Below are 40,690 nucleotides of genomic sequence, written 5' to 3' on the forward strand. Positions count from 1 at the left end.
CGCTGGCCGTCGGCGGTGATGGTGTAGGCGCCAAGCACCTCCAGGGTTTCCATCTTCTCGCTGTAGCTCAGCCGCACCTGGCTGAACTGCTCGACCGAGGCCTTGGTCTTGAGCAGCACTTCGTAGGTTTCGGTCTGCACATTGCCGGCATCCGGCCGCACCTGGTAGTCGGCGCGGTAACGGACAATGCTGAAGTTATTGCTGGCTTCGGTATCGCCGCTGGTGGAAGGCGGCGCCGTGGCGGGCGCGGAGGTGGCGGTGTCTGCCAGTGCCGGGCCGGCAGCCAGGAAGGCTGCCAGCGCCAGTGCCAGCGCGCTTGGTACGGGGTGAAGCATGCGTCGGTTCCTTGGACGTCGTGGGGGATACGTCGGGTCCTACTTCGGCGGCGGCGGTGCCAGCACCGTGCGGTCGCCGTTGTGCTCGGGCGGGCTGACCACGCCGGCCGCTTCCATGGCCTCGATCAGTCGCGCTGCACGGTTGTAGCCGATCTTCAGCCGGCGCTGCACGCCGGAAATCGATGCACGGCGGGTCTCGGTGACCACCCGCAGCGCTTCGTCATACAACGGGTCGGACTCGTCGCCGGACGAACTGTTCTCGGGCAGGCCGGTGGCGCCGACGACCACGCCGTCGCCCATCGTCTGCACTTCGTCCAGCACGCCGTCGACATAGTCGGCAGGGCCCATCGCCTTGAGGTGCTCGACCACGCGATGCACTTCATCGTCGGACACGAACGCACCATGCACGCGCTCGGGCAGCGCGGTGCCCGGCGGCAGGTACAGCATGTCGCCGTGGCCCAGCAGTGTTTCCGCGCCGGACTGGTCGAGGATGGTGCGCGAGTCGATCTTGGAGCTGACCTGGAAGGCGATACGGGTCGGGATGTTGGCCTTGATCAGGCCGGTGATCACGTCCACCGACGGGCGCTGCGTGGCCAGGATCAGGTGGATGCCGGCCGCACGCGCCTTCTGTGCCAGGCGCGCGATCAGCTCTTCCACCTTCTTGCCGACGATCATCATCATGTCGGCGAATTCGTCGATGAAGATGACGATGAACGGCAGCGTTTCCAGCGGGCGCGGCGCCTCGCCCAGCTCCGGGTTCGGCTTGAACAGCGGGTCCATCAGCGGCTGTCCTGCGTCCTGGGCTTCCTTCACCTTCTTGTTGAAGCCGGCCAGGTTGCGCACGCCCACTGCGCTCATCAGCTTGTAGCGGCGCTCCATCTCGGCCACGCACCAGCGCAGGCCGTTGGCGGCCTCCTTCATGTCGGTGACCACAGGTGCCAGCAGGTGCGGGATGCCCTGGTAGACGCTCAGTTCGAGCATCTTCGGGTCGATCATCAGCATCCGCAGGTCTTTCGGCGAGGCCTTGAACAAGAGGCTCAGCACCATCGCGTTGACCGCCACCGACTTGCCCGAACCGGTGGTACCGGCCACCAGTAGATGGGGCATGCGTGCCAGGTCGGCCACGGTCGGGCGACCGGCGATGTCCTTGCCCAGCGCCAGGGTCAGCACACTGGCCGACTTGTCATATTCCTTCGAGCGCAGCAGCTCGGACAGGAAGATCATCTCGCGGGTGACGTTGGGGATTTCCAGGCCGATCACCGACTTGCCCGGAATGACGTCGACCACGCGCACCGACTTCACCGACAAGCCGCGCGCGATGTCCTTGTCCAGCGAACTGATCTGGCTGACCTTGATGCCCGGTGCCGGCTCGATCTCGAAGCGGGTGATGACCGGGCCGGGATTGGCGCCGACCACCTGCGCATCGATGCGGAAGTCCTTCAGCTTGAACTCGATCTGCCGCGACAGGGTCTCCAGTGTCTCTTCGTCGTAGCCCTTCGGCTGTGGCTTGGGATCATCCAGCAGCGCCAGCGGCGGCAGGTCGGAACCATCGCCGTTGACGCCACGGAACATCGGAATCTGGGTATCGCGCTTGGCGCGATCACTCTTCTCGATCACCGGCTCAGGGCGCGGTTCGATCTTTACCGGCTCGCGCTTGGCGCGCACCTCGGCGTCGGCCTTGCGCACTTCCTGGCGCTCCTCGCGCATCACCCGGGTCTGCTTCCACTCGCTGACTTCTTCCTTCTTGCGCTCCAGCAGCGGTGCCAGCGACATTACGCCACGGCCGATCTTCTCCATCACCGTGAACCAGGACAGCCCGGTGGCCAGGGTGATCGAGGCCAGCAGCAATACCAGCACGAACAGGTTGGCGCCCAGCGCACCGAAGCCCACCGTGAGCGAATTGCCCACCAGCTTGCCGAGAATGCCGCCGGCACTGGCGACATCGCCACTGAACAGGCGCACGTGCAGGAAGCCGGTGCCGGCGATCAGGAAACCGACCAGACCGACCAGGCGCAGCGCCGGGTCCAGATCGTTCTCGCCCTTGCTCTCGCGCTTGAGGCCGAACATGGCGATCCACGCCAGTGCGCCGAGCACCACCGGCAACAGGAAAGCGATGTAGCCGAACAGCTGCAGCAGCACGTCGGCAATCCAGGCCCCGGCGCGGCCGCCGAGGTTATGCACCGGCGCGACCACGCTGCCGGTATGCGACCAGCCCGGATCCGTGGCTGAATAGGTGAACAGACTGGCCGCCAGATACAGCAGGGCCGGCGCGATGGCGATCAGGCCCAGATCGCGCCAGAGGCGCTGGCGGCGTGGATTGTCGGTCGTCGCCGCCGCGGCCGTGCGACGTGACGCCTTGCTGTCGTCCGACTTGGAGCGTTCAGGGACCTGCTTCGCCACCTTAGACCATACCTTTGGAATGCGCTGTTAGTGATTGATAATAAATGAGACGGCGTCAGTTTTCAGTTATGCGACGTCCGGCAAGGCAATCCGAGGCCCGGAACCACCGCTGGATGACGGCGTTCTGTTCATCGGCTTGAATCGCCCTGCCCCAGCCGCCACTCTATGAGCAGCCATGGATGCTGCGCAAACATCGCCAGCGCCTTGTCCCATCTACCTTTTCGCGAGTTTACATGAGCACCAGCCTGCCCTCCCGCCACCAGCGCCTCGTCATCCTCGGTTCCGGCCCGGCCGGTTGGACCGCCGCCGTCTACGCCGCCCGTGCCAACCTGAAGCCGGTCGTCATCACCGGCCTGCAGCAGGGTGGCCAGCTGATGACCACCACCGAGGTGGACAACTGGCCGGGTGACGCCCACGGCCTGATGGGCCCGGACCTGATGGCGCGCATGCAGGCGCACGCCGAGCGCTTCGAGACCGAGGTCATCTTCGACCATATCCACACCGCCGACCTGTCGCAGCGCCCGTTCAAGCTGATCGGCGACAGTCACGAGTACACCTGCGACGCACTGATCATCGCCACTGGCGCCACCGCCAAGTACCTGGGCATCCCGACCGAAGAGACCTTCAAGGGCCGCGGCGTCTCCGCCTGCGCCACCTGTGACGGCTTCTTCTACCGCGACCAGGACGTGGTCGTGGTCGGCGGCGGCAACACCGCCGTCGAAGAGGCGCTGTACCTGTCCAACATCGCCCGCAAGGTCTACCTGGTCCACCGCCGCGACACCCTGAAGGCGGAGAAGATCATGCAGGACAAGCTGTTCAGGAAGGTCGCCGAAGGCAAGATCGAGACCGTCTGGCACCACCAGGTGGAGGAAGTGCTGGGCAACGATGCCGGCGTGACCGGCGTTCGCGTGAAGTCCACCCTGGACGGCAGCACCCGCGACATCGACGCACACGGTTTCTTCGTGGCCATCGGCCACCATCCGAACACGACCCTGTTCGACGGCCAGCTGGCGATGAACAACGGCTACCTGGAAATCCGCTCGGGCCTGGGCGGCAACGCCACCCAGACCTCGGTGGAAGGCGTGTTCGCCGCCGGCGACGTAGCCGACCAGCACTACCGCCAGGCGATCACCTCGGCCGGCTTCGGCTGCATGGCCGCACTGGACGCCGAGCGCTACCTGGACGCACAGGGCAAGGCCAGCTGAGTCGAGCCATGCTCGACCCCGACCAAAGGCCGGCGCGAGAGCGCCGGCCTTTGTGCTTTCAGTAGTGCCAGGCCATGCCTGGCAGACCGAAGCCTGCCCTCACGCCCGTACGCACGCCTGCGAGAACTCGACCGGTGCCGTGGCAACGCCATCCGCGTCGCGCAGTACAGCACTCCAGCGCGCGACACCCGGGTCTGGGCCATTGCAGGCGAGATTGATGGTCAGCGGTTTGGCAGGGTCATCGAACGTCGTCGCCGATGGAGTGCACGCACCTTCCTCCGAACAGGACGCCAGCGAGAGCTCAACCGACACCGGATACTGGGGATTCCCGGCATATCCAAGTTCAATGTCCCGGGCCGCTTGGATCGGCACGTCGGTATCCGGCACCGGATGCAATGCCAGGGGCTCGCAGGTCTTTCCTGATGCCCACAGGCGATAGCCCTTCTCCACCCCTTTCATCGACGCCAAGCGGAAGACGGGGTCCTGCAGCGCCTTGGCATCATCCGGATTCGTGTGAAACGCCGTCTCTACGATGATCGATGGCATGTGCGCCTCTCGGTTCTCCCCCTTGTCCAGCGCGTGCGGAGCGGGAGCCACGGTGAATGCCGCATACTCAGGTAGCGAGTGGATCAGCTCCTTCATCGAGCACAGGACACTCTCTGCAAGAGCAGCATCCATCGGCCTACCAGGTTGCACGATCACACGAGTACCGCGCGCGGCCCCCGAGGGTTCTCCATTGCTGTGCAGATGAATCGCCACCTCAGCTCCGTGGTGGTTTGCGAGAAGCGGCCGACTGTTGATGTCTTCACGCTCCTCCCGATCCCAAAGCGTACTGCCTGCGTACGTGTTCCATATCTTTGTCTCGGCCGGATACTGCTCGGCAATCGCGTAGCGCGCAGCTATGGTCCACCACTCCTCACCACTCGGAGGATGAGTCGTTCCCGTGATCTGAACGCGCGGGCGGATGACAGGCATTTGGCTCCTTTGCTCGATCATCGCCTTCAGGTCCGCGGCGTACGACGGAGTCAAGAGCCCCTCCGAGACGCCATTCCATTCATCCCTTGAGGTCACCCACCGGTTGTCCTTGTAGCTGTAGAAATACCCATGCCCGGCTGCGACAAACGCCATCCCGGACCCAGGCGTTCCACGCGTCCGCCGCAGCGCTTCCCCCGCTTCCCGCGCCGCATCGTCCGCAGCCTTTATCTCAGGAAAGTAGTATTCGATCTCTTTCCCGTCATACAGAAAAACGACACGACTGAACGGAGCCGCCCGCTCGGCCCAATGCAGTAGTCCAAAACTGATCTCGCTTCGCTGATCCTCGAACGACGGCCCGTAATCGGCAGGAAGGAAGACCCGCTCCAGCGCCACGGTCACTACACCGTTGGCGATATCTGCTGATACCTCAACCCGGCGACTGCGCGCCTGGCCATCCACAAGACGAACGCGCTCCAGAATGTCGCGCGCCTTCTGGGTCAAGAGGATGTCGAGCCCAGTGTCCTGCTCCACCGCACGAGGAGCGTCAACGGCCTGCGCGGGGCTGATCAACAGTCCGCCGCCCACAAGAGACAGCAGAACAGAAAGGGATCCAAGGCGAAGCTTCTGGTTCATTTTGGCTACTCCATGCAAAGCGTGAATGCACCGCTCCAGCGGCGCAGCTCACTCTGTCCTTTCGAATTCAGGCATTCCGCAACCCAGCGCACACGGATGGAGAATTCAAATTTTCCTCACCTCCAACCGAAACAAACCAACCCAGCCCCGCCAACACCATTCGTGATCCACCTGGCCTATCCTTGCCAACCATGCCCTCCCCCCGCTTCCTCGACTCCCTGCAGTCCATTCCCGCCACGGACTGGGACGCCCTGCACGACGGCCAGAACCCGTTCGTCAGCCACGCCTTCCTCTCAGGCCTGGAACAGCACGGCTGCCTGCGCGAGGACTGGGGCTGGCAGCCCCGGCACTTCACGCTGTGGGAGGGCGAGCGCCTGATCGGCGCCATTCCGGGCTACCTGAAGACCAACTCCCACGGCGAATTCGTGTTCGACCATGCCTGGGCCAACGCCTATGCCCGCCATGGCCGCGACTACTACCCGAAGTGGCTGGGCGCGGTGCCGTACTCGCCGGTCACCGGGCCGCGCCTGCTGGCCCGTCACGATTCAGATCGCACCGCGTTGCTTTCGGTGTTGCGTGATGCACTGCCAGCACTGGAGGTGTCATCGGCCCATATCAATTTCCACACCGCAGCGGACGAGGCGCTGTTCGGCGATGACTGGCTGCTGCGCGAGGACGTGCAGTTCCAGTGGCAGAACCCGGGTGACTGGGCGACATTCGACCAGTTCCTCGGCGCGATGAACCACAAGCACCGCAAGAACATCCGCCAGGAACGGGCCAAGGTCACCCGCCAGGGCATCACGTTCCGCGTGGTGCATGGCGACGAGGCCAGCCGCGCCGACCTGCAGGCGATGTATCGCTTCTACCTGCAGACCTTCCTTGAGTACGGCAATGCCCCGGCGCTGACCGAGGCTTTCCTGCGCCATCTGGCCATTTCATTGGGACGTGGGCTGGTGCTGTTCCTGGCCGAGCAGGAAGGCCAGCCAATCGCCGGCGCACTTTGCCTGCGCGGTGGTGACACGCTGTACGGTCGCTACTGGGGTGGCGCCACATTGCCCGGCCTGCATTTCGAAGCCTGCTACTACCAGGGCATCGAATACTGCCTGCGCGAAGGGCTGAGCCGTTTCGAGCCGGGCGCACAGGGCGAGCACAAACTGGCGCGAGGCTTCCTGCCGACGCTGGTACGCAGCCGGCACTGGGTGGCCGACGCGGATTTCGCCGAGGCGCTGCAGGAGTGGTGCCGGCAGGAGCGGCGCGATGTGCGGCGGTACCGGCAGGAGCTGTTGGGGCACAGCCCATTTCGCGCGGACGGGTGACCAGCCAACCAGCGTTGGCATCTACCACGGCATTCGCGCGGGGCCGCGACGACTACAATGCCGGCATGACCCGCCAGCTGCCCTGGCGCCTGGCCGATGCGCCGGACGCTCCCTTCCCTCCTGCCGAGACCGCCCTGCGCCAGCCCGACGGCCTGCTCGCGGTGGGTGGTGACCTGCATCCAGCGCGTCTGCTCAACGCCTACGCAGGCGGCATCTTTCCGTGGTTCAGCGAGGGCGAGCCGATCCTGTGGTGGTCGCCTGATCCGCGCATGGTGTTCCGCACCGACGGCGTGCACCTGTCCAGCCGCTTCCGCCGCCAGCTGCGCAGCAGTACATGGGAGGTCAGCGCGGACACCGCCTTCAGCCAGGTGATGCGCGCCTGTGCGGCGGCACCTCGGCCCGGCCAGGACGGCACCTGGATCAGCCCGGCCATGGTCGAGGCCTACAGCCAGTTGCACGACCTCGGCTTCGCCCATTCCTTCGAAGTCTGGGACCGTCAGTCGCTGGTCGGCGGCATCTACGGGGTAGCCATCGGGTCAATGTTCTTCGGCGAGAGCATGTTCAGTGGCGCCAGCGGTGGTTCCAAGATCGCGCTGGCGGCACTGGCGTCCACGCTTCACGGCTGGGGTTGGGAGCTGATCGACGCCCAGGTGGAAAATCCGCACCTGCTGCGGATGGGCGCCGAACACCTGCCGCGCGCGGAATTCCTGCAGCACGTGCGCCAGGCCGTGCGCCGTGACAGCCGTGAAGGCTCGTGGACACAGGCCGTCGGACGCTTGCCAGCCCGGCATTTGGCCGGCGGTTAACACAAACTTTGCAAGCTGGGCCGGTCACGCGTAAAATACCGCGCCTTAGGCCCAGCGTGGCCGTTTTCTGAACCGCACAGGACTACATGTCGAAAGACGATTCCATCGAGTTCGAGGGCACCGTCAGCGAGACGCTGCCGAACACCACTTTCCGCGTTCGTCTGGAAAATGGGCACGAAATCATCGCCCACATCTCCGGCCGCATGCGCAAGAACTACATCCGCATCCTCACCGGTGACCGGGTCAAGGTTGAAATGACCCCGTACGACCTGACCAAGGGTCGTATCACCTACCGCATGAAGTAAGCGGTCGGCGCGCTGCGCCACTTCGACAAGGCCAGCCCTGGTTGCTGGCCTTTTGTCATGCCTGCAATCCGGCCCTGCCGGAGGTCATCGTGACCGAACTCACCGTGACGTCGGTCAGCCCTGCTTGCGGCAGATTCGCATCTGCATCCATAGCAGCATCGTGGGACCCGGTCCAGTCCGGACCGCCACCCCCCTGCCCCGCCATGAACATGCTCCCGCTGACCGCTCTGCTCGTCGCCCTTGCCGTGTCCGCCAGCGCAGCGCCCGTGCACGCCGCCGACACTCTTTCCACCTCCAGTGACTGCGTCCAGCTGGGCAGCGACCAGCAACTGGTGCGCGCCGGCGCCTCGCGCAACATCCTGCTGCGCAATGGCCAGGACCACTACGTCGTGCATTTCCAGGACGACTGCTCGGCGGCAGGCTACTCGCGGAAACTGAGCTTCGCTACGGACGGCCAGCAGGGTCTGCTGTGCGCTGCCGGCCGCAGCCAGCTGAACACCGATTCCAGCCGCTGCATCGTGTCGCAGATCGAACCAGTTGACGAGGCCACCTTCAAGAAGAAAGCCCGCCAGCGCAGCCGCTGACGTCGCGTACAACAAGGGCGGCCGAAGCCGCCCTTGTCATTTCAGGTCCGCCGAAACCGGCCGGGGGTCAGTTCATTCCACCGTGACCGGCAGCAGGCGCTCCGGTTCGGCCTGGGTTTCGACCACCAGCTCGTCGTCGCGCACATCGATGCTCACCTTGCCGCCGTTGACCAGCTTGCCGAACAGCAGCTCGTCGGCCAGCGGACGCTTGATCCTGTCCTGGATCACCCGGGCCATCGGACGCGCACCCATCAGCGGGTCGAAGCCGTGGTGGGCCAGCCAGTCGCGCGCGGTCGGCGTGGCCGACAGGCTGACGTGCTTGTCCTGCAGCAGCATCTCCAGCTCGATCAGGAACTTGTCGACTACGCGCAGGATGTGCTCGAAGCCCAGCGCCTGGAACTGCACCACCGCGTCGAGGCGGTTGCGGAATTCCGGGGTGAAGCTGCGGCGGATGGTCTCCATCGCGTCGGTGGCGTGGTCCTGCTTGGTGAAGCCGATCGAGCGCCGCGAGGCCTGCGCCGCACCTGCATTGGTGGTCATCACCAGCACCACGTTCTTGAAGTTGGCCTCGCGACCGTTGGTATCAGTCAGCACGCCGCGATCCATCACCTGCAACAGGATGTTGAAGATGTCCGGGTGCGCCTTCTCGATTTCGTCCAGCAGCAGCACGCAGTGCGGCGTCTTGACGATCTTCTCGGTCAGCAGGCCGCCCTGATCGAAGCCGACGTAGCCTGGAGGGGCACCGATCAGGCGGCTGATCGAATGCGGCTCCATGTATTCGGACATGTCGAAGCGGACCAGCTCGATGCCCAGCTGCAGCGCCAGCTGCTTGGTCACCTCGGTCTTGCCGACACCCGTCGGGCCGGCGAACAGGAAGTTGCCGATCGGCTTTTCCGGATTGCCCAGGCCCGAACGTGCCAGCTTGATTGCCGAGGACAGCGTCTCGATGGCCGGGTCCTGGCCGAAGATCACCATCTTCAGGTTGCGCTCCAGGTGCTGCAGCACATCCTTGTCGGTGGCACTGACCTGCTTGGTCGGGATGCGCGCCATCTTGGCGACGATCGCCTCCACTTCCTCGACGTCGATCAGCTCCTTGCGCTGCCCTTCCGGCAGCAGGCGCTGGCGGGCACCGGCCTCGTCGATCACATCGATGGCCTTGTCCGGCAGCAGGCGGTCGCCGATGTGCTTCACCGACAGGTCAACCGCCGCCTGCAGCGCCTCGTCGGAGTAGGTCACGCCGTGGTGCAGCTCGTACTTGGACTTCAGGCCCTGCAGGATCTCGTAGGTCTCGCCAACGGTCGGCTCGACGATGTCGATCTTCTGGAAGCGGCGGGCCAGTGCCCGGTCCTTCTCGAAGATGCCGCGGTATTCCTGGAAAGTGGTCGAACCGATGCAGCGCAGCTCGCCGGAGGCCAGCGCCGGCTTGATCAGGTTGGACGCATCCATGGTGCCGCCCGAGGCCGAACCGGCACCGATGATGGTGTGGATCTCGTCGATGAACAGCACCGCGTTGGGCACCTTCTTCAGTGCGGTCAGCACGCTCTTCAGGCGCTTCTCGAAGTCGCCACGGTACTTGGTGCCGGCCACCAGCGCGCCCAGGTCGAGCGAATAGATCACCGCGTCGGCAAGCACGTCGGGCACCGAGCCCTCGACGATGCGGCGCGCCAGGCCCTCGGCGATGGCGGTCTTGCCCACGCCGGCCTCGCCCACGTACAGCGGGTTGTTCTTGCGGCGACGGCACAGGACCTGGATGGTGCGCTCGATCTCGTCGCCACGACCGACCAGGGGATCGATGCGGCCGGACCGGGCCTGTTCGTTGAGGTTGCTGGCGAACTCGGTCAGGGCATCACCCTTCGGCTCACCCTCCCCGCCTTCCATGCGGCCCTCGCCGTCGGAGGAGGAGGACGGCTGCTCGCCTTCCTCGCCCAGCTTGGCGATGCCGTGGGACAGGTAATTGACCACATCCAGCCGGGTCACATCCTGCTGGTTGAGGTAGTAGACGGCGTGGGAGTCCTTCTCGCCGAAGATGGCGACCAGCACGTTGGCGCCGGTGACCTCCTTCTTGCCCGAGGACTGCACGTGGTACACGGCCCGCTGCAGCACGCGCTGGAAGCCCAGGGTCGGCTGTGTATCGCGGCCGTCATCTTCGGCCAGGCGCGACACGGAGGCCTCGATGGCCTGCTCCAGCTCCTGGCGCAGGCGTTCGGCGTCGGCACCACAGGCCTTCAATACGGCCTGGGCGGACGGGTTGTCGAGCAGTGCCAACAGCAGGTGTTCGACCGTCATGAACTCATGCCGGGCCTCACGGGCGCGCTTGTAGCACTGGCCGATGGTGTGTTCGAGGTCTTTGCTGAACATGGATTACTCCGGCGGCAGATGGGAACAATATGCGGCCTGACTACGCGATTTCCATCACCCTAGCGGATTGCTGCGTTCAGATGGCGTTAGCACTGCAGAACGCTTGATCTTCGTTCACTCCAGAAGACCTCAACCGGCATGAGCGAACCCTACCTGAGCCGCTGGCGATTGCGGCGTGATGGCCCGGCCATCGAAACGGCCCATGCCCGGCTCTGGCCGGTGCTGACCGCTGCCGGCACGCCGGCGATGCTGAAGATCAGCAGCGAAGCGGAGGAGCAGAACAGCCATCGCCTGCTGCGCTGGTGGGACGGCGACGGCGCTGCCCGCCTGCTGGCCCACGCCGGGCCGGCGATCCTGATCGAGCGTGCCGGCGGCGACTCGCTGCGGCAACGCTCGATCGAGGGCGACGATGAGGCCTGCACCACGATCCTGTGCCAGGTCCTGCAACGGCTGCACCGGCCACGGAGCGCGCCGCCAGCGGAACTGGTCTGGCTGCGTACATGGTTCGCCGATCTGCTGCAGCCAAGGGCTGCGCTGCAGCCACTGCTGGAACAGTGCAGATCACTGGCGGAGGGGTTGCTGCAGGAAGAGCGCGAGGTCCGGCCCCTGCATGGCGACCTGCACCACGACAACGTGCTCGATTTCGGCGCGCGCGGCTGGCTGGCGATCGACCCGAAGCGGCTGCTGGGCGACCGTGCGTTCGACTACACGACGATGTTCAGCAATCCGGATCTCTGTGGCCCGGGCATCCACGTGGCCACGCGGCCGGAGCGGTTTGCTGCCCGGCTGGAACAGGTCAGCGCACTGGCCGGCCTGGAGCGCACGCGCCTGCTGCGCTGGATCGCGGCCAGCATGGCGCTGTCGGCAGTGTGGTTCAGGGATGACGGCGACCCGGCCGAAGTGGACGAGGCGGTGGCGCGGATGGCGCTGGAGGCGCTGGCGGAGAGCTGAGACCCGCGCTTGGCAGGTGCCTACCTTGCTGGGGGCGCTCCATCCACGATCGATACAGGCCTCTGCTTTGGTAGGTGCCCACCTTGGTGGGCACACTGGGTCCGGGATCGTTGTGCCCGGACGCGAATCGGCAGCCGGTCAGGCCTTTTCCATCGTGCACAGCAGCGGATGCTGGTTCATCCGCGAGTACTCGTTGACCTGGGCAACCTTGGTCTCGGCTACTTCGCGGGTGAAGACACCGCAGACGCCGCGGCCGCGGGTATGAACGTGCAGCATCACCTGGGTGGCCTTGTCCAGGTCCATGCTGAAGAACTGCTGCAGCACATCCACCACGAAATCCATCGGGGTGTAGTCGTCGTTGAGCAGCATCACCTGGTAGAACGGCGGCGGCGCCACTTCCGGGCGCGCGGGCTCTACGGCAACGCCGTGCTCGTGCTGGGAATCGGGGGAGGACTCATGGGGCATCCATCCATTATAGGGGCTCGGGCAGGCCTGCGTCGGCCCGCCGCAGATTGGACGGCACGCACGCCCACCGTCACAATTGCACCCTCTCCCAACACTGTTTCACAGGATCTTCATGAAAAGGACCCTTCTTCCCGCCCTGCTGATCGCGCTGGCCGCTGCCGGCTCTGCCACTGCCGCAACCAGCGCCGACAAGTCCGTGGCCCGCCATCTGGACAAGCTGGGCTATACCTACGAAGTCGACGAGGATGGCGACTACCGCATGGTGTTCGACGTCGAGGGTGACCGCACCCAGATGGTCTACGTGCGCTCGGCGGTGGAGGATTTCGGCAGCCACAACATCCGTGAGATCTGGTCGCCGGCCTACAACGCCAAGACCAAGCAGTTCCCGGTGGCCGTGGCCAACCGCCTGCTGGAGGATTCGCAGGACGCCAAGATGGGGGGCTGGGTAAAGCAGGACACCACCGCCATGTTCGTGGTCAAGATCGACGCCGATGCCACCCCGGACCAGCTCAGCGACGCCATCGATGCGGCCATCCGCACCGCCGACGCGATGGAGCTGGAGCTGACCAAGAAGGACGAGTTCTGAGTTGAACGCCACGCCGGACCCGCGCTGGGCACCGCACGCCACCGTCGCCACGGTAGTGGTTGACGGCGGCCGCGTGCTGCTGGTCGAAGAGACCATTGAAGGCCGCCAGGTGCTGAACCAGCCGGCCGGCCACCTCGAGCCAGGCGAAAGCCTGGCCGAGGCAGCCCTGCGCGAGACCCGGGAGGAAACCGGCTGGACCGTGCAGCTGACCCATTTCATCGGCTGCTACCAGTGGACTGCCGGCGACGGCACCGCCTTCCTGCGCTTCTGCTACGCAGCACACCCGGTCTCGCACGACCCGGCCCAACCGCTGGACACCGGCATCGACCGCGCGCTGTGGCTGACCCCGGCCGAGCTGCAGGCCGCCGGTGAGCGCCAGCGCAGCCCGCTGGTCTGGCAGGTGGTGGCGGATTACCTGGGTGGCCAGCGCCACCCGCTTTCGCTGGTCCGCGAGGTCGCATGAGCACGCCGCGCGTGATGGTGGGCGTCTCGGGTGGTGTCGACTCTTCGGTCGCCGCCTGGCGCCTGGTCCAGCAGGGCGAGGCCGTGGCCGGCCTGTTCATGCAGAACTGGGCCGACGACGGCAGCGGTGACTGCCGTGCCGAGGATGACCGCCGCGATGCGGTCGCCGTATGCGGCCTGCTCGGTATCCCGTTCCACTTCCGGGACTTTTCCAGCGAGTACTGGCAGGGCGTGTTCGAGCACTTCCTGGCCGAATACGCCGCTGGCCGCACGCCGAACCCGGACGTGCTGTGCAACCGCGAGGTGAAGTTCAAGCATTTCCTGGATGCCGCCCGCGAGCTGGGCGCCGAGCGCATCGCCACCGGCCACTACGCGCGGGTGACCCAGCGCGGCCACCAGTGGCTGCTGCTGCGCGGTGCCGACCGCTCCAAGGACCAGAGCTACTTCCTGCACCAGCTGGGCCAGGAGCAGCTGGCGGCCACCCTGTTCCCGATCGGCGACCTGGAGAAGACCGACCTGCGACGGATTGCGCGCGACGTCGGCCTGCCGACCCACGCCAAGAAGGATTCCACCGGCATCTGCTTCATCGGCGAGCGGGATTTCCGCGACTTCCTCGGCCGCTACCTGCCGGCCAGGCCCGGCCAGATCCTTGACCCGGCCGACGGCAGCGTGATCGCCGAACATCCGGGCGTGTTCTATTTCACCCTGGGCCAGCGCGAGGGCCTGAACATCGGCGGCGTACGCGGCCGCCCGGCCGCACCGTGGTACGTGGTCGGCAAGGATGTGGCCAGCAACGTGCTGTACGTCGACCAGGACCGCGACAGCCCATGGATGCTGTCCGATCGCCTGCGATCGGAGCCGGCGCATTGGATCTCGGGCTCGCCACCCGCGCGACGCTTCGAATGCACCGCCCAGACCCGCTACCGCCAGCCCGATGAGCCGTGTACGGTCGACGTGCTGGACGATGGCAGCGTGCTGGTCACTTTCGCGCGCCCGCAGCGTGCCGTTACCCCCGGTCAATCGCTGGTGCTGTATGACGGTGATGTGTGCCTGGGTGGCGCGGTGATCGCCGCCACCGATGCGCCGCTGGAACAGCGCCTGCGCACCACCCCCTCCCCTTTTGAGGTAATCGCTGCATGAGTTTCACTGTCGACGACCGCGTCCTGGCCCTGGCCGGCATTGCCCAGGCCCTGCAGCAGGTACGCCGCATCGCCGATACCGGCCATTCCGACGCCGCCGCCGTGCGCACCGCCGTGGACAGCGTGTTCCGTGTCGATGCGTCCTCGCCGCAGGCGGTGTTCGGTGACCGCCATGCACTGAAGGCCGGGCTGCGCCTGCTGCACAACTACTTCCGCAACCAGGGCCAGGATCCGATCCTGCCGAAACTGGCGCTGTCGGTGCTGCAGCTGGAGCGCCGCTTCGTTCAGGATGGCGCCACCGTGAACAAGGTTGCTTCGGGCATCGAGCGTGCCCAGCGCCAGGCCACCGAACTGGGCGACAGCGGCCACCCGGATGTGCTGGCCAGCCTGGGAAGCCTGTACGCGGACACCATCAGCCACCTCAAGCCGCGGGTGATGGTGCAAGGCAACCCGCACTACCTGGGCCAGGCCGGCGTGGTGGCCGAGATCCGTGCCCTGCTGTTGGCCGCGGTGCGCTCGGCAGTGCTGTGGCGCCAGCTGGGCGGCAGCTACTGGGACTTCCTGTTCGGCCGCAAGGCGATGATCGAGGCCGTGGACCGGCAGCTGGCGTAAGGGTGTGGGGTCAGAGCCCTTTTCCATAAAAAGGGATCCGACCCCGCCGCTGCCTACCCAGGGGTCGGATCCCTTTCCGGCACGGAAAGGGATCCGACCCCGAAGCCGCCAAGCGCCGGAAAACCGGCGCATTCAGAATGCACTTCCAAGCACATCGACGTTAAAGAGAAAGGGGGTACGGCCGATACATCCTCCGTGCACCTCCCGAGAACGTCCATGTACTCACGCATTTTCATCCGTCTGGCCGCCCCCCTGGCTCTGACCCTGCTGCTCCCCTTCGCCATCGGTTTCGAATGGCCGGCCGCCCTGCGCTGGGCGATCCTGACCACGATGACGCTGAGCTGGCTCGGCTTTGCGTGGTGGACCACCCGCGCCCAGGCGCATCGTTCCCCGGAACATGCCCGTGTCCTGCGTGAGCAGGACCAGCTGCTGACCGAACTGCGCAACTTCGTCGGCAACGAAATCGACGGTTCGCGTGGTGAAGTGGAACGCGCCCGCGACCTGATCCGCCAGGCGGTTTCCAGCCTGGGCGGCAGCTTCGATGCGATGAACCGCAAGTCGCGCCAGCAGAGCCAGGCGCTGTCGCGCATCGTCGACCGCGCCGGCGATGAAGGCAATGCCGGCCTCGACGTTGCCCGTTTCGCCCAGCACGCCAGCCACCGCATGGAACAGCTGGTGGAAGCGCTGGAACAGGTGAGCGGCCAGAGCAGCACCACCGTGCAGCACATCGACCAGATGGCACAGCACCTGGATGGCATCTTCGCGCTGCTGGAAGACGTCAAGTCGATCGCCGACCAGACCAACCTGCTGGCGCTGAACGCCGCCATCGAAGCCGCGCGTGCCGGTGAAGCCGGCCGAGGCTTCGCGGTGGTCGCCGACGAAGTGCGCAACCTGTCCGAGCGCTCGACCACCTTCAACGAGCAGATCCGCAAGCTGGCGCACAGCTCCAAGGACGCCATCGCCAAGGTGCGCGAGACGGTCTCGCACATGGCCTCGCGTGACATGGACCGCTCCCGCGAAGCACGCCAGGAAGCGGCGGCAATGCTCGACAATGTCGCGCAGATCAATGCCTCGCTCGGCGACGGCATGCGCGAAGTCTCCGAGTGCGCACGTGCGATCGATGGCAGCGTGGCCGAAGCCGTGCGCGCCCTGCAGTTCGAAGACATCGCCACCCAGGCGCTGGGCGGCGTGCACACCCACCTGGACCGCCTGACCGCGATCAACCGTGAAGCGGTGGCCCTGCAGGAACTGCTGCACCGCAATGGCGGCGTGTTCGACGAAGAGATCGCCACGGCCCTGCAGCGCACCGGCAACCGCCTGCGCGAACTGCGCAGCGAATGGGAACGCCCGCCGCACAAGCCGGTTGCCCAGCAGAGCATGGGTGCCGGCACGGTAGAGCTGTTCTGATCCTGATGTCCGCTGCCCTCGCCGGCAGCCCGCAAGGCCCCGGTTCGTCCGGGGCCTTTGCCTGTAACCCGCCGCTGGATGCATCCTGTACGCGCCATGACCCTGATCCGCGCCCTGCCCGCCCTCACCGACACCGAGCGCCCGCGCAACGCGAGCGTGCGTGAGCAGCTGCAAAAGCTGGAAGAGGTCGCCCGCGAGGAAATCTGCGAGCTGCAGCAGCTGGCGGACGCGCGCCCGGCGCCATCGCCGGCGGACGACGAGCTGTTGGGGCTGGCGTGGGACCTGGGGTTGGATGGCGAAGCCCTGAAGTAGATCCACGCCCTGCGTGGGTGGGGCATCCCGCATGGCATGATTGCCCGGTCCCGTCCATGGAAGACCTATGGCCATCACCCTGATCGCACTCGTGCTGTTGGAGACCGTCCTCCTGATGGCCTGGGTGGCCGGCTATTTCAGCTGGGGCATCACCCTGTTCAACGAACGCATCGCGGCGCCGCCGGCCATGCAGGCCCGGCTCTCGCTGGGCAGCCTGGAGCGTGACCTGCCGCAGGACAAGTGGCTGCGGCTGGCCTTCCATGCGCTGCCCGATGGCAGCATGGCGTTCCGCGAGAGCTTCGCGCCGAGCTTCGGCCTGCGCTACTTCCCGGTGATGCGTGGACGCATCGTGCTCAACGCACGGCGGCACGAGGTGCGGGTGATCGGCCTGTGCAGCTGGTTCGTGGCGATGCTGTCGCTGCTGCTGTTGCCACTGGTGGCGATGCGCCCGATGGTGGCGCCGATGCTGCTGGTACTGCCACTGTTCCTGGCCAGCTATCTGGTGCAGAAGCGGCGCTATGCGGCCATTGTCGAGGCGCTGCGCATGCAGTTGAAGGCGGAGTTTCCAAGGTAGATCCACGCCGTGCGTGGATGATGCCCCGCGATGCCAGCATTTCCGACTGTTTGCATGGACCGTGAACCATGCGCCCTTCATCGTGAAGGGGCCGATTGCGGTTCAGATCAAGCCAGCCCGATGACCAGCGCCCTTCTCTGCCTCTCAGTTGCTTTGCAGCTTCCGGCACCCCCTTGTCCCATTGACCGTGGATCCCGATTCCCTTGGGGCGCTTCAGCAGGCGCTGAAGACGTTTGGAGCGTTCCAGCAGCCCTACTCCGCTCCGATCAATGCGTACGATCCTGAAGCGGGTGTGATCGATGCAGCAGTTGAAGTGTCCGCGGGGTGCGTGCAAGACGGCCCGCCAGTCATCATCCTTGACGATGATGCCGAACAGGCGCCGCGACGTTATCTGATCCTTAAAGCCCCGTGGCATGAGCTTCCAACGGGCGCCTTGTTGCTTGTCTCCGGAAGCAAGGCAAGCGCCATTCCGGGCGAGGAATCGAACCTGGAGCTTGCACGGGCCGAGAGCATGCTGACATTTCTCAACCTGCTGCCGGAAGGTCCGGAGGACCGGGACCACCCGGAGAACGTCTCGGCAGTCGTGGATACCGATACTTCCGCCCTCTTCACGACGAGCCTTCTGGATCAACTGCAAACCAGTACTCCAGGCTCGCCTGTTGCTGACACCATGCTGACGCTCTGGAAAGGCAGGTTCACGGACGCATTGCTGGCACTGTGGCAGCGCGACGGTCTTGCGCGCTATCACGATGATCGACTGGCTTTGGTGAACCCTGCGGGGTACAAATCGGTGCTCGCCGCCCTTCTGGCGGGCAGCCCTCTATGGGGCAAAGATGATTTCCATGTCTATGCGATCTCGCCATTCGGCCAGATGCTGATCTGTGGCGAGCGAACCGGAGTCGAACTCACGCTTGAACCCCACGAAGGTTACCTATGCGCGCCAGCAACACTGACTCTTCCAGCAAGCAACATCGACCGCGACAGACGCCTGCACGACTTCCTGCTTGCATTGGATGCTGCCGAACTGGATGTTCTGGCCGAGGACGGGGAGCCAATGTTCTGGCGAGCCCGTGAGATGTTGGGGCCGCTGGGCGACGGAGAGATTTACAGCTCGAAGGAGCCGGTGTCAGAGCACGGCTGGCGGCTAGGCAGCCTGGTAAAACGCAAGGCGCTGGATGTGCTCGCAGAGCTTGCGCAGCGTCGCTGACGGCGGACACATCAACGGGCGAACCAGCGTGCACGCCGACCAAGGTCGGCAACTACCAGATGCTGGCTCTTTGAGTAGATCCACGCCATGCGGCAACCGTGCCGACCAACGGTCGGCACCTACCAGCGGCGGGTGGTCAGCGCACCAGCACTGCTTCGCTGCTGGCGTCGGTGCGCATCGGTAACGGACGCTGCTGACGCAGCCACTGCGCCAGGTCACGCGGGCTGAGCGGGCGCGAGTACAGGTAACCCTGGATTTCGTCGCAGCCCTGGCGGCGCAGCATGTCTTCTTCCTGGTGCGTCTCCACGCCCTCGGCCACCACCTTCATGCCCAGCGCGTGGCCCAGGTGCACGATGGCCTGGGTCACTTCGGCCGTGCCCGAATCGTGCAGCATGCCCTGCACGAAACTACGGTCGATCTTCAGGCGACCCACCGGGAAGCGGTTGAGGTAGTTGAGGTTGGAGAAGCCGGTACCGAAGTCGTCCACCGCCAGCGGCACGCCGTGCCGTTCGAGCACGTCGAAGCAGTGGCGCAGGATGTCGGTGTCACGGATCAGCGCCGATTCGGTCAGCTCCAGCTCCAGCCGCTGCGGCGGCCAGCCGTGGGCATGGCAGATCTCGATCACACGTTCGGCGAAGCCACGGTCGCGCAGCTGCACCGCCGACACGTTGACCGCGATGCGGTCGAAGTGCAGTCCAGCCCGGTCCCAGGCGGTTGCCTGACGGCAGGCTTCGTTCAGTACCCAGTCGCCGATGCGTACGATCTCGCCGCATTTCTCGGCGATGGGAATGAACTCGGCCGGGCTGCAATAGCCGATGCCGGGGCGATGCCAGCGCAGCAGTGCTTCGATTGCCGGCGGCTCGCCCTGGTGGGCATGCAGCAGCGGTTGATAGGCCAGGCTGAACTCCTCGCGCTCGATCGCACCGTGCAGCGCGTGCTCGAGCTCCAGCCTGCGCTGGATGCGGGCCAGGGCATCCTGGCTGTAATACTGGTAGGTGTTGCGTCCGGCTTCCTTGGCCGCGTACATCGCGGCGTCGGCAGCGCGCAGCAGTGAATCGAAATCGGTCTGCGCATCACCCAGCATCGCGATGCCGACACTGGCACCGACCTTCAGCGTGGTCTCGCCACGGCGCAGCGGCTCGGCCAGCGAGGCGATCAGCTTGCGGGCGACATGTCCCGCATCCTCGGGCTCAGCCAGGTCGCGCAGTACGACGATGAACTCGTCGCCGCTGAAACGGCCAAACAGATCATTGTTGCGCAGGTTCTGGTGCAGGCGGGTCGCGGCAGCCTTCAGCAGCGCATCACCCGTGGCGTGGCCGAAGCTGTCGTTGATGGTCTTGAAGCCGTCCAGGTCGATGAACAGCATCGCCAACGAGGTGCCGCGATCACGCGCCTCCTCGATGGCCTCGGCGGTCTGTTCGCCGAGCAGCACGCGATTGGGCAGGCCGGTCAGCAGGTCGTAGTGGGCCAGCAGTTCAATGCGCTCGTTGGCCTCGCGCTCGCGGGTGATATCACGGAAAAGCACCACGAAGCGCGGCGGCAGTCCGTCACGACGATCCAGCTCGATCAGCACCTGCACCCAGACACGCAGGCCGGACTGGCGGTAGAAGCACAGGTCCAGCTGCTCGGGCAGGCCGCCGTTGGCGATGCGGGCCAGTGCCGCCTCGAACGCATCGCGCGAGTCTTCGGTATACAGCGCCATCGCCTGATCGAGGGTGATCGGCTCCTTGCGCAGGCCGTGGATGCGATAGCATTCCTCGGTCCATTGCATGCTCCGGGTCTGCACCTCGATCTCGCAGCCGCCGATGCGGCCCAGCGCGGAAACCCGGTTCAGCAGTTCGGTGCGCCAGCGAATCAACGCGTCGGTCTGGTGCTGTTCGGTGATGTTCTGCACCTGGCCGAGCAGGCGCTTGGGCTGCCCGTCCATGTCCAGCAGCGGCTGCATCCACAGCCGCAGGTGCTGTGATGGCTCATGGCCACGGGTCAGCTCCAGCTCGAGATTGGCGGCACGACCATCGCGCCACAGCCGCCGCCATGCCGCACGCAACGCGCCACGCGAGCGCGGATGCAGCTGCTTCAGCCAGCGCCGCTGGCCGGGCACGGCGCCGTGCTCCAGCGCCAGCAGCGATCGCAGTTCCGGCGACCACCAGAAGTGCCCGCTGTTGGGGTCGAACGACCAGCTGCCCATGCTGGCGATGCGCTGGGCCTCGCTCAGGTGCAGCTGCTGTTCCTGCAGCAGCGATTCGAGCTGCTTCTGCTGCTCGATATCGGTATGCGTGCCGACCATGCGCAGCGGCTGGCCATCAGCGGTGCGCGCGACCACGCGGCCGCGATCCAGCACCCAACGCCACTGGCCATCGGCCTGGCGGAAGCGGAACTGTGCACTGTACTGCTCACTGCGCCCGCGCAGGTGCTCGTCGAGCGCGGCACGCACCTGGTCGATGTCCTCGCTGTGCACGCGCGACAGCAGTTCGGTGGCCGTCTCGTCGCCCAGCGCCGGCGTGCGCGCCACCCGGTCACTGGGGATGTCCCAGTCCCACAGGCTATGACCGGCGCTGTCCAGTGCCAGTTCCCAGCGCCCACCCCCATCGACCGGCACCGGCTCGGGAATGCTCAGGGTGAACGCCAGCAGGTTGCCGGCACCGTCATGCACGGCGCGCAGGTGGCCGTCGTAGTGGCCGCGCGGGCCGCCTGGCAGCGTGCAGGGCACGATGCCGCCATCGGCGGCCATCAGGCGTAGATCTTCCAGCATTGGCGCATAGGCAGCCACGGTGGCCGGCAGGCCATGCTCGCGCGCGGCCGGATTGGCCGCCAGCGGGCGCCCGGTACGGTCGACGATGACCAGCGCCGACGCAAGCGGGTGCTGCAGCAGGCTGGCGATGATCCCTTGGTCCACGCGATCTTGCTCCGGATGACTCGCCCGTCAGCGGGGCACGCAGTGGTTAACGGCGCCTGCGGCGGATAATTGAGTGGTGACGGCACGCTGCGGGGTAAGATGACCGGCGCCCCTTTCACCCTCCCCGTCCATGCCCGCAGAACCGACCGGCAACGCCCCAGTTCCCGACCCGCGGATGGCGCAGGCGCTGAGCCGTGACCGGCGACGGGTGGTGTTGAGCTACCTGGTGATGGCGCTGGCCTGGATGATCTCCACCGACAGCGTGGTGCAGGCGCTGGTGCCCGATCCGCAGCAGGCGGCCCTGTGGCAGGGCCTGAAGGGCTCGTTCTTCGCCCTGGCCAGCGCGGGCCTGCTGTACCTGCTGCTGCGCCCGCTGGCCGAGCACGTGCTGCATACCCACGCCCGCCAGCAGGCCTCGGAGCTGCGCCTGCGGCAGATGTTCGAGGGCAACCCCGGCCCGATCCTCGTCTATGACCTGGACACATTGGCGATCCTCGACGCCAACCCAGCCGCCTGCACCGCTTTCGGCTGGGAGCGCGATGAGCTGCTGGAACAGACCATCGACGCCTTGTGGCCACCCGGCCAGGGCCAGGCGCTGCAGGCCAAGCTGGAGGCGATCCGCGAGGCGCCCGACGAGCTGTGCATCCTGCGCGCGCAGCTGCAGCTGCGCGATGGCGCGCTGCGGCAGATGGAACTGCGCTCCAACGCGATCAGTTACGACGGTCACAATGCGCGCCTGCTGATCGCCATCGATCGCACTGCCGAGGACCTGGCCCAGCTGCGTCGCGACCAGGCGCTGGCACGGGTGGAAGAAGCCCACGAACTGGCCCGCATCGGCGCCTGGGAGCTGGACCCGTCCACCGGGCTGGGCCGCTATTCCAACCAGGTCTATCGCCTGCTCGGCCGCCGCCCGCCCGAAGCCCGCCGCTGGCACCGCTTCGACGAACTGCTGGTGCCGGCCGACCCGGCCACCGCCACCCAGACCGAGCAGCTGCTGGCCGAGCTGTGCTCCGGCGAGCCGGTACAGGTGGACGTGCTGCTGCCGCTGCTGTCGATGGACGGGCGCGCGCTGATGGTGCACCTGCGTGCCGCCAGTGGTCTCGATGAGGCTGGCCGCAACCGCGTGCTGGGCACGCTGCAGGACGTGACCGAACGCGAGCAGTCGCGGCGACTGCTGCGCGAGCGCGAGGAGCAGTTCCGCGAGCTGGTGCGGGTACTGCCCGACGGCGTGGTGATCCTCTCCGACGAACATGTGTTGTACGCCAACGCCTGGGCCGCCGGCCTGTTCGGCTACGGCAGCCATACCCTGCTGGGCGAGCCCTTGTCGGCGCTGGTCGCTGCCGCAGACCTGCCGCGGGTGCGCAGCCAGCTGCGTGCCGGCCAGCCGCACCTGGGACCAGGCCACAGCAGCGTGGTGGCCATGCAGCGCGGCGACGGCCGCAGCTTCCATGCCGGCCTGGCGGTGGGCGACGTGCGCTACGGTGGCCGCGACTGCAAGCTGCTGATCGTGCGCGACCTCAGTGATTCCGAGCGCATCCGCAGCGCGCTGGAAACCAGCAACCGCGAACTGCAGGCGATGGCCGGGCGGCTGTTCTCGCTGCAGGAGGACGAACGTCGTGCGATTTCGCGCGATCTGCACGATGACATCGGCCAGGCCATCACCGCGATCAAGCTGTCGGCGCACGCGGCGCTGGAAGAGGACGATCCGCAGCGGCGTGGGCAGGATCTGGCGCAGATCGTCAGCCTGGCCGACACCACCGTGGCCAAACTGCGCGACATCTCCACCCTGCTGCGCCCCCCGCAGCTGGATGCACTGGGCCTGGAGGCAGCACTCAGCTGGCAGGCGCGGGTTCTGTTCCGCTCCTCGCCGGTGGAGCTGCTGGCCGAGATCGAGCCGTTGCCGCATCGCCCCGACAACAGCATCGAACAGGCCTGCTTCCGCATCGCACAGGAAAGCCTGACCAATGCGCTGCGCCATGCGCGCGCCAGCCAGGTCCTGCTGCAGCTGCGCGATGTCGGCCAGCGCGGCCTGCACCTGCAGATCCGCGATGACGGCGAAGGCTTCGATCCGGACGGCCCGCGCGGCCTGGGCCTCATCGTGATGCGCGAGCGCGCACAGAGCGTCGGTGGCCACGTGCGGATTGAATCCGCGCATGGCGAAGGCACCCTGGTCGATGTCCACCTCCCCTACCAGGCGGCCAGCAGGGCTGCCGTCGATTCACCGGAATACTGAACCATGTGGAATCCCAACCTGCCCCCGGTCAGCATCGATGACGCTCCCGACCGCCTTGGCGCCGGCAACCCCGAGCTGCAGGCAATGGTTGCCGAGGCAGCCTCAGGCGGCATCGCACTGATGCTGATGCACGTGGACATCGACCATTTCGCATCGGTCAATGAAAACATGAGTGCCGAAGTGGGCGACCAGGCGCTGGTGCTGGTGGCACAGCGCCTGCAGTCCTACCTGCGCGGGCGCGGCAAGTTGTGGCGACATGGCAGCGACGAGTTCCTGATCGCGGTGGCGCGCACCGCCGATCTGCCGTTGCCGGAGGATTTCGCCGAGGAGATCCGCCAACAGATGGAGCTGCCGTTGTCGGTGCTGCCGTACACGTTGTTCATGACCGGCAAGCTGGGCGTGAGCCTGTGCCCGGAACATGCCAGCAGCACCTCGCGCCTGCTCGACCATGCCGAGGATGCGCTGTACCAGGCCGCCCGCGAAGGCGGCAATGCCGTGCGCATCCATGCGGTGGACACCCCGCCAAGCGCGCACAGCGAGAGCATCATCGCGCGCCAGATCGTCGATGCCATTCCCAATGGCGAGCTGAAGCTGCGCTACCAGCCACTGGTAAGCGCGCGCGACGGCCACGTGGTGGGCATGGAAGCGCTGCTGCGTTGGCAGTCGCCGACCCTGGGCATGCTGGTGCCGGAGCGCTTCATGCGCACCGCCGAACGCCTGGGGATCATCGTGCAGATCGGCACCTGGGTGCTGGAAGGCGCCTTGAAGCAGGCGCGGCTGTGGCGCGACCAGGGCTTCGATGACTTCACCATCGCAGTGAACGTGTCCACCCTGCAGCTGCTGCGGCCGAACTTCTTCGCCGAAGTGATGTCACTGCTGCAGGCGGCGGGCGTACCGGCGCACATGCTGACGCTGGAGATCAACGAGAGTGCGCTGACCAACAACGTCAATTTCGTCCACGAAACGCTGGCCAACCTGCGCAATGAAGGCATCAGCCTGAGCCTGGACAACTTCGGTACCGGCGACTCCAGCCTCAGCGCGCTGGTGCGCTACCCGGTGGACAAGCTGAAGATCGACCGCAGTTTCATCAAGAGCGCGCCGGCCGGCAATCGTGAAGCGGCCATCGCCCGCGCGATCATCGCCATGGGCCACCAGCTGGGCATGACCGTGATCGCCAACGGCGTGGAATCGCAGGCGCAGCTGGGCTTCCTGCGCCGCAACGACTGCGACGTGTTCCAGGGCTACCTGTTCGGCGAACCGATGTCGGCCGATGCCGCCGGCATGACCCTGCGCCGCCGCTACCTGCGCCCGGAAGCCTTCGCCGAGACGCGCCCGGACCGGACGCTGCTGCTGCTGGATGATGAGGAAAACGTGCTGCGCTCACTGGTGCGCCTGTTCCGCCGCGACGGCTACCGCATCCTGGCCGCCGGCAACGTGCGCGATGCGTTCGACCTGCTGGCGATCAACGACGTGCAGGTGATCCTGTCCGACCAGCGAATGAGCGACATGAGCGGCACCGAGTTCCTGGGCCGGGTGAAGATGCTGTACCCGGATACGATCCGCCTGGTGCTGTCGGGCTACACCGATCTGAACACGGTGACCGATGCGATCAACCGCGGCGCGATCTATCGCTTCCTGACCAAGCCGTGGAACGACGACGAGCTGCGCAAGCACATCCACCAGGCGTTCCGCACGTACGAGGAACAGCGCCGCAGCAATGCCGGCCCGGCGCCGGTGGAGAGCGGAGATGGCGGCGAGGAGCGCCCATTGCGGTAACCATCCCCTCTGGTAGAGCCGGCCGCTGGCCGGCTGCTCTGGAAATCGGGTTCAATGAGGTTGCCGGCCAGCGGCCGGCACTGCCAGAAGCGGTCAGCGCGGCTGCTTGACCGGCAGCACCACGCGGAAGCGCGAGCCCACGCCGGGCGTGCTGTCCAGGTCGATGCGGCCGTGGTGCTTGTTGATGATGCTGTAGGAGATCGACAGGCCCAGGCCGGTGCCACTGCCCACCGGCTTGGTGGTGAAGAACGGATCGAAGATGCGCTGGCGCAGTTCCGGCGAGATGCCACCGCCGGTATCTTCGAACTCGACCCAAACGTGATCGCCATCAACGCCGGTACGCACCGTGATCGTGCCGCGCTCGGCGATGGCATGGCCGGCGTTGAGCAGCAGGTTCATGTAGACCTGGTTCAACTCCGATGGCAGGCACTCCACCAGGGGCAACTGGCCGAACTCGCGCACCAGGGTGACCTTGTACTTGAGTTCGTTCCAGATGATGTTGATGGTCGATTCCAGGCCCGCGTGCAGGTCGACCAGCTTCCACGACTCGTCGCGGCCGGAATACGAGAAATCCTTCAGGTCGCGCACGATGCGGGTGACCCGCTCGATGCCTTCGCGCGATTCCGCCATCAGCTGCGGCAGGTCGCGGCTGATGAAATCGATATCCAGACGGTCACGGATATCATCGATTTCCGGAATCAGCGCTTTCGGGTCCGGCGCGCGCAGGGCGCGCTCGTAGGCTTCGATCACGGTGAACAGGCTGCGCAGGTATTCCTGCAGGCTGCCCAGGTTGGAGTGCACGTAACCGATCGGGTTGTTGATCTCGTGCGCGACGCCGGCGGCCAGCTGGCCGATCGACGCCATCTTCTCCGACTGCAGCAGCTTTTCCTGGGTGCCATTGAGGCGCAGGTAGGCCTGGCGCAGTTCGGCATGGCGCTGCTGCAGCTCGCGTTCGTAGTCTTCCTGCCCTTCGATGTGGCGGAACAGGGCGAGGAAATGCCCCTGGCCGACCGGACCATGGTGGTACAGATGGGCGATGACCACGCCCTCGCCCAGCGGCAGGCTGCCATTCCAGTGACCATGCTGGCGAGCCTGTTCCAGCGCATCGGGCGGCAGCAGTTCGCGCAGGCGCTGCGGCGGCGGCAACCCGCCGCCCTCGCCACTGGCCAGCAGGTTCTGTGCGGCCGGATTGGCCAGGGCCACCCGCCCGTCATCGGTGAACAGCAGCAGGCCTTCGCGCAGGCGCTCAAGCAGGGCCTGCAGCACCGGCTGCGGCGGAAGGGGGGCGGTAACCAGGGCGTTGGCAGCGGACACGGCGACTCGGGACGTTCGAACAGGCGCCCAATATACGCGGTCATGCAGCGGGCTTCAGCCCGCCGTGAGGGGTTATGCGACCGCCGTCGCCTCAGGCGACGGCGAGGGGCCGGCCGATGCTGACCGTGTGCGACTGGCCCTTGGCATCGTAGGCCGAGGCGTCTTCGGTGCGGCCGAGCTGGCGCAGCGCCCAGTTCACCTCGCGGCGGCGGCGCGACAGCAGCACGCCGTTGGCCCGGTTGCGCTCGGCCAGTTCCTGCAGCTGTTCGCCCTCGCCCACCGGTGGCGCGCCTTCCAGCGCACGCAACGCTTCCAGCTTGGCGCCGGTAGCCCGGATCAGGGCGTGCACGTCGTGCTCGACCAGGGCCTGGCGTTCAACGTCCAGGGCCTGGGCGAGACGCTGCAGCGGCTCGCTCATCGCCGCAGTCATCCGTGCAGCTGCTGGTCCAGATCGAGCATGCGCGATGCGATCGCGTCCGGATTGATCTTGTAGGTGCCGTTCTGCAGCGACTCGCGCACGGCGGCCACGCGCTGGGCGTCGATCGCCGGGGCGGTGGTCAGCTCGCGCTCGATGGCCTGCAGATTGGTGGCCTCACCGGTCAGGCGCAGGCTGTCGGCCGCCTCGACCGGGCGCGCCGCCGCATCGGTGCTGACACCGGGCTTGTTGGCCGGGGTCGTCACGCTGCGCAGTGCCTGGGGGACCTGCAGGTTGCCGTCGATTTTCTGGCTCATGGGGTGTCCTGGAGTTGCCGTTCACAAGGGATAACGGCCGCAGGGCCGTGATCTTTAGGGATATTTTGCGGTAATTCAACGCGCCACGATTACGTCACCTGCGGCATCGACCGTGCCTTGCACGATCCGCCGCGAGGACAGGTTCTCGACCGAGACCCGTTCGTTCTCACCGGCATCACCCATCGCACGGCCGGCAATGCGGACCTCGACCGAGCCGCGACGCGACACCAGGGCCACATTGTCTCCTCGCTTGATGAGACGCTGCACCACCAGATCGTTGTTCGACAGCAGGGCTCCGGCCTGCAACGGACGGCGGGCGACGCGGCCGATCGCTGCATTGGGATCGGACAGCACCGCGCCGGCAATCCGGGCAGCGTCACGCTGGGCAGTGGTGATATCGGCGGCAGTGAGGGTTTCTCCAGTGCCGATTCCGCGGTTGAGCACCAGTACGGTCTGGTTGCGCCGCACCTTTACCGGCACGAACAGGCGCCAGCCGCCCGCGTCCGGACAGCTGACTTCCACCGTGGTGTTGGCGGTGGGCTGCACCTGTAACGCCCCCCCGCACTTCGGCAGGCGCAGCGCATCGGCCACCTGGGCCTCGCCCTCGCTGCCCGCCGGCAGCGTCGACAAGGCCGCCGCGCGGATGCTTGCCACCGGCTGCCAGTCGGCGGCAGCCGCCCACGGCGAGGCCACGGCCAGCGCGATGGCGAATAGAGATGTGACCCGGCACATGGCGCCTCCTTCAATCGGCAAGAGCTGGCCCAGGTGCGTGCAAGGGGTGTGCCAGAGGGGCACTTGTAGAGTCAGGCCATGCTCGACCGCTTTGCGCCCAACAGCCAGCCGAGCATCGCTCGAGGCTACAAGAGCCTCGGTCGAACATGGCGCGACAACACAATTGCGGTGTGGAGCGCGCAGTGGCAGAGCGCCCTCAAGTTTGGCACCCAACGCGCCGATACAGCAGCCATGTCCCATGACCTGCTCAACCGGATCGACCAGCGGACCCGCCTGGCCGGCCACAACCGCCTGGCGCTGCTGCTGTTCCGTCTCGGCGGACGTCAGCTTTTTGGCGTCAATGTCTTCAAGGTGCAGGAAGTCCTGCGGCGCCCGGAGCTGTTCCAGGTACCCGGCCTGCCCAGCCAGTTCGCCGGCGTGGCCGACGTGCGCGGCCGCTCGGTGCCGGTGCTGGACCTGGGCCTGGCCATCGGCCACCCCGAACGTGAGCCCGATGCCGATACCTCGCCGGGTTACCTGGTCGTCACCGAATTCAACCGCTCGATCCAGGGGTTCCTGGTCAGCGGCGTCGAACGCATCGTCAACATCGCGGTGGAAGACATCCACCCGCCGCCGGAGCTTGGCGCCGAGTCGAGCTACCTGACTGCGGTAACCCGCTTCCAGGGTGAGCTGATCCAGGTGATCGACGTTGAAAGCGTGCTGGCCGATATCGCCCAGGTCCGCGGTGACGCCGTACTCGATCCGGCGATGGCAATGCCCGCCGATGGCCCCCAGCTGCAGGTGCTGGTGGTGGACGACTCGCGCGTGGCCCGCCAGCAGATCCGCAGCGTGCTGGATCAGTTGGGCGTGGGTGCCACCCTGCTTTCCGATGGCAAGCAGGCTCTCGACCACCTCTTGCAGATCCAAGCCTCGGGCGAAAACCCCGCCGAACGCTATGCCATGGTCATCTCCGACATCGAGATGCCGGCCATGGACGGGTACACGCTGACGACGGAAATCCGGCGCCATCCGGGCCTGGCCGGCCTCTACGTGCTGCTGCACACCTCGCTGTCGGGTGTCTTCAACAACGCCATGGTCGAGCGTGTCGGCGCCAACGCCTTCGTCGCCAAGTACTCGCCGCACGAGCTGGCTGACTTCGTGCTGGACCGCCTGCGCAAGGTGGCGATGGCGGCCTGACGGCCACTGATCCGGTAGTGCCGGCCGCTGGCCGGCAACCGCAGATCCATCGGGGAGCCGGCCCGCGGCCGGCACAACCCTCTCGAATTTGGCACACCCCTTGCAGCTTCCCGGGCAACGTTCCCGTGGGAGTGCACCGTGCGCAACCTGATTACCGACTACCTGGGCGTCCACGCCCAGGCCATGCCGTTGCGCGAACAGCGGATGAAGCTGATCGCCAGCAACCTCGGCAATGCCGACACGCCCGGCTACAAGGCCCAGGACCTGGACTTCGATGCTGCCCTGCGCCATGCCCAGGGGCAGGATGCCAACGGCCTGATGGCCACCACCCATGAGCAGCACTACGAAATCAGTAGTGGCCTGAACCCGTTCCAGATCGCGCGCGAGGGCGTGCAGCCCAGCCTGGACGGCAACACCGTCGATCCCGATGCCGAGCGTGCCGCCTATGGCCGAGCCGCGCTCGAGTACCGCGCCTCGCTCAGCTTCGTCGAGAGCAAGGTGCGTTCCATGCTGACCGCGATCACGGGGCAATAAGCCATGAGCAACCTGCCGATCTTCGATATCGCCGGCTCCGCGCTGCAGGCGCAGTCGGTGCGCATGAGCACCATCGCCTCCAACCTCTCCAATGCCGACACCATCGCCGGTTCTGCCGACGCCGTGTACAAGCCGCTGGAGCCGATCTTCCAGGCCGTCACCAGCAAGAACGATCCCAACATCACCTCGGTGAAGGTGAAGGAGATCACCCAGAGCGAGGCGGCGCCGATCAAGCGCTACGAGCCGGGCCACCCGCTGGCAGACGCCGATGGCTACATCTACCAGCCCGACGTCGATCCGGTGGCGCAGATGGTCAACCTGATCTCGACCTCGCGCAATTACCAGGCCGGCGTGGAGATGCTGACCACCGCCAAGGAACTGGCCCTGGCCACCCTGACCATGGGCCGCTGAGGCGGACCCTTGAGGATTACCCGATGACCACCGTCTCTACCCAGACCAGCCAGGACGTGTACAGCGCCCTGGGCCTGACTGCCCCCAACAGCAACGCCAGCACGCGCAAGAGCACGCTGGATCAGGCCGATTTCCTGCGCCTGATGACCGAACAGCTGCAGCACCAGGACCCGCTGAAGCCGATGGACAACACGCAGATGGTCGCGCAGATGGCGCAGATGTCCACCGTGCAGGGCATTACCGATCTGAACACCACGGTGCAGGGCTTTCAGGAATCGATGGCCAGCGACCAGGTGCTGCGCGGCGCGGCACTGGTCGGCCACGAAGTGCTGGTGCCTTCCACCAAGATGGTGCTGGGCGATGAAGGCGGTGCCAGCGGCGTGGTTGCCGCACCGGGCGCCGGCATCGTGAACGTGACGGTGACCGATGCCAACGGCAACACGGTCACCCAGCTGAGTGTTGAAGCTACCGCCGCCGGCGAAACCGCCTTCGAGTGGGACGGCAAGGATGCCAACGGCAACCGCGTGGCTGCCGGCGATTACACCATTGCCGCCACCCACACCGACACCGCTGGCGCGGAAACCAAGCTGTCCACCTATGTGCAGGCGCCAGTGGAAAGCGTGACCGTCGGCTCGGACGGCCTGTACCTGAACCTGAAGGGCCTGGGCACGGCCCCGATCGACTACGTGCTCCGCGTCAGCTGAGCCGCACATCCCGCATCTACCAGGAGCATCCCATGGGCTTCAACATTTCACTGTCCGGCATCAATGCCGCCAACTCCGACCTGAGCGTCACCGCCAACAACGTCGCCAACGTCAACACCACCGGCTTCAAGGAATCGCGCGCCGAATTCGCCGACCTGTTCTCGGCCACCAGCTATGGCCTGTCGAAGAACTCGATCGGTTCGGGCGTGCGCGTTTCCAACGTGGCCCAGCAGTTCCTGCAGGGCAACAACGAGCAGACCGGGCGCAGCCTGGACATGGCCGTTTCCGGTGAGGGCTTCTTCACCATGAACATGAACGGTGCGCGCGTCTACACCCGTGCCGGCAACTTCCAGACCGATTCGGCCGGCTACGTGATCAACCCGCAGGGCGCACGCCTGCAGGTGTTCGCGCCGAACGCCGATGGCACCAACTTCGACGCCGGCCGCCTGGTCGACCTGCAGCTGCTGACCACCGACAGCCCGCCCAAGCAGACCAGCGAAGTGAAGGTGGGCTTCACCCTGCCGGCCAACGCCAGCGTACCGACCGTGGGCACCTTCGACCCGACCGATTCGAACAGCTACAACTTCTCCAGCGGCGGCATCACCGTGTACGACTCGCTGGGCGTCAGCCACACCCAGGTCTCGTACTTCGAAAAGCTGCCGGGCGTGAACCAGTGGCGCGTGCACAACTACGTTGACGGCCAGGCCGCGGGCACGCCCACCGACCTGGAATTCGACAACGCCGGCACCCTGATCGACCCGGCCGACGGCAAGATCAGCCTGGGCACGTTCACCCCGACCACCGGCGCGGGCGTGCTGAACATGACCCTGGATGTGACCGGCTCGACCCAGTACGGCGAGAAGTTCGCCCTGCGCAACACCCAGCAGGATGGCTACGCGGCCGGCAAGCTCAATGAAATCACCGTTTCGGAAAGCGGCGTGGTGTTTGCCCGCTACTCCAACGGCGATGACAAGGCGCTGGGCCAGGTGGCGCTGACCACCTTCAACAATCCGCAGGGCCTGGAAGCCAAGGGCAACAACCTGTGGGTGGAAACCTTCGATTCGGGCACCCCGCGCACCGGCTCTCCGGACACCTCGAACCTGGGCAAGATCCAGGCCGGCGCGCTGGAATCGTCCACCGTGGACCTGACCGAGCAGCTGGTGAACATGATCGTGGCCCAGCGCAACTTCCAGGCCAACGCGCAGATGATCACCACGCAGGACCAGATCACCCAGACCGTCATCAACATCCGTTGATGAGCTGCTGACCCTGTCACGGAACTCCCCGCATGGATAAAGCCCTTTACGTGGCGATGACCGGTGCCCGCGCCTCCCTGCAGGCGCAGGGTACGCTCAGCCACAACCTCGCCAACTCCGACACCCCCGGCTTCAAGGAAGCGCTGGCCAACACCGAGGCCTTCCCGATCCGTGGGCAGGGCTATGCCTCGCGGGTGGATGCGCTGCACGTCGACGCCGGTTTCAACCGCAGCGCCGGCGCGCAGCACATCACCGGCAAGCCGCTGGACCTGTCGTTGCAGACCGGCACCTGGCTGGCCGTGCAGGCCACCGATGGCAGCGAAGCCTACACCCGGGGGGCCGCGCTGTCGGTCACCCCCAACGGCCAGCTGGTGACCTCCAGCGGCCGTGCGGTGCTGGATGACAACAACAACCCGATCGCCATTCCGCCCTACCAGGCGATGGAAGTGGGCAACGACGGCACGATCTCGATCATTCCGCAGGGCGAAGGCCCGCAGACCATGGCGATGATCGGCCGCATCAAGATCGTGCAGGCGCCGGACGAGCGCCTGGAGCGCGGCCTGGACGGCCTGTTCCGCAACACCGACCCGCAGCAGCCCTTCGCCCAGGCGCAGGGCGCCACCGTGCACAGCGGCCAGCTGGAAGGCAGCAACGTGGACGCCGCCGGCGCGCTGGTGCAGATGATCCAGCTGCAGCGCCAGTACGAAATGCAGGTGCAGGTAATCAAGCACGGCGACGAGAACGCGCGCAGCGCCAACAGCCTGCTGCGCCTGGGCGGCTGACGGAATTCCGGCGCCGGCACGGGCCGGCGTTGGCACACCGCTTGCACAGCCTTCACCAACGGCCGCACCGCGCGGCCCGCTTCAGCCAGACAGGATTCCGAAGATGAACCAGGCATTGTGGATCGCAAAAACCGGACTGGATGCGCAGCAGACGCGCATGTCGGTGGTTTCCAACAACCTCGCCAATACCAACACCACCGGTTTCAAGCAGGACCGCGCCAGCTTCGAAGACCTGCTGTACCAACAGGTGCGCCAGCCCGGCGGCGCCAGTTCGGCACAGACGCAGCTGCCGACCGGCCTGCAGCTGGGTACCGGCGTGCGCGTGGTGGCCACCTCGAAGAACTTCGAACAGGGCAGCCAGCAGCAGACCGGCCGCGCGCTGGACGTGATGGTCAACGGCCGCGGCTTCTTCGAAGTGCAGCTGCCCGACGGCAGTTCCGCGTACACCCGTGATGGCTCGTTCAAGATCAACCAGGACAGCGAGCTGGTGACCAACACCGGCTATCCGGTGCAGCCGGGCATCCAGATTCCCGAAGGCGCGCAGTCGGTCACCATCGGCAGCGACGGCACCATCAGCGTAAAGATGGCCGACGACGCCGCTTCGGTGGAGGTGGGCGCACTGACCCTGACCGATTTCGTGAACCCGGCCGGCCTGCAGGCCCGCGGTGAAAACCTGTTCCTGGAAACCACGGCATCGGGCCCCGCACAGAACGGCAACCCCGGCCTGAACGGTCTGGGCACCGTGGTGCAGGGTGCGCTGGAAGGCAGCAACGTGAACGTGGTGGAAGAGCTGGTGTCGATGATCGAAACCCAGCGCGCCTACGAAATGAACGCCAAGGCCATTTCCACCACCGACGCCATGCTCGGCTACCTGAACCAGAACGTCTGACCGCAACCACCGGGATACCGCCATGTCGCCCTTCTCTACCCTCGCCCGCACCGCGCTGTGCTGCGCCGTGACCGCCCTGCTGGGCGGCTGCGTGATTGCCGGCGACGTGCGCCCCTACCCGGCCATGGCCCCGGTGCAGCCGATCGTGCCGATGCAGGCCGCGCCCACCGCCGGCGCCATCTATGCCGCCGGCCCGACGCTGAACCTGTATGCCGACCGCCGCGCCCGCGATGTCGGTGATCTGCTGACCATCACCCTGCTGGAAAACACCACCGCGCAGACCAGTGCCAACACTGCAACCAGCAAGGAATCGGGCCTGACCATCGGCTCACCCTCGCTGTTCGGCGCGCCGGTCACCCTGGGCGGCAAGGACATTCTGAGCGCCAGCGCCAATGGCGAACGCGAGTTCACCGGCAAGGGCAACAGCGCGCAGAGCAACCGCCTGCAGGGCAGCGTCACGGTCACGGTGATCCAGCGGCTGCCCAACGGCAACCTGGTGGTGCAGGGGCAGAAAAACCTGCGGCTGAACCAGGGTGATGAACTGGTGCAGGTGCAGGGCATCGTGCGCCCGGGCGACATCAGCCAGGACAACACCATCCCTTCCAGCCGCGTGGCCGAGGCCCGCATCGTCTACGGCGGCCGCGGCCCGGTCGCGCAGTCCAACGCGATGGGCTGGCTGAGCCGCTTCTTCAATTCCGGCCTGACGCCGTTCTGAGTATGGCCATGAAAGCTCTCTTCTCTTCTACGTGGCAGCGACGCATGGCGTCGCTCTACGGATCATTCTTCCTTCTGCTGGCAATGGCTGCGCCTGCCAGCGCCGAGCGCATCAAGGACCTGGCCCAGGTCGGCGGCGTGCGCGGCAATGCGCTGGTGGGCTATGGCCTGGTGGTCGGCCTGGATGGCAGCGGCGACCGTACCAGCCAGGCACCCTTTACAGTGCAGAGCCTGAAAAACCTGCTTGGCGAGCTGGGCGTGAACGTGCCGCCGAACGTCAATCCGCAGCTGAAGAACGTGGCCGCCGTGGCGATCCACGCCGAACTGCCGCCGTTCGCCAAGCCGGGCCAGCCGATCGACATCACCGTGTCTTCCATCGGCAACGCCGTGTCGCTGCGCGGCGGTTCGCTGCTGATGGCGCCGCTGCGCGGTGCCGACGGCCAGATCTATGCGATTGCCCAGGGCAACCTGATCGTGGGCGGCTTCGGTGCGCAGGGCAAGGATGGTTCGCGCGTGTCGGTGAACGTGCCCAGCGTGGGCCGCATTCCCGGCGGTGCCACCGTTGAACGTGCGCTGCCCGATGTGTTCGGTGCCAACGGCGAGATCACCCTGAACCTGCACAACAACGATTTCACCACCGTCTCGCGCATGGTTGGCGCGCTGAACAATGCCTTCGGCGAAGGCGCCGCGCGTGCGGTGGACGGCGTGACCGTGGCCGTGCGTGCGCCCACCGATCCCGGTGCCCGCATCGGTCTGCTGGCCCGCATTGAAAACCTGGAACTGACCCCGGGCAGCGCACCGGCCAAGGTGGTGGTCAATTCGCGCACCGGCACCGTGGTGATCGGCCAGCAGGTGCGCGTGGGGCCGGCAGCCATCTCGCACGGCTCGCTCACCGTGACCATCCAGGAAAACGCCAACGTCAGCCAGCCCAACGCGCTGGCCGGTGGCCAGACCGTGGTGACCCCGCAATCGACCATTACCGCCACCAACGATGGCAGCCGCATGTTCAAGTTCAGCGGCGGCACCAGCCTGGATGAAATCGTGCACGCGGTGAACGCGGTGGGTGCCGCGCCGGGCGACCTGATTGCGATCCTGGAAGCCCTGAAGCAGGCTGGTGCGCTGAGCGCCGAGCTTGAGGTGATCTGACATGCGTATCACCCCCGCCCTTGAGCTGCACCCGACGCAGCAGAACGATCCGGCCAAGATCGACAAGGTCGCACGCCAGCTGGAAGGCCAGTTCGCGCAGATGCTGGTGAAGAGCATGCGCGATGCCAGCTTCGGCGATTCGCTGTTCCCGGGTGAAAACAAGGTCTTCCGGGACATGTACGACCAGAAGATTGCCGAGACCCTGACCCGCGGCAAGGGCCTGGGCCTGCACGAAACCATCGCCCGCCAGTTGTCCGGCAACCAGGGCGACGCCCCGGCGCTGGACACCCGCGTGGACCCGGCCAAGGCCAGCCGCGCCTACCAGTTGAACGCACCGGCGCAGGCGCCGTCGCTGCCGCTGGAAGATGCCAGCAACGCACTGCGCATCCTGCAGCAGATGTCCGCAGGCGTGCAGGACGGCGCGCAATCGTCGGTGGCACCGATGGAACAGGCGCTGGACCTGATTGCCGGCCGCGAGAGCAGCAGCGCGCACCGTGCGCTGGGCACCGAGGATCCGTATGCGGGCAGCATTGGCGGTGCCGATTGGGCCGCCGCCAGCGACCAGTGGGCGCCCACGGCCAGCAACCGTGGCAGCACCGCCACCGCCGCCGACGCGCTGGCCAGCCGCACCGCGGTGGCCCAGCTGGGCGCACACACGCCGGAAGGCTTCGTGGCCAGCATCTGGCCGCATGCGCAGAACGCGGCCAAGGAACTGGGCGTGGATGCCCGCGCCCTGGTGGCCCAGGCCGCGCTGGAAACCGGCTGGGGCAAGCGCCAGATCAAGCATGCCGACGGCAGCACCTCGCACAACCTGTTCGGCATCAAGGCCACCGGCTGGAACGGCCAGAGCGCGGTGGCCGGCACCCACGAATACGTGGATGGCGTGCGCCGTAACGAAACCGCCAGCTTCCGCGCCTACAGCTCGCCGGCCGAAAGCTTCGCCGATTACGTGCGCCTGCTGAAGACCAGCCCGCGCTACCAGCAGGCCCTGCAGGCCGGCACCGATGTGCAGGGCTTCGCCCGTGGCCTGCAGCGTGCCGGCTATGCCACCGACCCGAGCTACGCCGCCAAGATCGCCGCCATTGCCGGTGGCCCGACCATCGAACGCGCGGTAGCCGCGGTGACCGATGCCGGCGCCCGCCTTGGCCAGACCTTCGCCAGCACCGCAACCGCGGCGCTGGGTATCACCCGCCGTTGAGGAACCCCATGTCCAGCGTCCTTTCCACCGGTACCAACGCCCTGCTCGCCTTCCAGCGTGCCCTGGCGACGACCAGCCACAACGTCGCCAACATCAACACGCCCGGCTACAGCCGGCAGAAGGTCGACTTTGCCACCGCCGATCCGCAGAACTTCGGCTACGGTGATGTCGGCAACGGTACGCGTATCGTTGACATCCGCCGCACCGCCGACCAGCTGGCCATTTCCCGCCTGCTGGACAGCAGCGGCGAACTGGCGCGGCTGAAGCAGCTTTCCACCATGGCCGACCGCGTCGATGCGCTGTTCTCGGACACCGCCACCAATGTGTCCGGCGTGTGGTCCAACTTCTTCGATTCGGTCAGCGGCCTGTCGTCCAACGCGTCGGGCAGCGCCGACCGGCAGAACGTGCTGGACAGCGCCAACACGCTGGCCAACCGCTTCCAGCAGCTCAACAACAGCCTGAACACGCTCAACAGCGAAGTGAACAACGGCCTGACCGCGGCCGCCACCGAAATCAACCGGCTGGCTGCGGAAATCGCCCAGATCAACGGGGTGATCGGCAGCAATGCGGCCACTGCTGCGCCCGACCTGCTGGACCGCCGTGACCAGCTGATCGCCAACCTGGTGGGCTACACCGGCGGCACCGCCGTGGCCCAGGATGGCGGCACCCTGAACGTGTACACCGCCGGCGGCCAGGCCCTGGTGGTCGGTACCACCGCCTCGAAGGTGACCACGGTCACCGACCCCTACCAGCCCGAGCGCCTGCAACTGGCGCTGCAGACCCAGGGCGGCAAGATCACCCTGGACCCGAAGCAGCTGGGCGGCCAGGTCGGTGGCATGCTGGAATTCCGCGACACCGTGCTGACCCCGGCCCAGGCCGAACTGGGCAAGCTGGCCGTGGGCCTGGCGACCACGTTCAACGAGACCCACCGCAACGGCGTGGATCTGTACGGCAACATGGGCGGCGACCTGTTCAACATCGGCAGCCCGCGGGTGACCGGCAATACCAGCAATACCGGCACTGCCTCGATCACCGCCAGCTACGGCGACCTGTCATCGCTGGATGCACAGAACATCGTGCTGAAGTATGACGGCACCCAGTGGCTGGCGATGCGTTCGGACACCGGCGCCAGCGTGGCCATGACCGGTACCGGCACCGCCACCGATCCGCTGAAGATCAATGGCGTGGAGCTGGTGGTGAGCGGCACCCCGGCCACCAATGACCGCTTCCTGCTGCAGCCCACCGCGGGCGTGGCCGGCAGCATCGGCGTGGCGATCACCGATACCTCGCGCCTGGCCGCGGCCGCGCCGATCAAGGGCAGTGCCGCGCTGGCCAACACCGGCACCGGCAAGCTGAGCGACGTGAAGGTGGCCGACGCCAGCAACGCCAACCTGCGCAACCCTGCCGCAATCGTGTTCACCTCGGCCACCGAATACACCATCGATGGCAATGGACCGTTCACCTACACCGCCGGCCAGGCGATCACCGCCAATGGCTGGAGTTTCGTGCTCGATGGCGCGCCGAAGACCGGCGATACCTTCAACATCACCCCCACCCCGGTCGGTTCGTCCGACAACAGCAATGCCCTGGCCCTGGCCAAGGTCGAGGACGCCAAGGCATTCAACGCCGGCACCATCACGTTGAACGGCGCACTGGGCGGGCTGACCACGCAGGTGGGCGCCGCCGCCCGTGCAGCGGAATATTCGCTGGATGCGCAGCAGGTGATCACCGACCAGGCACAGTCCGCGCGCGATTCGATTTCCGGGGTGAACCTGGATGAAGAAGCTGCCGACATGCTGCGCCTGCAACAGGCCTACCAGGCCGCCTCGCAGCTGATTTCCACTGCCGACACCATGTTCCAGACCATCCTGGGAGCTGTATCGCGATGAACAACCGCATTTCCACCGGGATGATGTTCAGCCAGTCCGTCTCGCTGATGTTGTCCAAGCAGGCCAAGATGAGTCACCTGGAACAGCAGCTGGCCACCGGCCAGCGCCTGGTGTCGGCCAAGGACGACCCGGTCGCCGCCGGCACCGCGGTCAGCCTGGACCGCGCCGTGGCCGAACTGGACCGCTTCAAATCCAACGCCGACGTGGTGCAGAACCGTCTGGGCCTGCAGGAAAACGCCCTGTCCGGCGCCAACGAACTGATGGCGCGCATTACCGAATTGACCCTGCAGGCCAACAACCCTGCCCTGTCGGCGGCCGACCTGAAGTCGATCGGCTCGGAGCTGCAGACGGTGTACGACAGCCTGCTGTCGCTGGCCAACACCACCGACGGCACGGGCCGCTACCTGTTCGGCGGCACCGACGATGCCGACGCGCCGTTCAAGCTGAGTAACGGTACGGTCAGCTACAACGGCGACCAGACCCAGCGCCAGGTGGAAGTGGCACCGGATACCTTCGTGAAGGATGCCCTGCCCGGCAGCGAGATTTTCCTGCGCATCCGCACCGGCGATGGCACCCTGGATGGTGCGGCTGCAGCCGGCAATACCGGCAATGGCGTGCTCACCACCTTTGGTTTGAATTCTTCTTCCGGCAATTGGAATGGCGGCAGCTATTCCTTGAACTTTACCGCTGCCGACCAGTACGAAGTGCTCGATTCCACCGGCACCGTGGTCGGCACCGGCACGTTCAAGGCCGGCGAGGACATCAGCTTCGAAGGCGTGTCGATGCGTATCGAAGGCGCGCCCGCGGCCGGCGACAGCTTCAGCATCGGCCCGTCGGGCACCCGCGATGTGTTTTCCACGGTGCAGGGCATGATCGATGCGCTCAACACCGCCGCCAACACCCCCGCCGAGGTGGCCAACCAGCAGAACGCACTGCAGTCGGGCATCCGCGATATCGCCCGCGCCGCCGAACAGTTCATCGACGCGCGCTCGGCCGGTGGTGCGCAGCTGAAGGCCATCGACGATGCCGCCGCCACCCGCGAATCCAACGCGGTCACCCTGAAAACCACGCTGTCGTCGATCCGCGACCTGGATTACGCCGAAGCCGTGGGCCAGTACCAGCTTGAACAGATCGCGCTGCAGGCCGCGCAGACGATCTTTACCCAGATGCAGCAGATGTCGCTGTTCAACGCGATCCGCTGAGCAGGCGCCTTCGTCGCGCGGCACTCCCCCGGGCCGCGCGACGAAGGCCGCTGAACCGCAGCCCGCCTGGGCTGCGGCACCCAACCACCGCCCTTCGGGACGGTGGCGTTGGCGTTTGTGCTAAAGACCGCCTTCCTGGCGCCGTTACTGGACCTTGCAAACGCGAAACACCTTCGCGTCGTGCATCGGTCGGCCACCTCGCGCCGGCCTTCGCCCACAGGAAGAGAAAAAATGGCACAAGTCATCAATACCAACGTGATGTCGCTGAACGCTCAGCGCAATCTGTCCACCAGCGGCAACAGCCTGGCGACCACGATCCAGCGCCTGTCCTCGGGCCTGCGCATCAACAGCGCCAAGGACGACGCCGCCGGCCTGGCGATCTCCGAGCGTTTCAGCACCCAGATCCGCGGTCTGGACGTTGCCGTGCGCAACGCCAACGACGGCATCTCGCTGGCCCAGACCGCCGAAGGCGCG

At 66.3% G+C, this 40,690-nt stretch carries 38 protein-coding genes and 1 pseudogene (1 of these 39 cut by a window edge); 29 read left to right on the plus strand and 10 right to left on the minus strand.

Features of this window, described 5'->3' with window-relative positions:
• Both RCF13_RS12525 and RCF13_RS12530 read right to left on the minus strand, forming a co-directional pair.
• Positions 1-335 carry the start of a DUF3857 domain-containing protein gene (locus tag RCF13_RS12525; RefSeq protein WP_099562509.1) on the minus strand. It extends 1,609 nt beyond the left edge of the window, so 335 of the gene's 1,944 nt are visible here — the first part of the coding sequence; its start codon is at positions 333-335; its stop codon lies beyond the left edge, outside the window.
• 39 nt (positions 336-374) lie between these two features.
• A complete protein-coding gene (locus RCF13_RS12530; protein WP_076738922.1) occupies positions 375-2,735 on the minus strand; it encodes a DNA translocase FtsK in 2,361 nt (786 codons plus the stop codon).
• A 233-nt stretch (positions 2,736-2,968) separates the two neighbouring features.
• Between RCF13_RS12530 and trxB the strand changes: the two genes are divergently transcribed.
• Positions 2,969-3,940, plus strand: coding sequence for a thioredoxin-disulfide reductase (gene trxB, locus RCF13_RS12535; RefSeq protein WP_005416486.1), 972 nt, complete (start codon positions 2,969-2,971; stop codon positions 3,938-3,940).
• A gap of 99 nt (positions 3,941-4,039) precedes the next feature.
• Here the strand turns inward: trxB and RCF13_RS12540 are convergent, their stop codons facing one another.
• Positions 4,040-5,548, minus strand: coding sequence for an N-acetylmuramoyl-L-alanine amidase (locus RCF13_RS12540; protein WP_053092856.1), 1,509 nt, complete (start codon positions 5,546-5,548; stop codon positions 4,040-4,042).
• 191 nt (positions 5,549-5,739) lie between these two features.
• Between RCF13_RS12540 and RCF13_RS12545 the strand changes: the two genes are divergently transcribed.
• The 4 genes from RCF13_RS12545 to RCF13_RS12560 all read left to right on the plus strand — a co-directional run bounded on the left by RCF13_RS12545 (position 5,740) and on the right by RCF13_RS12560 (position 8,559).
• Positions 5,740-6,864, plus strand: coding sequence for a GNAT family N-acetyltransferase (locus tag RCF13_RS12545; protein ID WP_049460779.1), 1,125 nt, complete (start codon positions 5,740-5,742; stop codon positions 6,862-6,864).
• A gap of 65 nt (positions 6,865-6,929) precedes the next feature.
• Complete coding sequence (gene aat / locus RCF13_RS12550; RefSeq protein WP_049460792.1) at positions 6,930-7,670, plus strand: leucyl/phenylalanyl-tRNA--protein transferase; 741 nt, start codon at positions 6,930-6,932, stop codon at positions 7,668-7,670.
• Positions 7,671-7,756: 86 nt separating this feature from the next.
• A complete protein-coding gene (gene infA / locus RCF13_RS12555) occupies positions 7,757-7,975 on the plus strand; it encodes a translation initiation factor IF-1 (protein ID WP_005409596.1) in 219 nt (72 codons plus the stop codon).
• Between the two features lie 203 nt (positions 7,976-8,178).
• The gene (locus RCF13_RS12560; RefSeq protein ID WP_049460780.1) at positions 8,179-8,559 is read left to right on the plus strand and encodes a hypothetical protein; all 381 of its coding nucleotides are present in this window, start codon (positions 8,179-8,181) and stop codon (positions 8,557-8,559) included.
• 72 nt (positions 8,560-8,631) lie between these two features.
• Here RCF13_RS12560 and clpA read toward each other — a convergent pair whose 3' ends face one another.
• On the minus strand, positions 8,632-10,917 hold the full coding sequence (gene clpA / locus RCF13_RS12565) for an ATP-dependent Clp protease ATP-binding subunit ClpA (protein ID WP_049460782.1): 2,286 nt from the start codon (positions 10,915-10,917) through the stop codon (positions 8,632-8,634).
• 138 nt (positions 10,918-11,055) lie between these two features.
• On the opposite strand from clpA, the gene RCF13_RS12570 reads away from it, so the two are divergent.
• Positions 11,056-11,868, plus strand: a complete 813-nt coding sequence (locus RCF13_RS12570) for an APH(6) family putative aminoglycoside O-phosphotransferase (RefSeq protein WP_049460784.1) — start codon at positions 11,056-11,058, stop codon at positions 11,866-11,868.
• Between the two features lie 138 nt (positions 11,869-12,006).
• Here the strand turns inward: RCF13_RS12570 and clpS are convergent, their stop codons facing one another.
• Positions 12,007-12,333 carry an ATP-dependent Clp protease adapter ClpS gene (gene clpS / locus RCF13_RS12575; protein WP_005416477.1) on the minus strand — a complete coding sequence of 109 codons (327 nt, stop codon included), beginning with the start codon at positions 12,331-12,333 and terminating at the stop codon, positions 12,007-12,009.
• Positions 12,334-12,445: 112 nt separating this feature from the next.
• Between clpS and RCF13_RS12580 the strand changes: the two genes are divergently transcribed.
• The 8 genes from RCF13_RS12580 (at position 12,446) to RCF13_RS12615 (ending at position 18,632) form a co-directional block, all read left to right on the plus strand.
• A complete protein-coding gene (locus tag RCF13_RS12580; RefSeq protein ID WP_005416476.1) occupies positions 12,446-12,919 on the plus strand; it encodes a hypothetical protein in 474 nt (157 codons plus the stop codon).
• A 1-nt stretch (position 12,920) separates the two neighbouring features.
• Positions 12,921-13,382 carry an NUDIX hydrolase gene (locus RCF13_RS12585; protein ID WP_049460786.1) on the plus strand — a complete coding sequence of 154 codons (462 nt, stop codon included), beginning with the start codon at positions 12,921-12,923 and terminating at the stop codon, positions 13,380-13,382.
• The gene (gene mnmA / locus RCF13_RS12590) at positions 13,379-14,521 is read left to right on the plus strand and encodes a tRNA 2-thiouridine(34) synthase MnmA (protein WP_049460788.1); all 1,143 of its coding nucleotides are present in this window, start codon (positions 13,379-13,381) and stop codon (positions 14,519-14,521) included. Before RCF13_RS12585 ends, mnmA begins: the two co-directional genes overlap by 4 nt.
• On the plus strand, positions 14,518-15,132 hold the full coding sequence (gene hflD / locus RCF13_RS12595) for a high frequency lysogenization protein HflD (RefSeq protein WP_005416473.1): 615 nt from the start codon (positions 14,518-14,520) through the stop codon (positions 15,130-15,132). The genes mnmA and hflD overlap by 4 nt, the downstream gene beginning before the upstream one ends.
• 216 nt (positions 15,133-15,348) lie before the next feature.
• On the plus strand, positions 15,349-16,539 hold the full coding sequence (locus RCF13_RS12600; RefSeq protein WP_005416472.1) for a methyl-accepting chemotaxis protein: 1,191 nt from the start codon (positions 15,349-15,351) through the stop codon (positions 16,537-16,539).
• A 96-nt stretch (positions 16,540-16,635) separates the two neighbouring features.
• Positions 16,636-16,851: a hypothetical protein gene (locus RCF13_RS12605; protein ID WP_049461083.1), complete on the plus strand. Its 216-nt coding sequence runs from the start codon at positions 16,636-16,638 to the stop codon at positions 16,849-16,851.
• A gap of 67 nt (positions 16,852-16,918) precedes the next feature.
• Complete coding sequence (locus RCF13_RS12610; protein ID WP_049461081.1) at positions 16,919-17,425, plus strand: hypothetical protein; 507 nt, start codon at positions 16,919-16,921, stop codon at positions 17,423-17,425.
• A gap of 187 nt (positions 17,426-17,612) precedes the next feature.
• Positions 17,613-18,632, plus strand: a complete 1,020-nt coding sequence (locus RCF13_RS12615) for a GAD-like domain-containing protein (RefSeq protein ID WP_049471549.1) — start codon at positions 17,613-17,615, stop codon at positions 18,630-18,632.
• Between the two features lie 136 nt (positions 18,633-18,768).
• Here RCF13_RS12615 and RCF13_RS12620 read toward each other — a convergent pair whose 3' ends face one another.
• Entirely contained in the window at positions 18,769-21,528 is a 2,760-nt protein-coding gene (locus RCF13_RS12620) for an EAL domain-containing protein (protein WP_049461077.1), read from the minus strand.
• A 130-nt stretch (positions 21,529-21,658) separates the two neighbouring features.
• On the opposite strand from RCF13_RS12620, the gene RCF13_RS12625 reads away from it, so the two are divergent.
• Together RCF13_RS12625 and RCF13_RS12630 are read left to right on the plus strand one after the other, a co-directional pair.
• The gene (locus RCF13_RS12625) at positions 21,659-23,761 is read left to right on the plus strand and encodes a PAS domain S-box protein (protein WP_032954159.1); all 2,103 of its coding nucleotides are present in this window, start codon (positions 21,659-21,661) and stop codon (positions 23,759-23,761) included.
• 3 nt (positions 23,762-23,764) lie between these two features.
• Positions 23,765-25,537, plus strand: a complete 1,773-nt coding sequence (locus RCF13_RS12630) for an EAL domain-containing protein (RefSeq protein WP_049461075.1) — start codon at positions 23,765-23,767, stop codon at positions 25,535-25,537.
• 93 nt (positions 25,538-25,630) lie between these two features.
• Here RCF13_RS12630 and RCF13_RS12635 read toward each other — a convergent pair whose 3' ends face one another.
• The 4 genes from RCF13_RS12635 to flgA all read right to left on the minus strand — a co-directional run bounded on the left by RCF13_RS12635 (position 25,631) and on the right by flgA (position 28,315).
• Entirely contained in the window at positions 25,631-26,851 is a 1,221-nt protein-coding gene (locus RCF13_RS12635; protein ID WP_049461073.1) for an ATP-binding protein, read from the minus strand.
• 91 nt (positions 26,852-26,942) lie between these two features.
• Entirely contained in the window at positions 26,943-27,281 is a 339-nt protein-coding gene (locus tag RCF13_RS12640) for a FlgN family protein (RefSeq protein WP_014037132.1), read from the minus strand.
• The gene (gene flgM, locus RCF13_RS12645; RefSeq protein ID WP_005409579.1) at positions 27,278-27,583 is read right to left on the minus strand and encodes a flagellar biosynthesis anti-sigma factor FlgM; all 306 of its coding nucleotides are present in this window, start codon (positions 27,581-27,583) and stop codon (positions 27,278-27,280) included. Before flgM ends, RCF13_RS12640 begins: the two co-directional genes overlap by 4 nt.
• Before the next feature lie 75 nt (positions 27,584-27,658).
• The gene (gene flgA / locus RCF13_RS12650) at positions 27,659-28,315 is read right to left on the minus strand and encodes a flagellar basal body P-ring formation chaperone FlgA (RefSeq protein ID WP_005416463.1); all 657 of its coding nucleotides are present in this window, start codon (positions 28,313-28,315) and stop codon (positions 27,659-27,661) included.
• A gap of 231 nt (positions 28,316-28,546) precedes the next feature.
• Between flgA and RCF13_RS12655 the strand changes: the two genes are divergently transcribed.
• The 13 genes and pseudogenes from RCF13_RS12655 to RCF13_RS12715 form a co-directional block, all read left to right on the plus strand.
• The gene (locus RCF13_RS12655; RefSeq protein WP_005416462.1) at positions 28,547-29,491 is read left to right on the plus strand and encodes a chemotaxis protein; all 945 of its coding nucleotides are present in this window, start codon (positions 28,547-28,549) and stop codon (positions 29,489-29,491) included.
• A 138-nt stretch (positions 29,492-29,629) separates the two neighbouring features.
• Positions 29,630-30,025, plus strand: a complete 396-nt coding sequence (gene flgB / locus RCF13_RS12660; protein ID WP_005409576.1) for a flagellar basal body rod protein FlgB — start codon at positions 29,630-29,632, stop codon at positions 30,023-30,025.
• A 3-nt stretch (positions 30,026-30,028) separates the two neighbouring features.
• A complete protein-coding gene (gene flgC / locus RCF13_RS12665; RefSeq protein WP_049461071.1) occupies positions 30,029-30,436 on the plus strand; it encodes a flagellar basal body rod protein FlgC in 408 nt (135 codons plus the stop codon).
• Between the two features lie 23 nt (positions 30,437-30,459).
• Entirely contained in the window at positions 30,460-31,140 is a 681-nt protein-coding gene (locus tag RCF13_RS12670) for a flagellar hook capping FlgD N-terminal domain-containing protein (protein ID WP_049461069.1), read from the plus strand.
• 32 nt (positions 31,141-31,172) lie between these two features.
• Positions 31,173-32,396 carry a flagellar hook protein FlgE gene (gene flgE, locus RCF13_RS12675; RefSeq protein WP_049461067.1) on the plus strand — a complete coding sequence of 408 codons (1,224 nt, stop codon included), beginning with the start codon at positions 31,173-31,175 and terminating at the stop codon, positions 32,394-32,396.
• 32 nt (positions 32,397-32,428) lie between these two features.
• Positions 32,429-33,178, plus strand: coding sequence for a flagellar basal body rod protein FlgF (locus RCF13_RS12680; RefSeq protein WP_049461065.1), 750 nt, complete (start codon positions 32,429-32,431; stop codon positions 33,176-33,178).
• A gap of 103 nt (positions 33,179-33,281) precedes the next feature.
• Positions 33,282-34,067: a flagellar basal-body rod protein FlgG gene (gene flgG / locus RCF13_RS12685; RefSeq protein WP_049461063.1), complete on the plus strand. Its 786-nt coding sequence runs from the start codon at positions 33,282-33,284 to the stop codon at positions 34,065-34,067.
• Positions 34,068-34,089: 22 nt separating this feature from the next.
• Entirely contained in the window at positions 34,090-34,782 is a 693-nt protein-coding gene (gene flgH / locus RCF13_RS12690) for a flagellar basal body L-ring protein FlgH (RefSeq protein ID WP_049461061.1), read from the plus strand.
• 2 nt (positions 34,783-34,784) lie between these two features.
• The gene (locus RCF13_RS12695; protein WP_087786533.1) at positions 34,785-35,927 is read left to right on the plus strand and encodes a flagellar basal body P-ring protein FlgI; all 1,143 of its coding nucleotides are present in this window, start codon (positions 34,785-34,787) and stop codon (positions 35,925-35,927) included.
• A gap of 1 nt (position 35,928) precedes the next feature.
• Entirely contained in the window at positions 35,929-37,125 is a 1,197-nt protein-coding gene (gene flgJ / locus RCF13_RS12700; protein WP_049461058.1) for a flagellar assembly peptidoglycan hydrolase FlgJ, read from the plus strand.
• 8 nt (positions 37,126-37,133) lie between these two features.
• Positions 37,134-39,014, plus strand: a complete 1,881-nt coding sequence (flgK, locus tag RCF13_RS12705; RefSeq protein WP_049461056.1) for a flagellar hook-associated protein FlgK — start codon at positions 37,134-37,136, stop codon at positions 39,012-39,014.
• The gene (gene flgL / locus RCF13_RS12710; protein ID WP_049461054.1) at positions 39,011-40,216 is read left to right on the plus strand and encodes a flagellar hook-associated protein FlgL; all 1,206 of its coding nucleotides are present in this window, start codon (positions 39,011-39,013) and stop codon (positions 40,214-40,216) included. The genes flgK and flgL overlap by 4 nt, the downstream gene beginning before the upstream one ends.
• A 231-nt stretch (positions 40,217-40,447) precedes the next feature.
• Positions 40,448-40,690 (plus strand): annotated as a pseudogene (locus RCF13_RS12715) (flagellin); the annotation flags it as partial.

It is taken from the genome of Stenotrophomonas maltophilia group sp. RNC7, assembly GCF_030910085.1.
GTDB classification, from domain to species: Bacteria; Pseudomonadota; Gammaproteobacteria; order Xanthomonadales; family Xanthomonadaceae; genus Stenotrophomonas; species Stenotrophomonas sepilia.

Coding starts and splice junctions, on each gene's coding strand:
- RCF13_RS12540 (WP_053092856.1), bottom strand. CDS start 5,548: ATGAACCAGAAGCTTCGCCTTGGATCCCTTTCTGTTCTGCTGTCTCTT.
- RCF13_RS12695 (WP_087786533.1), top strand. CDS start 34,785: ATGGCCATGAAAGCTCTCTTCTCTTCTACGTGGCAGCGACGCATGGCG.
- flgE (WP_049461067.1), top strand. CDS start 31,173: ATGGGCTTCAACATTTCACTGTCCGGCATCAATGCCGCCAACTCCGAC.
- RCF13_RS12560 (WP_049460780.1), top strand. CDS start 8,179: ATGAACATGCTCCCGCTGACCGCTCTGCTCGTCGCCCTTGCCGTGTCC.
- clpS (WP_005416477.1), bottom strand. CDS start 12,333: ATGCCCCATGAGTCCTCCCCCGATTCCCAGCACGAGCACGGCGTTGCC.
- RCF13_RS12680 (WP_049461065.1), top strand. CDS start 32,429: ATGGATAAAGCCCTTTACGTGGCGATGACCGGTGCCCGCGCCTCCCTG.
- flgJ (WP_049461058.1), top strand. CDS start 35,929: ATGCGTATCACCCCCGCCCTTGAGCTGCACCCGACGCAGCAGAACGAT.
- RCF13_RS12630 (WP_049461075.1), top strand. CDS start 23,765: ATGTGGAATCCCAACCTGCCCCCGGTCAGCATCGATGACGCTCCCGAC.
- flgH (WP_049461061.1), top strand. CDS start 34,090: ATGTCGCCCTTCTCTACCCTCGCCCGCACCGCGCTGTGCTGCGCCGTG.
- RCF13_RS12655 (WP_005416462.1), top strand. CDS start 28,547: ATGTCCCATGACCTGCTCAACCGGATCGACCAGCGGACCCGCCTGGCC.
- flgM (WP_005409579.1), bottom strand. CDS start 27,583: ATGAGCCAGAAAATCGACGGCAACCTGCAGGTCCCCCAGGCACTGCGC.
- mnmA (WP_049460788.1), top strand. CDS start 13,379: ATGAGCACGCCGCGCGTGATGGTGGGCGTCTCGGGTGGTGTCGACTCT.
- flgA (WP_005416463.1), bottom strand. CDS start 28,315: ATGTGCCGGGTCACATCTCTATTCGCCATCGCGCTGGCCGTGGCCTCG.
- flgK (WP_049461056.1), top strand. CDS start 37,134: ATGTCCAGCGTCCTTTCCACCGGTACCAACGCCCTGCTCGCCTTCCAG.
- hflD (WP_005416473.1), top strand. CDS start 14,518: ATGAGTTTCACTGTCGACGACCGCGTCCTGGCCCTGGCCGGCATTGCC.
- RCF13_RS12580 (WP_005416476.1), top strand. CDS start 12,446: ATGAAAAGGACCCTTCTTCCCGCCCTGCTGATCGCGCTGGCCGCTGCC.
- RCF13_RS12640 (WP_014037132.1), bottom strand. CDS start 27,281: ATGACTGCGGCGATGAGCGAGCCGCTGCAGCGTCTCGCCCAGGCCCTG.
- RCF13_RS12605 (WP_049461083.1), top strand. CDS start 16,636: ATGACCCTGATCCGCGCCCTGCCCGCCCTCACCGACACCGAGCGCCCG.
- flgG (WP_049461063.1), top strand. CDS start 33,282: ATGAACCAGGCATTGTGGATCGCAAAAACCGGACTGGATGCGCAGCAG.
- trxB (WP_005416486.1), top strand. CDS start 2,969: ATGAGCACCAGCCTGCCCTCCCGCCACCAGCGCCTCGTCATCCTCGGT.
- RCF13_RS12570 (WP_049460784.1), top strand. CDS start 11,056: ATGAGCGAACCCTACCTGAGCCGCTGGCGATTGCGGCGTGATGGCCCG.
- RCF13_RS12600 (WP_005416472.1), top strand. CDS start 15,349: ATGTACTCACGCATTTTCATCCGTCTGGCCGCCCCCCTGGCTCTGACC.
- flgL (WP_049461054.1), top strand. CDS start 39,011: ATGAACAACCGCATTTCCACCGGGATGATGTTCAGCCAGTCCGTCTCG.
- aat (WP_049460792.1), top strand. CDS start 6,930: ATGACCCGCCAGCTGCCCTGGCGCCTGGCCGATGCGCCGGACGCTCCC.
- infA (WP_005409596.1), top strand. CDS start 7,757: ATGTCGAAAGACGATTCCATCGAGTTCGAGGGCACCGTCAGCGAGACG.
- clpA (WP_049460782.1), bottom strand. CDS start 10,917: ATGTTCAGCAAAGACCTCGAACACACCATCGGCCAGTGCTACAAGCGC.
- RCF13_RS12670 (WP_049461069.1), top strand. CDS start 30,460: ATGACCACCGTCTCTACCCAGACCAGCCAGGACGTGTACAGCGCCCTG.
- flgC (WP_049461071.1), top strand. CDS start 30,029: ATGAGCAACCTGCCGATCTTCGATATCGCCGGCTCCGCGCTGCAGGCG.
- RCF13_RS12545 (WP_049460779.1), top strand. CDS start 5,740: ATGCCCTCCCCCCGCTTCCTCGACTCCCTGCAGTCCATTCCCGCCACG.
- RCF13_RS12625 (WP_032954159.1), top strand. CDS start 21,659: ATGCCCGCAGAACCGACCGGCAACGCCCCAGTTCCCGACCCGCGGATG.
- RCF13_RS12610 (WP_049461081.1), top strand. CDS start 16,919: ATGGCCATCACCCTGATCGCACTCGTGCTGTTGGAGACCGTCCTCCTG.